This window comes from Mucilaginibacter psychrotolerans (assembly GCF_004519315.1).
In the GTDB taxonomy this organism is placed as follows: domain Bacteria; phylum Bacteroidota; class Bacteroidia; order Sphingobacteriales; family Sphingobacteriaceae; genus Mucilaginibacter; species Mucilaginibacter psychrotolerans.
This window is the reverse complement of record NZ_SOZE01000022.1, coordinates 55,305-101,256: the sequence shown is the minus strand read 5'-3', so window position 1 is coordinate 101,256 and position 45,952 is coordinate 55,305. Positions and strand designations below refer to the sequence as shown.

General features: G+C 45.8%; 40 protein-coding genes (1 of these 40 running past the window's edge). 23 read left to right on the top strand and 17 right to left on the bottom strand.

What is annotated here, in order from left to right; translation table 11 throughout:
* Positions 1-187, top strand: a 187-nt coding sequence (locus tag E2R66_RS19410) for a transposase (protein WP_317130788.1), incomplete at its 5' end; no start/stop codon positions are given.
* Positions 188-602: 415 nt separating this feature from the next.
* On the opposite strand, the gene E2R66_RS19405 is transcribed toward E2R66_RS19410, so the two are convergent.
* The 5 genes from E2R66_RS19405 to E2R66_RS19385 form a co-directional block, all read right to left on the bottom strand.
* Complete coding sequence (locus E2R66_RS19405) at positions 603-1,067, bottom strand: hypothetical protein (protein ID WP_133233664.1); 465 nt, start codon at positions 1,065-1,067, stop codon at positions 603-605.
* On the bottom strand, positions 1,064-2,218 hold the full coding sequence (locus E2R66_RS19400) for a DUF4221 family protein (protein WP_133233662.1): 1,155 nt from the start codon (positions 2,216-2,218) through the stop codon (positions 1,064-1,066). Before E2R66_RS19400 ends, E2R66_RS19405 begins: the two co-directional genes overlap by 4 nt.
* A gap of 116 nt (positions 2,219-2,334) precedes the next feature.
* Positions 2,335-2,547 carry a hypothetical protein gene (locus E2R66_RS19395; protein ID WP_133233660.1) on the bottom strand — a complete coding sequence of 71 codons (213 nt, stop codon included), beginning with the start codon at positions 2,545-2,547 and terminating at the stop codon, positions 2,335-2,337.
* Between the two features lie 682 nt (positions 2,548-3,229).
* Positions 3,230-3,535 (bottom strand): helix-turn-helix transcriptional regulator, encoded by a 306-nt coding sequence (locus tag E2R66_RS29315; RefSeq protein WP_133233658.1) that lies wholly within the window; start codon positions 3,533-3,535, stop codon positions 3,230-3,232.
* A 10-nt stretch (positions 3,536-3,545) separates the two neighbouring features.
* Entirely contained in the window at positions 3,546-6,278 is a 2,733-nt protein-coding gene (locus E2R66_RS19385) for an outer membrane beta-barrel protein (protein ID WP_133233656.1), read from the bottom strand.
* An 82-nt stretch (positions 6,279-6,360) separates the two neighbouring features.
* Between E2R66_RS19385 and E2R66_RS19380 the strand changes: the two genes are divergently transcribed.
* Positions 6,361-6,873 carry a hypothetical protein gene (locus tag E2R66_RS19380; RefSeq protein WP_133233654.1) on the top strand — a complete coding sequence of 171 codons (513 nt, stop codon included), beginning with the start codon at positions 6,361-6,363 and terminating at the stop codon, positions 6,871-6,873.
* A 137-nt stretch (positions 6,874-7,010) separates the two neighbouring features.
* Here the strand turns inward: E2R66_RS19380 and E2R66_RS19375 are convergent, their stop codons facing one another.
* On the bottom strand, positions 7,011-7,232 hold the full coding sequence (locus E2R66_RS19375; RefSeq protein WP_133233652.1) for a UPF0175 family protein: 222 nt from the start codon (positions 7,230-7,232) through the stop codon (positions 7,011-7,013).
* A 166-nt stretch (positions 7,233-7,398) separates the two neighbouring features.
* Positions 7,399-8,457, bottom strand: coding sequence for a nucleoid-associated protein (locus E2R66_RS19370; protein WP_133233650.1), 1,059 nt, complete (start codon positions 8,455-8,457; stop codon positions 7,399-7,401).
* 202 nt (positions 8,458-8,659) lie between these two features.
* On the opposite strand from E2R66_RS19370, the gene mnmE reads away from it, so the two are divergent.
* The 5 genes from mnmE to E2R66_RS19345 all read left to right on the top strand — a co-directional run bounded on the left by mnmE (position 8,660) and on the right by E2R66_RS19345 (position 16,844).
* Positions 8,660-10,063, top strand: coding sequence for a tRNA uridine-5-carboxymethylaminomethyl(34) synthesis GTPase MnmE (gene mnmE / locus E2R66_RS19365; protein WP_133233648.1), 1,404 nt, complete (start codon positions 8,660-8,662; stop codon positions 10,061-10,063).
* Positions 10,064-10,394: 331 nt separating this feature from the next.
* The gene (locus tag E2R66_RS19360; RefSeq protein ID WP_133233646.1) at positions 10,395-10,982 is read left to right on the top strand and encodes a TetR/AcrR family transcriptional regulator; all 588 of its coding nucleotides are present in this window, start codon (positions 10,395-10,397) and stop codon (positions 10,980-10,982) included.
* A gap of 81 nt (positions 10,983-11,063) precedes the next feature.
* Positions 11,064-12,233 (top strand): efflux RND transporter periplasmic adaptor subunit, encoded by a 1,170-nt coding sequence (locus E2R66_RS19355; protein WP_133233644.1) that lies wholly within the window; start codon positions 11,064-11,066, stop codon positions 12,231-12,233.
* Between the two features lie 34 nt (positions 12,234-12,267).
* Entirely contained in the window at positions 12,268-15,423 is a 3,156-nt protein-coding gene (locus E2R66_RS19350) for an efflux RND transporter permease subunit (protein ID WP_133233642.1), read from the top strand.
* 11 nt (positions 15,424-15,434) lie between these two features.
* Positions 15,435-16,844, top strand: coding sequence for an efflux transporter outer membrane subunit (locus E2R66_RS19345; RefSeq protein ID WP_133233640.1), 1,410 nt, complete (start codon positions 15,435-15,437; stop codon positions 16,842-16,844).
* 128 nt (positions 16,845-16,972) lie between these two features.
* On the opposite strand, the gene E2R66_RS19340 is transcribed toward E2R66_RS19345, so the two are convergent.
* Positions 16,973-18,766 carry a hypothetical protein gene (locus E2R66_RS19340; RefSeq protein ID WP_317130787.1) on the bottom strand — a complete coding sequence of 598 codons (1,794 nt, stop codon included), beginning with the start codon at positions 18,764-18,766 and terminating at the stop codon, positions 16,973-16,975.
* 112 nt (positions 18,767-18,878) lie between these two features.
* On the opposite strand from E2R66_RS19340, the gene E2R66_RS19335 reads away from it, so the two are divergent.
* The 10 genes from E2R66_RS19335 (at position 18,879) to adhP (ending at position 28,936) form a co-directional block, all read left to right on the top strand.
* Positions 18,879-21,266, top strand: coding sequence for a heavy metal translocating P-type ATPase (locus E2R66_RS19335; protein ID WP_133233636.1), 2,388 nt, complete (start codon positions 18,879-18,881; stop codon positions 21,264-21,266).
* Positions 21,263-21,421, top strand: a complete 159-nt coding sequence (gene ccoS / locus E2R66_RS19330; RefSeq protein ID WP_133233634.1) for a cbb3-type cytochrome oxidase assembly protein CcoS — start codon at positions 21,263-21,265, stop codon at positions 21,419-21,421. The genes E2R66_RS19335 and ccoS overlap by 4 nt, the downstream gene beginning before the upstream one ends.
* Before the next feature lie 292 nt (positions 21,422-21,713).
* Complete coding sequence (gene ccoN / locus E2R66_RS19325) at positions 21,714-23,840, top strand: cytochrome-c oxidase, cbb3-type subunit I (protein ID WP_133233632.1); 2,127 nt, start codon at positions 21,714-21,716, stop codon at positions 23,838-23,840.
* Positions 23,841-23,847: 7 nt separating this feature from the next.
* Entirely contained in the window at positions 23,848-24,039 is a 192-nt protein-coding gene (locus E2R66_RS19320) for a hypothetical protein (RefSeq protein ID WP_133233630.1), read from the top strand.
* Positions 24,036-24,926: a cbb3-type cytochrome c oxidase N-terminal domain-containing protein gene (locus E2R66_RS19315; protein WP_133233628.1), complete on the top strand. Its 891-nt coding sequence runs from the start codon at positions 24,036-24,038 to the stop codon at positions 24,924-24,926. Before E2R66_RS19320 ends, E2R66_RS19315 begins: the two co-directional genes overlap by 4 nt.
* A 1-nt stretch (position 24,927) precedes the next feature.
* Positions 24,928-26,304, top strand: a complete 1,377-nt coding sequence (gene ccoG / locus E2R66_RS19310; protein WP_133233626.1) for a cytochrome c oxidase accessory protein CcoG — start codon at positions 24,928-24,930, stop codon at positions 26,302-26,304.
* A 4-nt stretch (positions 26,305-26,308) separates the two neighbouring features.
* Entirely contained in the window at positions 26,309-26,731 is a 423-nt protein-coding gene (locus E2R66_RS19305; protein ID WP_133233624.1) for a FixH family protein, read from the top strand.
* Positions 26,728-27,414 carry a sulfite exporter TauE/SafE family protein gene (locus E2R66_RS19300; protein WP_133233622.1) on the top strand — a complete coding sequence of 229 codons (687 nt, stop codon included), beginning with the start codon at positions 26,728-26,730 and terminating at the stop codon, positions 27,412-27,414. Before E2R66_RS19305 ends, E2R66_RS19300 begins: the two co-directional genes overlap by 4 nt.
* 101 nt (positions 27,415-27,515) lie before the next feature.
* Positions 27,516-27,863 carry a hypothetical protein gene (locus E2R66_RS19295; RefSeq protein ID WP_133233620.1) on the top strand — a complete coding sequence of 116 codons (348 nt, stop codon included), beginning with the start codon at positions 27,516-27,518 and terminating at the stop codon, positions 27,861-27,863.
* A 38-nt stretch (positions 27,864-27,901) separates the two neighbouring features.
* Positions 27,902-28,936 carry an alcohol dehydrogenase AdhP gene (gene adhP, locus E2R66_RS19290; protein ID WP_133233618.1) on the top strand — a complete coding sequence of 345 codons (1,035 nt, stop codon included), beginning with the start codon at positions 27,902-27,904 and terminating at the stop codon, positions 28,934-28,936.
* 460 nt (positions 28,937-29,396) lie between these two features.
* On the opposite strand, the gene hemN is transcribed toward adhP, so the two are convergent.
* From hemN to E2R66_RS19270, 4 genes are all read right to left on the bottom strand, one after another.
* A complete protein-coding gene (gene hemN, locus E2R66_RS19285) occupies positions 29,397-30,767 on the bottom strand; it encodes an oxygen-independent coproporphyrinogen III oxidase (RefSeq protein ID WP_133233616.1) in 1,371 nt (456 codons plus the stop codon).
* Between the two features lie 89 nt (positions 30,768-30,856).
* Positions 30,857-31,882 (bottom strand): 2-hydroxyacid dehydrogenase, encoded by a 1,026-nt coding sequence (locus E2R66_RS19280; RefSeq protein ID WP_133233614.1) that lies wholly within the window; start codon positions 31,880-31,882, stop codon positions 30,857-30,859.
* A gap of 79 nt (positions 31,883-31,961) precedes the next feature.
* Complete coding sequence (locus tag E2R66_RS19275) at positions 31,962-33,011, bottom strand: response regulator (protein ID WP_133233612.1); 1,050 nt, start codon at positions 33,009-33,011, stop codon at positions 31,962-31,964.
* Complete coding sequence (locus tag E2R66_RS19270; RefSeq protein WP_133233610.1) at positions 33,004-34,194, bottom strand: PAS domain-containing sensor histidine kinase; 1,191 nt, start codon at positions 34,192-34,194, stop codon at positions 33,004-33,006. The genes E2R66_RS19275 and E2R66_RS19270 overlap by 8 nt, the downstream gene beginning before the upstream one ends.
* 228 nt (positions 34,195-34,422) lie before the next feature.
* Between E2R66_RS19270 and E2R66_RS19265 the strand changes: the two genes are divergently transcribed.
* From E2R66_RS19265 to E2R66_RS19245, 5 genes are all read left to right on the top strand, one after another.
* Positions 34,423-35,235 carry a universal stress protein gene (locus E2R66_RS19265; protein ID WP_133233608.1) on the top strand — a complete coding sequence of 271 codons (813 nt, stop codon included), beginning with the start codon at positions 34,423-34,425 and terminating at the stop codon, positions 35,233-35,235.
* 4 nt (positions 35,236-35,239) lie between these two features.
* Positions 35,240-35,959 carry an LOG family protein gene (locus E2R66_RS19260; RefSeq protein ID WP_133233606.1) on the top strand — a complete coding sequence of 240 codons (720 nt, stop codon included), beginning with the start codon at positions 35,240-35,242 and terminating at the stop codon, positions 35,957-35,959.
* A 260-nt stretch (positions 35,960-36,219) separates the two neighbouring features.
* A complete protein-coding gene (locus E2R66_RS19255; protein WP_133233604.1) occupies positions 36,220-36,666 on the top strand; it encodes a hypothetical protein in 447 nt (148 codons plus the stop codon).
* Positions 36,667-36,822: 156 nt separating this feature from the next.
* Complete coding sequence (locus E2R66_RS19250) at positions 36,823-38,487, top strand: L,D-transpeptidase scaffold domain-containing protein (RefSeq protein WP_133233602.1); 1,665 nt, start codon at positions 36,823-36,825, stop codon at positions 38,485-38,487.
* A 132-nt stretch (positions 38,488-38,619) separates the two neighbouring features.
* Complete coding sequence (locus E2R66_RS19245; RefSeq protein ID WP_133233600.1) at positions 38,620-39,501, top strand: universal stress protein; 882 nt, start codon at positions 38,620-38,622, stop codon at positions 39,499-39,501.
* 25 nt (positions 39,502-39,526) lie between these two features.
* On the opposite strand, the gene E2R66_RS19240 is transcribed toward E2R66_RS19245, so the two are convergent.
* The 3 genes from E2R66_RS19240 to E2R66_RS19230 form a co-directional block, all read right to left on the bottom strand.
* Positions 39,527-40,318 carry a DUF3050 domain-containing protein gene (locus E2R66_RS19240; RefSeq protein WP_133233598.1) on the bottom strand — a complete coding sequence of 264 codons (792 nt, stop codon included), beginning with the start codon at positions 40,316-40,318 and terminating at the stop codon, positions 39,527-39,529.
* 131 nt (positions 40,319-40,449) lie between these two features.
* Positions 40,450-41,367: a methionyl-tRNA formyltransferase gene (fmt, locus tag E2R66_RS19235; protein WP_133233596.1), complete on the bottom strand. Its 918-nt coding sequence runs from the start codon at positions 41,365-41,367 to the stop codon at positions 40,450-40,452.
* 68 nt (positions 41,368-41,435) lie between these two features.
* A complete protein-coding gene (locus E2R66_RS19230; RefSeq protein WP_317130786.1) occupies positions 41,436-42,665 on the bottom strand; it encodes an exo-beta-N-acetylmuramidase NamZ family protein in 1,230 nt (409 codons plus the stop codon).
* Positions 42,666-42,747: 82 nt separating this feature from the next.
* Here E2R66_RS19230 and E2R66_RS19225 point away from each other — a divergent pair, with 82 nt between their 5' ends.
* A complete protein-coding gene (locus tag E2R66_RS19225) occupies positions 42,748-43,968 on the top strand; it encodes an ABC transporter permease (protein WP_133233594.1) in 1,221 nt (406 codons plus the stop codon).
* 121 nt (positions 43,969-44,089) lie between these two features.
* Here the strand turns inward: E2R66_RS19225 and E2R66_RS19220 are convergent, their stop codons facing one another.
* Both E2R66_RS19220 and E2R66_RS19215 read right to left on the bottom strand, forming a co-directional pair.
* Positions 44,090-44,827 carry an outer membrane beta-barrel protein gene (locus tag E2R66_RS19220; protein WP_133233592.1) on the bottom strand — a complete coding sequence of 246 codons (738 nt, stop codon included), beginning with the start codon at positions 44,825-44,827 and terminating at the stop codon, positions 44,090-44,092.
* Positions 44,824-45,952 carry the 3' portion of a hypothetical protein gene (locus E2R66_RS19215; RefSeq protein ID WP_133233590.1) on the bottom strand. It continues 305 nt past the right edge of the window, so 1,129 of the gene's 1,434 nt are visible here — the last part of the coding sequence; the start codon falls outside the window, past its right edge — the gene reads right to left on this strand; the stop codon is at positions 44,824-44,826. The genes E2R66_RS19220 and E2R66_RS19215 overlap by 4 nt, the downstream gene beginning before the upstream one ends.

Below are 45,952 nucleotides of genomic sequence, written 5' to 3'. Positions count from 1 at the left end.
AAGGTCGGTGATAGAAACAGTCAATGATGAGCTCAAAAACATTTGCCAGATCGAGCATTCCAGGCATAGGTGTTTCGCCAACTTTATCGCTAATATCGTGGCTGGATTAATCGCATACTCACTTTTTCCTAAAAAACCGTCCATCTCTTATCAATCGACCTATTCTAATCAGATGGCCGCCTTTTGATTAATCGAACTCAGGTTATATACAATGAGTGTATGAAAGGCAATATGCGCAAAGCCTCCAGATATCTGGAGATTAAGGAACCCGATTAGAAATAGTGTCGATAATTATACTTTCGATATGAAGCAACGCGAATCACTTATCAATTACAGAGTCAGTTTCGCCTTAGATTATTCATTAGAATCTAAGGCGAAGACATGCTCCTAAAAACACAGCATTTACTTATTGTATTATTAAGGTTTTTATCAGATTTGATAAAAAATCGAATTGTGTTGCATATGTTTTCGGGGGGGAACTATAGAAGGACGTATCACCTTGCCTATTCCTCCTGTTTTTTCTCTTTTCGGGTGGCTCACTTTGGGCAGACTGGTGGCTCAGTATGTTGGGGATTAGTCAAATGATAAATCCGATAAAGCAATTACAAATACTCCTGTATTAGATCTTTGTATTTTGTTAAATGCATGTCAGATAGTTTGACTATTCTGTCGTCGTTGAACAAAAATACCCTGTCTACAGACATGACTACGCCAGCTCGCCTTAGACCTTGGTTTTCATCGATAACGATCCTTACACTACTCAGCCCGGCCGCCTTTATTTTTCCAATAATTGAATGCGTGGTGTCCGGCACAATTACAACCTTTTTATACTGACTATACTTGGGCGATGAAATAAGCTCCTGGGTGAACTTGATATGTTCAGCTGTACACTCGCACTCCGGCTGTAATGCAACCACCAAGACATCGCCCTTCAATTGAACGTCTTTGGCTCTCAGATAGTCTTCGAATTTTTGCTTTTTTTCATAAGGGACCTCTTTATTTCGTGTGCAGCCAATTGCCGTAATTGCACACACCAAAAACAGTAAAATGTAACTTTTTATCTTCATTTGGTATGAATTTTAAATATTTTGTAACTGAGTGTATTAAAGCCTGTTGGCGCAGGCACGTATAGGCCATCTTTAGCGACAAAGGAATTTTCAATGATATATCTTCGTCCGGTCAGTTCAACAGTGCTTATTATCCGCATGTCGGAGTCAAAAATTGTCAAAAACTCTTGCCTATCGTTCTCCGTTGCTGCCTTTTCCGGAGTATCGTTAGCTGGATTATATTGAAATCTGTAATAAAGGTTTCTATACGGGTCCTTGATAACCTTCGAATAGTCTACATTGTGCAAGAGGTTGTCCATTTTCAAATCATCGTTGAATACAGCTTTCCAGTCAAGGCCCTTGGAAACGAAGGGATACTTGTTCAATGCGCCGCCAACCGCGATTGTCGTGTCTTTTTTCATGTCGTAAACATATATATTTGGCTCAATGCTGAAGCTGTAAATTATCTTTCCCGAATCCAAGAAATTGAATTTTGGAGCGTTCGCAAAGCCATAGAATTGCGACGTAAACAATGCGGAATAATAAACAGGAACCGCTTTAGGAATCGGATCTGAGTTTAGCTTGGTTTCAAAGAGAATTGGCTGCCGGTAGTACTCTTTAGAATCCCTTGGCTTATCTACGACCATAGCGGGCATATATAGCGTGTTAGTAGGGCCGTCATAGTACATGTTATTGCCCAGGTCGTAGTCGTGAAATATTAGGTGCTCAAAAATGGGATTGTATCTCGGAAGGTTCACACCTATCTCTCTTTTGATCTTTCCAGTAGAGTCAATCATGTAAACCGACGACTTATTGTTAAATATGAAAATCGAATCACGATTTTTGTAAAAAATACTTCGTACCCCCAAGTTTACGTCGATAGATAGCACGTCCAGTTTCGTTTGCGCGAGCATTTTTTTTGAGGGTATTGAAAAGAAGTCAAGAGACTTTCTACTGTAATTGTATCCGCAGAAAATACCGTTATTGCCAATAGAGTAGGTTTTATAAAAAAATGTTCTATTTGAGTCGATTGGTATTTTAAAATATTCAGAGCTGTCAATTGATACTAGTTTTGTCCTTGAGTTCACAGCTGTTACTAGCACATAGGGTTTGGGCCGTTTTTCGCAGCCGCATATAATAATCAAAAAAACCAAAAGGTATCTTATTTTCATCTTTAATGTATGAAGTTGTTAGCGATTGCTTGAAATGGAGGCGTAGCTAATAAAGTGGTATAAAAGTATTGAAGTTACAATAGGGAGGAGCGGCTGCCGCCCCTCCCTGATTTTAATTAATGGCAGTCGCTTTGTCTTGTGCAAGGTCCATCTTTGAGGGGCGGATCACACCAAGACCCTGTATGCTGACTCCCACCTCCATCGGCGGGTTGCTTACAGACAGCTGTGTCGTATTTGGTCGATTCTTCTAAAACGGCAAATGCCGGTCTTGTGCTTACAGTAATTGCCATGGCAATGCAGCAAATCAGCAACAATACTTTTTTCTTCATGTTTTTTGATTTTTTAAATGTCGAATTACATGGTTATAATACGACGGTTGTTGTATTGGTTCTACAAATTTGGACAAATTTAGCGTGTCGAATTTAATGACAAGCTGAAGAACGGTCGCATGGGCAAGTGCCCGAGAAGTAGCATATGTCTAGGCATCCAGTGCCTGTCCTGGTCGTTCCATTCGAGTTTTGTATGGAGCAGAGGTCGGTGTCATACAGACGAGCCGGCACCGGTTCCACCACACTGGGTGTTTTTTTTTGCGACATCGTGCTTAAAGTCGTGCAAAGGCCAATTGCAAACACTGCGGAGGCAAAGATTAGTTTTTTTTCATGATTCATTTTTATTTTGATTAAAGTTAAACAATATGAATTAGACGGGCGACTAAACAGCTGTCACTTGTTTTTACTAAAAGTCTAATTATTTGACAGTTTTTGACCTGTTTTGATGCCAGTGAATCTGCCACACAAAAAGGACAGCATCATCGACAACCGATAACAAATTAACATTACGAGTCTATTAATGTAGAAATAAGCTGCATAGAGGTTCCCAATGTAATTAGGTCACCTCATAAAAATAATTCCCATAGTAAACGACTTCAAATTGCCGTTTGGCTGGCAGAAAACTATTAAAGGGACCACTATTGGGCCGAGGTTGTTGTTTTCTATATTGATACGTCACCGATTAAAGGTACTTCTCCAACACCTGTTTTATACGATATAGGTCATTTTTCAGGATTGCGAAATCTAAATCCTCTTGCCGAAGATTTATCTTGCTTTCTTCAAAGATCATCTGGATTATGACGTGAACAGACAATTCGTAATAATTACTTAACAAAAACAATTTTGAAAGAGGCAAGTCGCCGGATCCGTACTCCCAGGATAAGTAGGTCGGCCGACTTACTAAAAGGGCTTTAGCTACTGCTTTTTGAGAAATGTTCTTCGATTTCCTGAGTCGAACAAGCGTCACACTGTAACTAATTTTTATCATTAGGTGTATGTTATTTTTTGAATTTGTATGAATACGCTATTAAAAAATAGCGTCCAAGGAGTTTGTTCTCGCTTTCTATTATTTTATTATCAAATGCATACCTCAATACGCTAACGTTTTGATTTAGAAGGTCGATGGCTGAGAGTCTGAGGTTGCCAGCCTTGTTCTTTTGAATCTGAAACGATATCGAAAGGTCAACAAGATTGATATCGTTGCTAAACGCGCTATAATAATTTGCATTGTGAATGTATGTATAGCTGCCCTGAAGTGATATTTTCTTGGTGGCATAATAATCCACCCTGTTGATAAGATTGTGGGTCGTTGAGCCATTGCTGGGATACGTAGACGGTTTATAGGAGGCGAAGTTTTTAGAAAAGCTGTATGTCGGCGTGTATTCCAGGATTTCTTTCCAATTTAGGCTCACAGCTTCCCTGATTTTAAGAAAATAGGTGTTTGCAAATCCCTTGTCATTTACAATAAACAAGTCTCTGTTTATGCTGCTGTTCAAGCTGGTGGAAAGTGCTACCTGGAGATTTTTAACTCTTTTGTAGCGCTTTGAAAGTGACGTACCCATCGAAAGGTTGTAACCGTTGAATCCACTTACGTTTATTGGGATCACGCTGGTCTTGCCGTCAGTAGCCACCGATTGACTTCTGACAATCGCATTATATGGTAGCGACAGGGTTAGATTTGCACTGATGCTGATGCTTTTGCTTCGGACGTTCTTATAATAGCGGGAGCTGATATCATGGGAAATATAAGGATTCAAAGAGGGGTTGCCCGTAGACTGGTAGAGTGGCGAATACGTGAGGGTGACGGGGCGAAGTTGGTTTACAGACGGAAAGTTTGGTGCCGCATTATAACTCAGCGTCAATCCGTCGCCTCGCAACTCTACGGATGGGAGAAAATAGACGTATTGTTGGGTTAAACGTGAAGGGGCTGCATCGCTAAAACTAGTGTTTAAAGACTGTGATTGAATTGAAAAGGCGGTGATTATTGACCACGTTTCATTGATGCCATAAGTTATTCGTGGCTTAACCGTATTAGTCCATTGAATTCTGTTTAAATCGCTGGACTGCGACGGTAACAAAATATCGTAACTGTCCGACCCTTCGTTTTTATCGTATGTTTGCAAGTTGTTTTCCACGCCATTGTATTTGCTACTAAGGGATACGTCCATTACGGCTTTCTTGCTTATTGGAAAGCGATAGGTTGCATCAACACTTAGTCGCGCGTATTGATTTTTTGAGCGTGAGAATCGATCAATGGTAATAGATGAGTCGGTTTTAATAAATGACGAAAGATCGTAATAACTGAAATAATCATTCGAGGTCGAGCCTAATGAGAGAAAATGATTGATGGTCAGCGAGTGCCCTGGACTCTTAAGCGCCTTGAAATAGTATAGCGAATGCTGGAAAGTAATGTTTTTTATCGCTTCGTTGGTATTGTTGCTATTGTTGTTGAGGACAGGAGTAAAACCGGAAAACATTTTACCTTTAGTCGAGCCGTCTCTTTTGCTTTCCTCAATGGTTAATAATGGTTCATACCTTACTTCAGTCTTCGAATTTGGGCGCCACTTTAGAAGTCCGTTGATATTATGCTGCCAAAGCGACTCTACTCGGTCCTCAGCTGATTGAGTATAGAGAATTGAGTCTCTTAAGAGCTGTTGCTGAAGTGCGTTAGTTTTATAAACGTCCCTCGAATTGTTATAATAGTATGTGAGGTTGAGTTTTAGTTTGTCTCCGAAATCATTGTTTAGATTGAATCCCGCTGAGGTTACTTTCTGGATCGAATTGAACCTATCACCGCCGAGAGCGACAGAACTGGTTGACCCACCTCTTTCAAAGCCTCCAATGGAGTACAAGTCATTAAAGTTGAATGAAGACGTGTTCATGTTGTTACTCGAACCAAGCAAGCTGACCTGCAATGTATCCCTGAAAATATTAGCCAAGCCGGATAATTGGTAACGATCCTTAGTCCCAGCCCCAGCAGTTACCTTTCCAAAGACACCCTTTTTGAATATTTTTTTGATTCGCAAGTCTATAATCTTGTCCACAAGCGCCTCGCTGACCAAATGATTGGGGTCTTTCTCCCTGTCGTCGTAAACGAGTACCTTCTCTATAATATCAGCATCGAGATTTCGAGAGGGAACCTTAGGGTTTGACCCGAAAAACTCTTTGCCTTCTAACAGGATTTTTTTTACTAGCTTTCCGTTCACATATATCGTCCCATCGACATCGACTTGAATGCCAGGAAGCTTTTTCAGCAGCTCCTCGACCACTGCATTTGGTCGCGTTTTGAAATACTTCGTGTTGAACTCTACAGTGTCGTGACGTACAATTATCGGCGGACTATACCCCAAAATCTGCACCTCGTTAAGTGTATTTCCTCCTTCAAGTAGCAGGTTTCCAACGTTTACAGTCGATGCCCTATCAAACTCGAGTTGTTTTGTTAGTGTCCTATGGCCGGTAAAGGAGATTATAAGCCTCAACTGGGTTTTGATGGGAATATTTGTAAGAGAAAATGCCCCCGCTTTGTCCGCGACGGTGTAAGACAACAATGAAGAGTCGGTCGCGAGCGTCATTGTTACCGTGCTTAACTCAAGCGGACTACGATTGAGAGAATCAAGAACTCTTCCTTTTATCGTTACCCTGTTTTGCGCACTGCAAATAGTTGAAACAAGGAAGAATGATAAGGAAAAAATCATCTTCAAATTGGCAGATATTGGAAAAATTGTGATCATGGTTTAGATTAAGCTCTCAATATAGAACTATTTTTAACGACAAAGAAACTTTTTCTTTAATATTAAATAAGTACCTTGATCTATGAAATTGAACATCATTGATGATGAGGGGTTTATTGCAATCGTAAACAACGATAGCTATCAAAGTTTTGTTGACGAAGATTGGCAATTTGACCAATTAACTGCACATTTCGTAAGTCAAATGAACGCTGGGAATATAGCTATATGGCAAACTTGCAATGATGGCGGCGGGAATTGGCTGCTTTCATTTCAAGAACATCCATCCGCTACCACTGCCTTCAGGCAATTTGAGCAGAATGTTAATGTCACATCGGGAGCGTTATTTTTAACTAACTATAGTGATTTAACACTGGCGGCTCAATTTTTAGATGAGCGTATTCCCGCCCGCCATCATGCTGACCTTAAAATTGAACTAGAAAACGGATGGTATAAACTTACCGTACGGCAAATGTTTGATCCCGACGATTACGAACAGGAATTTGACGAAGAGCATATATCATTTGAGGTTATCATTATGCCTTCTGCCCAACCGTTACTGTCGCCTGTTAAGAACGTTTACTGGCGTGACCATTAGAAACGGAGCATTTTTGAAATTTTTCTGTCCCCGCAGGGGCTCCTGATAAGGTACCCTACGGAAACGTTGACAGTGCTATTTTTTCGAGAATGATCAAGCAACTTGTATCCGTAATAACAATTACGCTTTCAGCGGTTCTACTTAAACTCATTTAACAGATCGTCGCCGGTATATTGAAAATAGGCAATATTGAATTTGGCCAGCACCGCCGGAAAATCCCATTTTTTCATGCCGCACATTTCAGCCGCTTGCCCTAAAGACAATTTACCCGCCTCGTACAACTTAGCGGCAATTAACCGGACTGTTTCATCATGCTCTTTTTCAAGCGCATCAGGAACATTAAGTGTTATTGTAGTCATGGCATTTAAAGTAATATATAAAGATACTCATATTCCATAAAACTTTCAATGTTCAGCAATAATGGATTCTAAATAATGAGATTACCCGCCGCAGGGTCCTTTTTCAAAGAGACCCTGCGGGGACAAAAAAATCGGTGGAATCTCCCTGAAATCGGTGTAATCCCAACTATGCCTCTTCCTTAAAATAAACCTTATAATAATTCATGGCTTTATCGTCGTCGAAGCCTTTCTCTATCAGTTTATTATCGCCGTGGATGTAGATGTGGAAGTTCTTATCGAGCTTTAGCACGCTTTTGTAAACACGGGCCTGTTTTTTTACGGCATTGCCCGATATCTCGAAGCTATCGCCGATAGGTGTGCCGAATTCTTCCTCGCATTGGTTCTTGAAATTCTTGAAGGAGGTGATGGCCTCGGGGTTGCTGATGACTTCCTCGCTGAATTCGTCGAGGTCGAAAGTCTCCTTTTCTTTGAAGTATTTCATCGATCGGTTCAGCAGGTCAATCTTATCGGCCTTGCTCATATCAAATTCGTCATCCAGTTTTTGGGTAACGAAATTTTTGTAGATGCCTAAGGTATTACTGGTGCGGTTGAAGCTGTCGTTGCGTATTTGGAGTTGCAGGAACTCGTCTTTCCAGTACACAGCCGCGTCCTGCCCGCCGGTGGTTTTATCAACCACCACTACTTTGTAGCCGTTTTCTTTTTCGATATTGAAGATGAGCACGCCTTTATCCAGCTTGTTGATGTTGATAGCATCCTGCTCATAATCTACCGCGAAGCCGCCTTTATCGGGGTAGACCTTGAGGTAGGTCTCCTTGTTTTCAGATTTGAAGATGCCGATACAATCCAACGCGTTGCCCTCTATCTGCACCTGGTTAAAATACACCACGTATAGTTCGCCGCCTTTGATGTTAGGGTGGGTGCTTACCTTGTACAGGTGTTTGGCAATCTGTTCAGATGCTTCCTGGAATTTCTCCTTATCCTCGAAAGCCATGGTAGCGAAGTGGTGCAGTTCGTTCAGGCCCAGGTCGCCGCTGCTGTGCATCAGGTGGTAAACCTCGTTGGCCTTTTCGAAGGGCTTCAAAAAATACTGCATTAACAGGTTGGGGATGATGTCATCCTTTAATTCAAGGGGAGCATCAGAAAGAGCGTACATCTCGCCCTGAGACTGATTGCCCACATGATGTACCGAAATCGTATCCAGCGAAGCTTCGAAAAAAGTTACCATAATTGATGCGAAGGTAGAGATTTGTCATGGAGTCATTGGGTCATTGCGTCATTATTTTTGCCTCGCCTTGCACAATTATGCCTTAGGAACATTAAGACGAAATAGCGACTTTTGCTGTCTGAATCAGAATTTTCAGAATTAGTTAATTTTCAGAATTCTGCTCATTCTAAAATTCTGAAAATTCTGATTCCGACAAATTACCATGACCAACAACGAAGACACCATCGTAGCACTTGCCACCCCCAACGGGATAGGGGCCATAGGGGTTATCCGCCTTTCGGGACCGGATGCCATTACCATTGCCCAAAAAGTTTGGAAGGGCAAGGACCTCACCAAGCAGGCATCGCATACACTGCACTTCGGCCGTATTATGGATGGCGATATGGAGCTGGACGAGGTGGTAGCATCGCTGTTTGTGGCGCCCCGCTCGTACACCCGCGAGAATGTGGTCGAGGTTTCGTGTCACGGTAGCAATTATATTATCGAGTCCATCATTAAGCTGTTCATCAGAAACGGCGCACGTGCCGCAAAAGCCGGTGAGTTTACCCTAAGGGCATTCCTGAACGGACAGCTCGACCTATCCCAGGCAGAAGCCGTTGCCGATTTGATTGCCTCCAACTCCAAAGCCTCGCAGCAAATTGCCCTACAGCAATTGCGCGGCGGTTTCAGCAGCCAGCTAAAACAACTGCGCGACCAACTGGTAACATTCGCCTCGCTGATAGAGCTGGAACTGGATTTTGCCGAAGAAGACGTAGAATTCGCCAACCGCGACCAGCTGAAAAAACTTATCCACGAGATTACAAAAGTAATCGGCAGCCTGATACAATCCTTCGAGCTGGGCAACGCCATCAAGAACGGTGTAAACACGGTTATTGCCGGCAGGCCGAACGCGGGAAAATCAACCCTGCTGAATGCCCTGTTAAACGAGGAACGCGCCATTGTGAGCCATATCCCCGGCACCACGCGAGATACCATTGAGGAGGTGCTGAACATCAAAGGCATCAACTTCCGCCTGATAGACACCGCCGGTATCCGCGAAGCTACGGATGCCATTGAGCAAATAGGCGTGCAGCGCACCATGGAAAAAATAAGCCAGAGCGCCCTGCTAATTTACGTTTTCGATGCGGACCAAATAACCGCCGAAGAACTAACCGCCGACATAGAAAGTTTGCAAAAACCCGGCATTACGATGCTGTTAGTAGCCAATAAGGCAGATTTACTGGATGGTGATGAAAAACTAAAGAAATTCAAAGAAAAACACCGAAATTCCTACGATTTTCAAGGGTCGCCAACCGATGGTCTGGTCCTGATTTCAGCAAAAGAAAAACAGCAGATAGACGAGCTGAAACAACAGATATACGCCGCTGCCATCAAAGAAAACCTCAGTGGGCACGAAACCCTGGTGACCAATATCCGCCACCTGGAAGCCCTCCAAAAAACCGAAGAAGCCCTTATCAGGGTATTGGCTGGGATAGACACCGTTACATCTGATTTCCTGTCGATGGACATCAAACAGGCCCTGCACTACTTAGGCGAGATTACCGGCGCGGTTACTACGGACGATTTGCTGGAGAATATATTTAGCAAGTTTTGTATCGGAAAATAACCCCCTCAAACAACCCAAAACACTGACATATACTGACAATTAAATAACTCATTGTTAATAAGTTATGACTATTTAGCTTGTCCAAATTCTTGGATAATTAACGATGTATTTCCTATATTTGGTTCTATCTTGGTACTCAAAATAAAGAAATTACGAGTCGTCAGGAATTGGGAGAAATTAAGTAGTATGTATGCCTCTATTTCCGCTTATTTTGCCTCATTTAAGACTTTCATCAATTGCGAGTTAAAAAATGTGATTGTTTTGACATTTTTTAAGGAAATACAAGCCTATATTTGTCTGACTTAAATGTCAAACAATATAGTAGAATAAAATGGCTATAAGGGATACAGGGACCGAGCAATTAATTAAAGATACCGCGAAACGGATATTTTTTTCAGAAGGTAAATTCAATGCCACCACTCAGGACATTGCTGATGCAGCCGGTGTTGCCAGGACGGTTATCAATTATTACTTCAGATCCAAGGATACTTTATTTCAGCAGGTTCTGAAGGATGCGATGGATGATATGAAGCTGCGATTAGACGAAGTATTGCTTTCTAAATTGCCGTTCAAAAAAAAGATCGTCAAATTCATTGATGTGTTTTCGACTGAACTGAGTGAATACCCCTACAAAGAAACGTTTATGATCAGCGAAATTAATGCACATGGTTTTGTGATGCCCGAAAAAGAACCCTCAAAGGCACTTCAATTTTTTTTCAATGAAATACAGCAGGCGATAGACCGGGGCGAGATCAGGAAAATGCTGCCGGTAAATTTTATGCTCAACCTCTTCTCGCTGATTGCTTACCCTTTGCTTACGCGCCCCTTGTTTAAACAAATGCTGGAAATTACCGATATTAAATTTGAACAACTGATGCACGAACGGAAGAAAATAATCGTCGACATGCTGTTTACCTAATTTTTTTTTGCTTAAAAACTGACAAAAAAGTCAAATATAAAAGTCAATTTATTATTTACCCAATCACATTAAAACAATAAAATGAAAATACAAACGCTTCAATACCTTGCTTTTTTGAGCTTAGGAACCTTGCTTTTAACGGCCTGCGGAGGATCGCAAACCCCGGCGGGTGGCCCTGGTGGTGCTCAACCACCGGCAAGCTACCCCGTATTTACAATCGAAGCAAAAGATGCCACCTTAAATAATGATTACCCGGCCACTTTACAGGGTGAACAGAATGTAGAGATCCACCCGAAGGTTGACGGCTTTGTAGAAGCCATTTATGTGGATGAGGGCTCCGCAGTAAAAAAAGGTCAACTGCTTTTTAAACTAAATGCTCCCCAATACCAGCAGGATGTAAACAATGCCTTAGCGACCATTAACAGTGCCGAGGCGGAAGTTAACAGCGCCCAATTACAGGTGAATAAGACCAAACCCCTGGTTGACAAAGATATCATCAGCCATTACGAACTGGAAACATACCAGTTTGCATTGAATACCAAGAAAGCGACCCTTGCCCAGGCCCGTACATCCCTGGCAAATGCGAAAACAAATTTAGGTTATACTACAATTACCAGCCCGGTGAACGGAGTGATTGGTACCCTGCCTTACAAAGTGGGCAGTTTAGTAACCAGCGCTACCACAAATCCTTTAACTACGGTATCAAATATTGATAAAGTATATGCTTATTTCTCTTTAAACGAAAAGCAGTTGCTGGAGTTCTCAAGGACCGTACAAGGTAACACACTGACGGAAAAGATAGCCAATATGCCGGCAGTATCGCTCATTCTGTCCGACGGATCAAATTATGCCATGCAGGGTAAAGTGGAAACCATAGGCGGTTTGATTGATACACAAACAGGTTCGGCCAGTTTCCGTGCTGCATTCCCTAATCCAACGCGTTTATTGCGTAGCGGCAGCAGCGCCAACGTGCGCATTCCACAGGCGGTAAAGAACGGCATATTCATCCCGCAACGCTCGGCATACGAACTGCAGGGTAAGCATTTTGTATATGTTGTTGATCAGTCGAATACGGTTAAAAGTGTGGAGATACAGATAATGGATCTTGCTGCAGGCCAGTATTACGTGGTGACCAGTGGCCTTAAAACCGGCGATAAGGTAGTGTACGATGGTAACAGTTCTCTGAAAGATGCCGCCCCAATAAAGCCCGAAGTAATGGCTGCCGACAAGGTTTACCAGGACTTAAAATAAAGAAACTTTAAATCACTCAACATTAACCAACGTTATGTTACGCAAATTTATTGAACGACCGGTGCTCTCAACCGTTATATCGGTCATTATCGTTATACTGGGTATATTGGGTTTAACCTCATTACCCATCTCTCAATACCCTGAAATAGCCCCTCCCACCGTACAGGTATCTACCTCTTATCAAGGGGCCAACGCCGATGTGGTGATGAGCAGTGTGATTGTGCCACTTGAAGAACAGATTAACGGGGTAGAGAACATGACTTACATGACCTCTACTGCGAGTAATGATGGTTCAGCATCGATCACCATTTACTTTAAACTGGGAACAGACCCCGATCTGGCCGCCGTAAACGTACAGAACAGGGTATCAAAAGCAACCAGCCTTTTACCGGCGGAAGTGACCAAGTCTGGCGTAACTACCAGCAAGCGGCAAAGCAGCATGGTGATGATCTTCTCGCTTTACAGCGATAATAAATCGTTTGACCAAACCTTTCTCCAAAATTACGCCAACATTAACCTGTTGCCGCAAATTAAAAGGATAAGCGGGGTAGGCGATGCCAGTGTGTTTGGTACCCGTGATTATTCGATGCGGATTTGGCTGAAGCCGGATGTGATGGCTACTTACGGCCTGATTCCGGATGATATAAACAGCGCTCTTGCCGATCAGAACGTGGAAGCTGCGCCAGGAAAATTTGGCGAGAACAGCAACCAGTCTTTTCAGTACACTATTAAATATAAAGGCCGTTTAAAATCGGTTACTGAGTTTAATAATATTATTGTCCGCTCAACTGCCAGCGGTCAGATTTTACGTTTAAAAGATGTTGCACGCGTAGAACTCGGTTCACAAACCTACACTGGCGATACCAAAACTAATGGTGAGGCCTCTATAGGGATAGCTATTAATCAAACGGCCGGCTCCAATGCGCACGAATTAATCAAACAGTTAGAAAGCACGATTGAAACCGCTTCAAAGTCTTTTCCTCCGGGTGTTAAATACGCCTCCCTGCTAAATGCTAACGACTTTTTAGATGCGTCCATTGAAAAGGTGATTAGTACCCTCATCGAAGCTTTTATCCTGGTGTTTATAGTGGTATTTGTTTTTTTACAGGATTTTCGCTCTACGCTTATTCCGGCCATTGCGGTACCTGTAGCTATTGTGGGTACTTTCTTCTTTTTAAACCTTTTTGGCTTTACCATTAACCTGCTTACCTTGTTTGCACTGGTGTTGGCTATTGGTATAGTGGTAGATGATGCCATTGTGGTAGTAGAGGCGGTGCATGCCAAATTAGACGCAGGCGCCAAATCTGCTAAGGGTGCTACCATCGAGGCCATGAACGATATCAGCGGGGCTATTATTTCTATTACCTTGGTAATGGCGGCTGTGTTTGTCCCGGTATCCTTTATCAGCGGTTCGTCAGGTGTGTTTTATAAACAATTTGGTTTAACACTGGCTATTGCCATTATTATATCTGCGGTAAATGCTTTAACGCTTAGCCCGGCGTTGTGCGCATTGCTGTTAAAACCACATCAGGAAGGCGAACATCACAAAACCACTTACAAGCAACGGTTTTACGATGCGTTTAACACCGCGTTTGAAACAGTTACCGCAAAATACAAAAGATCGGTGACCTTTTTGATCGGTAAAAAATGGCTGGCTGGTTTAGGTATAGCTGTTTTTGCGGCAATATTTTACATCCTGCTAAAAACTACGGCAACTGGCTTCGTACCTGATGAAGATCAGGGAACGTTGTTCGGTAATATCAGCTTGCCGGCGGGTTCATCATTAGAGCGTACTGCTGTAATTGCCGAACAGGTAGATGATATGATACAAAAATTGCCCGAAGTGGCATCTACTTTACGCATAACCGGGCAAAATTTTATAGCCGGTGCTGGCGGCTCCTATGCCATGATCGTTGTGAAGCTAAAACCCTGGGATCAGCGTAAGGGAAAAGGGCAGGATATAAAAAGCCTTACCGGAAAACTTTTCGGGATGACCGGCGGGATTAAAAACGCCCAGATCATTTTCTTCGCACCGCCAACATTACAGGGTTTTGGTAACAGCAGCGGTTTTGAGTTTCAGCTTCAGGATAAAACCGGCGGGGCTATCAATAAGTTTAGCGAGGTAAGCGCGAAATTTTTGGCAGCGTTAAATAAACGGGCCGAGGTTCAGTACGCAACAACTTCTTTCAATACCAACTTTCCGCAATACCAGGTGGATGTAAATGTGGCTAAAACAAAGGCTGCGGGCTTAACCGTTAGCGCAGTACTGGGTACCCTTCAAGGTTATTACGGCGGGTTATATGCTTCAAACTTTAACGAGTTTGGCAAGCAATACCGGGTAATGATACAGGCCGACAATAGTTACCGGGGCACACCAGAAGGCCTTAATAAAATTTATGTACGCAATGGAAATAACGTCATGTCGCCGGTAAGCGAATTTGTTTCGCTTAAACGTGTTTACGGCCCCGAAGCGATTAACCGCTTTAACCTGTTTACATCCATTGCCGTACAGGGTTCTCCAAAGCCCGGCTACAGCTCGGGCGATGCCATTAAAGCTATTGGTGAGGTAGCTGCGCAAACTTTGCCTGCAGGTTACAGCTACGAATATTCTGGCCTTACCCGCGAGGAGTTATCAAGCGGCAGCCAAACGGTATTTATTTTTATGCTGTGTTTAATATTTGTTTACTTTTTATTGAGTGCACAGTACGAAAGTTATATCCTGCCTTTCGCGGTATTACTTTCATTACCCATCGGGCTTGCGGGAGCATTCATCTTCGCCAAAATATTTGGTATAGAAAACAACATTTATCTCCAGATCACCCTAATTATGCTCATCGGTTTGCTGGCAAAAAACGCCATCCTGATTGTGGAGTTTGCCTTAGCAAGGCGCAGGCATGGTCTGAGTATGGTTGATGCCGCTATTGAAGGTGCTGTTGCCCGTTTAAGGCCTATTTTAATGACCTCCTTCGCCTTCATTCTTGGCTTGGTGCCGCTTATGCTGGCATCAGGTGCTGGTGCCGAAGGTAACCGTTCCATCGGTACAGGTGCAGTAGGTGGGATGTTAATTGGTACCCTGTTCGGGGTGTTTGTGATTCCGGTATTGTTTATTATTTTTCAATCGCTTCAGGAAAAGATAAGCGGGCAACCTACAGCTACTACGGCAGAAGTTAACAACCAACCAGCCATCTAACCATTCAAATCATGAAAACAAGAAATAAAGCATATATCACCTTAGGATTAGCCGGTATATTAGCTCTGGCATCCTGTAAAGTAAACCAGGTTTATCAACGCCCCGGCGAGTTAAAAACAGTTAACCTGTATCGCGATAGCTTAATAACGGATACGACCTCAATGGCAAGCCTGCCATGGCGCTCATTATTTGCCGATACTATACTTCAAAATTTAATACAGGAAGGGATCAATAATAATCTCGACCTTAAAACGGCTGTGCTTAAAATTGCGGAAGCACAGGCAACCTTGAGTGCCAGTAAAGCGGCTTATCTGCCCTCTCTGGATGCCGGCGTGCAGGTTACCAAGGCCAAAACGTCGCAGGCCGCGTTGAATTTTCCGGCGGGTACAGGTATTAATTTAAATACTATCACTTACCAGGCTTCGTTAAGTGCTAGTTGGGAAGTTAATATATGGGGACAGTTGAGTAGCTTAAAGCGGCAAGCGCTGGCCAATTTTTTAAAAAGCGATGCTTCAAAACGCGCGGTGCAAACACAATTGATCGCTGATATTGCCAATAATTATTACAATCTCTTATCGTATGATCAGCAATTGCGTATTACCGAAGAAACCGTAAAGAACAGGATAAAAGACGTTGAAACAATGAAAGCACTTAAAGAAGGTGCTATTGTGAATGGCGCGGCAGTAGTGCAAAGCGAAGCCAACCGTTATGCCGCAGAGGTATCCATTCCTGATCTGAAACAAAGTATCCGCCAGGCAGAGAATGCCTTGTGTGTACTTTTGGCCCGGGCTCCGGGCCCTATTAAAAGAGGCACCCTAAACGAACAGGTGCCAATTAAACAGCTAAATGCCGGTTTATCTGCACAGCTACTTAGTAACAGGCCCGATGTGCAGGCATCGGAGTATGCTTTCCGCTCGGCGTTTGAGAATACCAACGTGGCGCATTCTTACTTTTATCCAACACTTACCATTACCGCCAGCGGTGGCTTATCCAGTTTGAAGTTGAAAGATTTTTTCAGCAACTCTATTTTTTACAACCTGGTTGGTGGTTTAACGCAACCTATTTTCAACAAAGGTCAAAATAAAGCCCGTTACCATATTGCGCAGGCGCAACAGCAGGAAACTTTTAATACATTTCAACAAACACTACTAACAGCAGGTGAGGAGGTTTCAAATGCATTGTACTCGTATGAAAATGCTATCAGCAAGCAACAAATACGTAATAAGCAAATTGTCGCTTTGACCAAATCTGTCGACTACACCAATGAGTTGTTACGCTACAGTTCGGCAACTAATTATACCGATGTATTAACATCAGAGCAAAGCCTTTTGGCGGCGCAGTTAAGCGGCGTTAATGATCGTTTGCAGGAACTGCAAGCCATTGTTAATTTATACAGGGCATTAGGGGGAGGCTGGCAATAATAGCACACTGGAGATGGCTTGCAAGTAGCATTTAATCATCCCCGATGGAAAATAAAAAGCGAATTACAAACCGGATAAGGTTACTAACCTCAAAGTTTGTAATTCGCTCTGTTTGCAATATTACGCTCTTAGGCTATTGCCGTAGCGTTAAGGTCCAGTTCAAAGCGTAACAGGGTTTCCTGTACATAACCGGTGGCTTGTGCGGGCAACTCGTTGAAAAGCTGCTTATAGTAATTAATACCCTCTTGCAGTTGATCTTTAAATTTGGTCAGTTGCTTCCGTTTTTTATCGGTAAGATCCTTTACGTGGTTTTGGATGTCGGTTTGCAGATAGTTTATATACAAGTCAAGTTCCTTGAGGAAGATATGCGGGCGATTAGGACTGTTCAGGATATCTATTTTGCCGTAGATATGCTTCACCATTTCATCCAGCGAGAATACTTTTTTGAAATAGGCCAGGTTGGGGCCGGGGCAAATGGCTACCGCCTTATTCTCGCGTGGCTTGAGCATACCGTACTTAAGGTAGGCCGATGAGCATAGTCCTTCGCACAGGCATATTTTTTCGGTTATCGTAGCCAGTTGAGCATCATGTTCTTCTTTCGGCAGTGTCATCGCATCCAACTGCTGTATTTTTTGGTTTTGATACTCGCGCGATGCCGTGCAGATGGGTTGCTCGGTAAACTCGGTATTGCTGCAAAGGAATTTTTTGGTACAGGGGCTGCCGGGGCGGTTGCGTTCTAAGCGCTCAAGCCTTTGTTTTTCGCTGCTGCTGCCCTTAAAATTATTGAACAAGATGCCCAATGGCGATGCGCCGCTGAGGTAATAATCCTCCTCGCCGGCATCGGTAAGGTGCGCAAGGGTTTCGTCGTCGACGTTTGTTGCCTCTGGTACCAGTAAAAAGGGGCTTCCCCAGCCGGTGGCATCCAACTCATAGTATTCCATCAGGAAGGAGTTTTCTGCCGCAGTACCAATGCCGCCTTGCACGCTGAAACGTTGCTGGGGTATTTGGGAGGTTACGATGCCTTTTTGGGCCAGCGCGCTCTTGTATAATTCGGATAAGCTCGTAAGCATCTCTGCTTTACGTTCTTTAAACTCCTGCAATATGGGGCCTAGTAAAAAACCCTCGGTAGCAAAGGCGTGCCCGCCGCAGTTGAGGCCCGATTCTACCCGGAACTCTGACACCCAAAGCCCTTTTTTGGCCAGGAACTTGGCCTGTATAAAAGCCGAGCGGAAATCGCTCACCTTTAATGTTATCTTCTTCTTTAACTTGCCTGCTTCATCGGGGAAAAACGCTCCGAATGCCTCCAGGTAGCTGTACAATTTCGGGTTCATCCCAGCCGAGAGGATGACCGACGATGACAGGTTGCTTTCGGCAAAGCCACGAAGGGCTGCCAGCGCATCAGTATTCTCGTCGCCGGTGTATTGGCCATCTGCGTCAAAATTCATCTTATCTACCTTGGCCATAATATTTACGTCGATGGAGCCCATCGTCATTTTTTGGCGCAGGATGTTGCCGAATATCTGCTTCCGCTCATGGTCGGGATAGTCTACCATCAGGTCGTAGCCTTGCTTCAGTTGCGAGGCATCAGGCAGCAGGTCAAAGTATCGGTATAAATCCGTACCGCTCTCAAATGATTGCGTTTTTAGCTCCTCAAACTGCGCTTTCACCAGTTTATTCACTAGGTTAAGGTATGCTGTAATACGCCTTGCACGACTATCATCATCGCTTTTTTTGATAAGCGTATAGGGTTCGCCTGCTTTGTGACAATGGTATTCCCGCATGCGTTCTATCAGGTCATCGTCTACTATCGACATTACCGACGATACCCCATAGCGGGCAACTTTTAGTGGCGTATCTATAGAGTAACCAAGCCCTAATACGGGTATATGAAATGTATGGCTCATGCTGCGTATAATTTTCATCAAAGCTAGGCTTACCCCTCGGTGCGAAAATTGACGGAGGTCACATTTTTTGGCGCGGCGCATCATTATTTAAGCAGTCAAAAGCAGGGATTTTTGAGCAAACATTTGAATAATGACCGAGAGCACAATTGCGCAGCTCACCACCTGTTATCATTGCGGGGAAGACTGTGTATCCACAACGTACAAATTCGAAGAAAAAACCTTTTGCTGCCAGGGTTGCGAAAGCGTGTACCGCATACTTTCTGAAAATAAGTTATGCAGTTACTATAACTATAACGACCATCCCGGGGCTACCCGCCAACGTATAGATAAGCGTTTCGATTACCTGGACGAGCCTTCTATTATTAAGGAGCTGATAGATTACACCGATAACGAGATAACAACGGTTACGCTTTATATACCGCATATCCATTGCAGTTCGTGCATATGGTTGCTGGAGAAGTTGAACAAGTTTAATCCTGCTGTTCATCACTGCCGTATCGACTTCCTGAAGAAGCAACTCAATATCAAATTCGATAATCAGAAACTGAGCCTGAAGGGGCTGGTAGAGTTGCTGTACGATATTGGTTACGAGCCGGTAATAAGCCTCCAGGATGTTATTAAAAAGCAAAACGGAGCAGATAAAGATAATCTGGTGGCCAAAATTGCCGTGGCGGGTTTCTGTTTTGGCAACGTAATGCTGCTTAGTTTCCCCGAATATTTCGGTCTATCGGCCTACGAGCAGTCTTTCAGGCACTTTTTCGGCTGGCTTAATATAGCGTTTTGCCTGCCGGTTGTTTTTTATAGCGGTACGGGCTACTTTACATCAGCCTGGCAAAATATCCGTAACAAAGTAATGCATATCGATTTTCCGCTGGCCCTGGGTATTGCGGTACTGTTTGGGCGCACGGTAATAGAGATACTAACAAAAAGCGGCGCAGGTTTTGCCGATACGCTTTGCGGACTGGTTTTCTTTTTGCTGGTGGGCAAATTTGTGCAGCGCAAAACCTATAACCATATTTCCTTCGAGCGCGACTACCGCTCATTTTTCCCGGTTGCAGTGCAGGTGATAGAAGGCGATGCAGAAAAGTCTGTCCCACTGGCCAATTTAAAAGTAGGCCAGCGCATCGTCATCCGCCATAGCGAAATTATTCCTGCCGATGCGATATTGCTGAAAGGCGAAGCTTTGATTGATTTTAGTTTCGTAACGGGCGAATCGGTACCGGTAAATAAAACGCTCGGCGAAATTATCTACGCAGGCGGCAGGCAAACCAGCGAAGCTATAGAGATGGAGGTGGTGAAGCCCGTATCACAAAGTTATTTAACCCAGCTTTGGAACAACGAGGCTTTTACCAGCCAGCAGGATAACCGGATGCAAACCTTCAACGAGAAGGTAAGCAAATATTTCACGGTAGTGCTGCTGGTAATTGCATTTGGCTGCCTGGCGTTTTGGCTGCCAACCGATGCCCGGAGAGGGCTGGCGGCTTTTACCGCAGTGCTAATTGTGGCTTGCCCATGCGCATTGGCCTTAAGTACGCCCTTCACCATGTCGGCCGCGCTCAGCATTTTCGACCGCAACCTTTTTTACCTGAAGAATACGGCAGTAGTAGAGCAGCTTGCCCGCATAGATACCATCGTATTCGATAAAACAGGTACCATTACTACCAGCGGCGGCAATAACATTACGCTGAATGCAGTATTGCGGGGGCATGAGAAACAGCTTATTTACAGTACCTGTGCCAACTCCAACCACCCGCTATCGCGTATGATATGCCGTTACCTGGGTAGCATGGCCAAGCTGCCCGTAAAGGAATATACCGAAATGCCGGGCAAAGGCATAAGCGCCGTTATCGGCACAGATAACATACGGCTGGGCAGCGGTAAGTTTGTCTTTGGGCATACCGAAGAAGATGCACTTTCTACGCGAGTGCATATCATGATCAATGAGGAGTATCTGGGCTATTTTACGTTCACCCAAAGCTACCGCCAGGGATTGGATAAAGTTGGCCACCTATCCCCACCATATCGCTTGTTCCTGGTATCAGGCGATCAGAACCACGAGAAAAAAGAATTGCTCAACGTATTCGAGGCCGGTCAGATGCATTTCGACCAGTCGCCGCAGCAAAAACTGGGCTTTATACAATTGCTGCAACAACACAGGGGCAAAGTAATGATGGTAGGGGATGGACTTAACGATGCCGGCGCACTTAAACAAAGCGACCTGGGTATAGCCGTAACCGATAACGTAAATAACTTTTCGCCAGGCTGCGATGCCATCTTGGATGGCAAATCCTTCGGCAAGCTGCCGGCCTTTCTGCAATTTTCAAAAAGCACGGTCAGGATAATCCATTGCTCATTCTTCATCTCGCTTACTTACAATCTTATCGGGCTAAGCTATGCGGTAACGGGCAGCCTGTCGCCATTGATAGCGGCCATCCTGATGCCTGTAAGCACCGTAACCATTATATCATTCACCACAATAGCCACGCACATGGCCGCCCGCAGGAGGGGCTTACAATGAACATCATCTACTTTTTAATAGGCTGCAGCGTATTGCTGGCCACGCTGTTTTTATCGGCCTTTTTTTGGGCGCAGCGCAGCGGCCAAAACGACGACCTATACACCCCATCGGTACGCATACTGCTGGATGACGAGGAAGAGCCTTTACAAAAATGATATTGGCATGCTTGTGTCGTTATTTGACTCACCCAGTCGGCCCGCCATTCGCGGGCGTCGGCCCTCTCTGCTACGCAAAGAGGGCAAGAAAATAATATACCGTAGCTCTCCCTCTTTCCGCGTAGCGAAGAGAGGGTCGGGCAGCGATAGCGAACCCGGGGTGAGTCAAATAGCCACACGACAAGCAACGAGCCACCGATAAGTGACCGCCATCACCTTTTAAGCCAACTGAGGTCATTCTGTCGCCGGGTTGGCGATTATAATTTTACCACCGAAATAAAAATCACAATATATGGAGCCGGAGAAATTTTATTATGATAACAAGATCGTGCGCAACTTTGGTATTGCAACCATTGTTTGGGGCATCATCGGGATGACGGTAGGGCTTATTGCAGCCATACAACTGTTTCATCCCGCTGCCAATATGGGCAATCAATACACTACTTTCGGGCGCATCAGGCCACTGCATACCAATGCGGTAATCTTTGCGTTTGTGGGCAATGCTATATTCATGGGCGTTTATTATTCGCTGCAAAGGCTGCTTAAGGCCAGGATGTTCAGCACCGCGCTCAGCCAGATACACTTCTGGGGCTGGCAACTAATCATCGTATCGGCAGTAATTACTTTGCCGCTTGGCCTAACCACATCACACGAATATGCCGAACTGGAATGGCCCATCGATATAGCCATTACGTTGATATGGGTTGTGTTCGGTGTTAATATGTTCGGTACCATTTTCAAACGCCGCGAGCGGCATTTATATGTAGCCATTTGGTTTTACATTGCCACTTTTGTTACCATAGCGGTGCTGCATATCGTAAACTCTTTCGAGCTGCCGGTATCGCCATTCAAAAGCTATATGGTTTATGCCGGTGTGCAGGATGCATTGGTGCAATGGTGGTACGGCCACAACGCTGTGGCATTTTTCCTTACCACGCCATACCTGGGCATGATGTATTACTTCCTGCCTAAAATGGCCAACCGCCCAATTTATTCTTATAAGCTTAGTATCCTGCACTTTTGGGCACTGATATTTATATACATATGGGCAGGTCCGCACCACTTGTTATACACCACATTACCTGGCTGGGCGCAATCATTAGGTGTGGCCTTTTCTATCATGCTGATAGCGCCAAGTTGGGGAGGTATGATCAACGGCTTGCTTACGCTACGCGGGGCCTGGGATAAGGTACGCGAAGATGTAGTGCTTAAGTTTATGGTAGTAGGCCTTACTGCTTACGGTATGGCCACTTTCGAAGGGCCTATGTTATCGCTTAAACAAGTAAATAGCATAGCTCACTTTTCCGATTGGATAGTAGCGCACGTACACGTGGGTGCTTTGGGCTGGAATGGCTTCCTCACTTTTGCCATTTTGTATTGGCTAATGCCGAGAATGTACAAAACCGAGCTTTACTCCAAAAAACTGGCCTCTTTCCACTTTTGGATAGGCACGCTGGGTATATTGTTTTATGCCATACCCATGTATTGGGCAGGTTTTACCCAGGGCTTAATGCTGAAGGAGTTTACACCCGAAGGCATATTGAAATACCCTAACTTTTTACAGACTACCCTATTAATCATCCCGATGCATATCATGCGTTCGGTAGGTGGGGCCATGTATTTACTGGGTGTTATTGTAATGGCCTATAACCTTTTCAAAACCATGCGGCAGGGCAAACTGGTAGCCAACGAGCCTGCACAGGCTATGGCGCTGGAGCCAGTACACACTATCGAGCGCGAAAAAGCCTGGCACCGCCGGTTGGAACGTAAACCCATACAATTGATGGTGGCTGCCTTAGTGGTTATCCTCATCGGTACGGTTATCGAGCTGATGCCTACGCTTACCATATCATCTAACGTGCCTACTATTGCCAGCGTAAAACCATATACCCCGCTGGAACTGCAGGGCCGCGATATATATATTAGAGAAGGCTGCTCTAACTGTCACTCACAAACTGTAAGACCTTTCCGTTCAGAAACGGAGCGTTACGGTGAGTACAGCAAGGCAGGCGAGTTCGTGTACGATCATCCGTTCTTGTGGGGATCTAAGCGTACAGGCCCCGATTTGGCCCGTGAAGGTCAGAAATACGGCAATGCCTGGCATTATAACCACATGATGGATCCCCGCGTGATGTCACAAGGCAGTATTATGCCAAATTACGATTGGTTAATAAGCCAGAAGCTTGACACCGCTTCTACACCAGCCAAAATACGCGCCATGCAAACCCTGGGCGTGCCATATCCTGCGGGCTACGACAAAATAGCCAACAGAGAACTTGACAAACAGGCAAAAGATATTGCCGATAACCTGGCCAAGGATAAGATAAAAGTGCAGAGCAATAAAGAGATAATAGCCGTGATAGCTTATCTGCAACGCCTGGGAGTAGATATTAAAGCAACCAAAACCACCAATAAATAACCATATCATGTTTAAGCAATTTACAGAAAACATACAAGGGAATCAGGTGTACCTGCTTTTCTCACTGGGGATATTTTTAGTGTTTTTTATTATTGTAACCGTGCTGCTGCTCAGGCTCAAAAAAAGCCATGTAGATCATATGAGCGCCATCCCCCTGAATGATAACGAAGGCGAAGTACTTAACACCCAATTGCCATGAAATACTTACGTTTAATATTGCTTGCTGTTTTTGTAATGTTTTTGCAACCCGCAAGCGCCCAAAATGATAGCCTTGTATCTCCTGAGATGCAAAATTATATTGGCTACGGTGCCATCATCGCCATGATGCTGCTGTTCCTGTTAGCGCTTTTGATGATACTGCGCACTTTTAAAGTGCTTACCAAAGTTATTTTGAAAAGCCAGGGTTATACCAACCAGCAAATTGCTGCCGAACTAAAGCCTGCAAAGGCCGAGGCCAAACCCAAGGCGCAGGTTTGGAACAAGTTATTATCCTTAAGGCCACTATCCGAAGAAAAGGATATGATTATGGAACACGAGTATGATGGCATACAGGAGCTTGACAACCCCACGCCGGCCTGGTTTATGGTGCTTTTTTATAGTACCATAGCATTTGCAGTGTGCTATCTGCTCATATACCATGTTTTTGGGCTGGCACCTTTGCAGTATGATGAGTATAAAAACGAGGTTGCACAGGCTGATGCGGCGCAAAAGGTGTACCTGAGTAAAGCTGCAAACCGTGTAGACGAGAATACGGTAAAATTTGTTAGCGATCCGGAAGTGATCGCATCGGGGCAGGCTGTGTTTAAACAAAACTGCGCAGCTTGTCATGGCGAACACGGTCAGGGTGTAGTTGGCCCCAACCTTACCGATGAGTATTGGTTACATGGGCACAAGATTGGCGACATATTCAAAACCGTGAAATATGGTGTGTTGAGCAAAGGCATGCCTACCTGGGAAAAGCAGCTATCGCCCAAGCAGATATCCGATGTGGCTAACTATATATTGTCATTGAAAGATACACATCCGGCGGCTGCAAAAGAACCGCAAGGAACCAAAGAAGAAGATAATAAAATAGCAGCAAACTAAAATGGACGCATCGATAACGATTGGGAGCGAAGGTAAGAGGAGGTGGCTATATCCATCGTTGCGTAAAGGCAGGTTTTACAAGTGGCGGAGCATCATTAGCTATGTGTACCTGGTGTTCTTTTTTGCGGGGCCGTTCCTGCGGATAAACGGGCAGCCGCTATTGCTGCTGAATGTGTTGGAACGGCACTTTGTGATAGCGGGACAGGTTTTTTGGCCGCAGGATATCTTTCTGTTTGTGCTGGCCACGCTCGTGTTCATTGTTTGCGTGGCCCTGTTTACGCTGGCTTTCGGCCGGGTGTTTTGCGGCTGGATATGCCCCCAAACCATATTTATGGAGATGGTTTTCCGTAAGATAGAGATATGGATAGAGGGCGATGCCAACAAACGCAAACAACTGGATGCCGCGCCCTGGGACAGGGAAAAGATACTGAAGAAAGGCAGCAAGCACCTGTTGTTCATCCTCGTGTCGTTTTTAATAGCCAACACTTTCCTGGCATACGTCATCGGCAGCGAGGCACTGGTAAAAATAGTTACCGAGTCGGTTAGCCTGCATTGGGTTGGCTTCCTTAGTATTTGGGTGTTTACTGCCGTTTTTTACTTTGTTTACAGTCAGGTGCGCGAGCTGGTATGTACCGTAATATGCCCCTATGGCCGTTTGCAGGGCGTGCTTTTAGATAACGATACCATTGTTGTGGCCTATAACAAGACAAGGGGAGAGCCTCGAGGTAAACTTGATAGAAATGCCGGGCCATCGGCACCTCCGCTGGGCGATTGTGTAGATTGTAACCTCTGCGTAGCGGTTTGCCCTACGGGTATTGATATCCGTAACGGCACACAGCTGGAGTGCGTTAATTGCACCGCATGTATAGATGCCTGCGATTATGTGATGGATAAGATACACAAGCCGCGCAACCTCATTGGCTACTATTCTGAAAACATGATCGCCAATAATCAAAAGCCTGTTTTTACGCTCAGGATGATGGGCTATAGCGCGGTAATTGCGGTGATGATGTCGGTACTTTGTTACTTTATCTTCAGCAGGACAGATTTGGATATGACCGTGATGCGCAGTGCCGGTATGCTGTACCAGGAACAACCCGGAGGCTACATCAGCAATATTTACAATGCCGAAATTATCAATAAATTCAACGTGCCAACCACCATCACTATTAAAGCAGAAGACCCGGCTATCAAAATAAAATATATCCAGGCACCGGATAAAATTGCCAAAGGCGGCTCTACCAAAGTGGTGTTTTTTCTGATGGTGAAGGCAGCGGCCATCCATACGCCAAAAACGGATATTAAGCTGCAGGTGATAGCCAATAACAAGATCATACAAACCGTAAGCGCCTCTTTTTTAGGCCCTGTAAATAATTAAGCAAATGAATTGGGGAAAAGGAATAATTGGGGGCATGGTAGTATTTATGCTCTTCATCATCTGTATGTGCATCTACATGTTCAATGTGCCGGCAGATGATTTTGACCACCAGTATTATGAAAAGGGTTTGAACTTTAACCAAGAGTACAACCGCGAACAACAGGTAACTAAAGACAATGCCCGCCCCACCATCACACAGACAAACGGGGCCTTGCAATTCGTGTTTAACAGGCCGGTTGTTGGTAACGTCAAGTTCATGCGCCCCTCCAGCACAAGTATGGATAAGGTATTCCAACTCAACTCAGATACAGGGCGGCTAGTGACTATTCCATTGGCCAACATGGCCCGCGGCCCCTGGCAATTATCAATAGAATGGAAAAGCAACAACAAACAATACTTGTATAAAAAAGAAGTGTTGGTAAAATGAGCAGCAACGAGATCGCTTTTTTTATAGGCTTGTTTGGCAGCCTGCACTGCGTTGGCATGTGCGGGCCGCTTGCTTTAGCCATCCCCTCGTTTGGGCAAAGCCGCTGGCGTATGGTTGTAGATAAGTTACTTTACAACAGCGGTCGGGTTATCACTTATACGTTGCTGGGCTTTGTAGTGGGATTTTTGGGTAAGCAATTGTGGCTGGCAAACCTGCAGCAGGCCGTAAGTATTGTTACGGGGCTTATTATTATTGCGGTAGGCGTAAGTCGCATATTAAAATGGAGGCTGTTACTAGGCAAAGGCAATAAAGCCTTTTTTTCGCCGGTAAACCGTATGCTGAACTATGCTTTAAAGCACCAGGCCGGGCATTTGGCCGTTGGGTTATTGAATGGATTTTTGCCTTGTGGTTTTGTGTATCTGGCTTTGTTGGGCGCAATCAATACGCCATCGCCGGTAACTGCATCGCAATATATGTTTTGGTTTGGCGCTGGCACCTTCCCACTGATGCTGCTTGCTACCGTAAGCGCAGGCTTCGCGGGGCCGGCGGTGCGCCGCAAAATAAACGTGTTTTTGCCCTACCTAATGGTTTGCCTGGGCCTATGGTTTATTCTGCGCGGAGCAGGCCTCGATATACCTTACCTTAGCCCTGCCAGGAACCCCGATGGCAGTATTTGCCATTGACCAACAAATGTGACGCCTGTCACTTTTGAAAAGGCCCGCCGTCATGGCTTGGGCGTGGCCAACTGGCCATCTTTGTGGTATAAATTATCAATACACACATCATGGCAACTTTAACCAACACTGCCGCCCACTGGGCCAATAGCACTCCTGCTAAAACCACTACTAACAATTTCCTTACCCGCCTAAGCCTCTGGGCCGATGAGCAGGCACCTAACAAAACCGCTTGGTTTTTAGTATCCCTGATAGCGCAAGGCGTACTCTTCCTGCCGCTGCCAGCCGTATTTATGTACTACTTCCACGCGCCGATAGTTGTACTGGCTATTACACTGGCGCTGTTTTTCGCCAATATTATTGCAGGCATGGGCGGCTCTGGTATCAAAACACTGCTGGGTTTACTGGCCGTAAGCGTTGTTACGCATGTACTGATGTTACTTATCTTTTTGATTTAATACTATCGCATCTTATTCATCTAACCAGTTAAACAAACATGATCCCAAAAACAATGAAGGCTGCCGTAATCCATGAATTTGGAGCACCGTTGCTGATTGAACAAGTCCCCGTTCCCGAGCCAGGCTACAACCAGCTGTTGGTAAAAGTAATGGCTTGTGGCGTTTGCCATACCGATTTACACGCCTGCAACGGCGACTGGCCCGTTAAGCCGCAGTTGCCGCTGATACCCGGGCACGAGGGGATAGGCTATGTTGTAGCCAAAGGGCAGGGCGTAACCAATGTGCAGGAAGGCGATATAGTAGGTGTGCCCTGGCTTTACAGTGCATGCGGTTGCTGCGAGTTTTGCATTACCGGTTGGGAAACGCTTTGTGCGGAACAACAGAACGGCGGGTATAGCGTGAACGGCAGCTTCGCCGAATATGTAGTGGCCGATTCGCGCTACGTGGCGCATTTTCCGGCGGGGGTTAATTTTGTGGATATGGCACCTATTATTTGTGCCGGCGTTACTGTGTACAAAGGCCTGAAGGAAACCGAAACCAAACCCGGTGAGTGGGTAGCTATATCGGGCATAGGCGGACTGGGGCATTTGGCCATACAATACGCCAAAGCCATGGGCATGCTGGTGGCCGCTGTAGATATTGCCGATGATAAGCTCGACCTGGCAAAACGCCTGGGGGCCGATTTGGTGGTGAATGCCAAACAGCAGGACCCCGGCAGCTATCTGAAGAAACAAACCGGCGGCATGCATGGCGTGCTGGTAACTGCGGTATCGCCTGTTGCGTTTGAGCAGGGTATAGGCATGCTTAGGCGCAAAGGTACTCTGGCCCTCAATGGTTTACCAAAAGGCGGCTTCGATCTGTCGATATTTGATACGGTTCTTAACCGCTACACCATCAGGGGATCTATTGTAGGTACCCGTAAAGATATGCAGGAAGCCATTGCATTTGCCGTTGCCGGCAAGGTAAAAGCCACCGTACATACGGCCAAGCTGGAAGACATCAATACCGTTTTCGATAACATGAAAAAGGGTGAGATTGAAGGCCGCATTGTGCTGGAAATAGCAACAGCCTAATTCAACAATTCATATAAACAGCAAGTCGGCCATCGTTTAGATGTAGCCGGCTTTTTTGTTTATAGGTCTAACTTACCGAAGTTCTTGTGCGGTTTTTATTTTATAGAATTTCAAAAAATACAAGGAAATGGTGAGCTCCCGCGGTGTACTTTTGTTCCCGTTTTGTTACCCCGGTGGCAGGATAAAACCATCAAAATTCCCGAAAAAAATCGGTGCTTTTCTGTGGTTTTCGGAGGTTTTTTCGCCTTTCTACGGTTGAAAAAGCAAAAAGCCTTTTACTTGTTTTGAACAGTCGTTTTTAGCGCTATAGTTAAAAAATTTCTGGTTGGTTAAGTGGCTGAAAATTCGCTCGGACCTCGAGAGGAGATTGCCACAGCCCCCAAATGCGCTAGCCCCGTCCGGGGGCTTAGCAATGACAAGGGGGGAAGAGTTGGTGTGGTTATGGCGCTATTACTACTTTCTATACCGCCATGCTAAACAGCGGCGTGGTTGGCTTGTCGGCCCAAAGGCGGGCATCCAGGGCCATACATATATTGCGCAAAAAGCGTTTGCCTTTTTCGGTTACGGTAAGGCCTAAAAAATTGAGTTCTATCAGGTCGTCGTCTTCCAGGGCCTGCAGGCGTTCTATGCCAAATACCAGGGCCTCACAGGGCTCGGTATGGTGGTTCCAGGTGGTGGTGCCGGTACACATGATATTGAGGATGTGCTTGCGCAATACAAGGTCATCCCGGGTGAGTATATGGCCCTTGAACACCGGCAACTCGCCTTGTTCTATCAGCCTGTGGTATTCTTCCAGCTGTTTTACGTTTTGCGCAAAACCATACCAGGAATCGCTGATAGACGATACGCCCAAGCCTATCATCAATTGGGTGTGCTGATGCGTATAGCCCATAAAATTACGATGCAGCTGGCCGCTCTCCGCTGCTTGTAACAACGAATCGTGTGGCAGGGCAAAGTGGTCCATACCCACTTCTATATAGCCGTAGTTTTTGAGCAGGCTACGGCCAATACCGTATAGTTTTTGTTTAGCGTCGGCATCGGGCAGGTCGGCTTCGGTGAAGCGGCGCTGACTGGCTTTTATCCAGGGTACGTGGGCATAGCTGTAAAAGGCAATCCTATCGGGCATCAGCTCGCTTACCATTTGCATGGTGCTGATCAGTCCGTCGGCAGTTTGCAGCGGCAGGCCATAAATCAAATCGTAGTTAATAGAGGTGTAACCCATACGGCGGGCCTCCATGGTAACCTCGCGCACCTGCTCAAGCGTTTGGTGCCGGTTGATGATGAACTGCACCTTCGGGTCGAAATCCTGGATGCCCAAACTAAGGCGACGGAAGCCAACGGCGTATAATGCTTTCAAATGCTCCGCAGTGGTATTACCCGGGTGGGCTTCAAAGCTGAATTCGGCGCGGAGGTGTACAATGGCACCATCAAGCAAGCCTTCTATCAGTTGCTTTAAATTTTCGGGACTGAAGAAGGTTGGCGTGCCACCACCCAAATGCAATTCGCGTATTACGGGGGTATCGCCCATCATATCCCTGTACATCTGCCATTCCTTTAATACCGCTTTGATGTAAGGCTGCTCTACCCCGTGGTTTTTGGTAATGCGTGTATTACAGCCGCAATAGGTGCAAAGGCTTTCGCAAAAAGGGAGGTGCACGTACAGGCTTATCCCATCGGTGCTGTTGCTATGGGTAAATGAGGCTTGCACGCTGGCTGCCCATGCGTTAGTTGTAAATGCTTCCGTATCCCAATAGGGCATGGTGGGGTAGCTGGTGTAGCGCGGCGCGGCAACGTTATATTTTTCGGTTAAAAGCTTATCCGTTAATGACATGGTGTAGAGGATTATATGAATGTAACAGGCTGCTATTTGGCAAAATTCCTAAAAAGTAATGGAGGAATATTTTAGGAATAGCTACCGTTTTAATGGCTTATGGCAATAGCAACTGCAGTGCGGCAGTTATTGGCACACACGCAGGCTTTACCCACGCATTTGTTTTGATGCCACATATCCAGGTTTTTGATGGTTTGGTTGCATATCTCCTGTAACGATTCTCGTGTGAGGTAGGCCTGGTGAGGCGTTATCAGCACATTATCGCGGTGTATTAGTTGGGTTAACAGGGCATCTTTTACCAGGTCGTCTTCGTGATCTTCAAAAAAGAGGCCTTTCTCAAACTCATAAACATCAAGGCCCAGGTAGCCAATTTTATGGCTTTCCAGTGCGGCAATTACATCGGCGGTATTAAGTAAGGCACCGCGCGAAGTGTTGATGAGCATTACGCCGGTTTTCATCAGCGCAATGGTATCTTTATTGATGATGTGTTTTGTGGCGTGCGTTAAAGGTACGTGCAGCGAGATAATATCTGCAGTGGCATAAATTTCCTGCAGGGAAGCCTGCTTCACTATAGCGGAACCTGCCGGGAAGTTAAGGTCGTGCGCAATTACTTTGCAGCCCATGCCATGGTATATGGCCGCTACTGCCAGTCCGGTATTGCCCAGGCCAATCAGCCCCACGGTTTTGCCGTGGAAATTGAAACCGATGAGCTCATCGTTGGTGAAATTGAAATGGTGGCTGTTGTAATCGGCTTTGATGAGCCTGCGGCTGAGGGCAAAGGCAAGCGCTACAGAATGCTCGGCAATGGCCTGCGGCGAGTATTGAGGCACATTGGCCACTTTGATGTGGTATTTGGCGGCAGCTTCTTTGTCTATGTGGTCCGTACCGGCAGAGCGGGTGGCAATGTACTTAACGCCCATTTCTGCCAGCCGCTGCACTACGTTTGCCGATACATCGTCGTTAGTGAAAACGATAACCGCGTCTTTACCCTCGGCAAAGAGGGCTGTCTCTAAGCTCAATGGGTTTGATATAAGGGTTATATCATGTTTTTTTTGATTTGCCTTGGCCAGGTATTCCTTTTCAAAGGGCTTTATGCTGTATGCTACCGCTTTCATCCACAATAATTTGTTATCAAAGTTATCGTAACGGCAGCGGCCTATGTTTGAGAACGGTCAGGCTAAAAAGTGATCTTCGTCAGTTTTTCATTTTCTGCAAGCGTTTTTCATCTAAAATGGTTATCACACTGCCTTTTTTTTCTATCAGCCCTTCGTCTTTAAAATCGGTAAGCGTGCGGCTAACGGTTTCTGTAGCCATGCCCGCCATGGCGGCCATATCCTCGCGACTTATCTTAATGCTCTCCGCATTGTTTTGTTGTTTATGCAGACGTAGCAAGGCGCCTGCCATCCGCTTACGTACCGATTGATAGGCCAGTTGTAACAGCTGATCCTCCTTTTCGCGCACGTTATTGGCCAGTATCGTAATAAATTCGCGGGCCACCTCGGGGTACTGGTTTATCAGTTCGTCCAACTGCTCCCTGGGGATAAGGCAAAGTTGCGTATCTTCCAGCGTGGTGGCGGTATCTGAGTAAGGTTCGCCCGCCAGCATGGCGTTTACACCCAGGTAATCGTCGGCAGCATAAATGCCGGTCATCAGTTCGCGGCCATCCTCGGCCAGTTTCATGGTTTTTACTTTTCCGCTCAGCACAATGTACAAGCCGTTACCTTTATCGCCCTCGTAATAAATTACCTGGTTCTTTTTCAATTGTCGGCTTTTGCGTTCGGCTATTACCCTCCGCAGTTCGGCAAGGCCGCCGTTTTTGGCAATCAGCGTGTTCAATCTATCCAACGATTGGCTGTAGAAGTTTTGCTGCAATTCTTTTTTCTTCAGCCTGCTTTCTATCGCGGTGAGTAGTTCTATATCGTCGAAGGGCTTGGTGAGGTAATCGTCGGCACCCATTTCCATGCCTTTGCGCAGGTCTACCCGCTCGGCCTTGGCTGTCAGGAATATAAAGGGGATTGCCGCGGTTTCCGGGTTTTTGTGCAACAGATACAATACACCGTAACCATCCAGCTCGGGCATCATAATATCGCAAAGGATAATGTCCGGCTTTTGGGCAAGGGCCAGTTCAACGCCTAACTTGCCATTGCTGGCCTGGTGTACGGTAAAATCGGCCAGTTGCAATATCTCTACTATGCTTTCGCGGATGTCGTTATTGTCTTCGATAATTAAAACCTGTTTACTCATAATGCGTAAATGAAATAGTGAATGATGTGCCCTGGTTTACCACGCTTTTAAAAGCTACGGTACCGTTCATTAAATTGGCATAGCGGGCTACTATATTAAGGCCCAGCCCGGTGCCGGGTATGTTGCCGGTGTTGTGCGCCCTAAAGAACGGTTCAAACAAATGCCGCTGATCTGTTTCCGGTATACCTATGCCATTGTCCTTAATCGTAATAATGCAGGCTTCGCGGTTTATTTCGGTATTGAACTCGATAAATGTATTCTCGCCCGAGTACTTTATTGCGTTAGCAATAAGGTTAATAACGCAGTGCTTGAGCAGGTTTTGGTCTAAATTTACCATGCTGGCCTTACCGGTATGCTGATAGATGATGTTTTGGTTTTGCTTGGCTACGGTTTGCATTTCCTCGGTTATCTCTTCGGCCAGCTTCACTACGTCAAAACTGCTGAAGCTCGGCTCTACCTTGCCGGCCTCCAGTTTCTCCAGCGACAGGAAATCGTTAAGGATGGTAGTTAGCGTGCCCACGGCGTTTTTTATTTTGCCCACATGCTTGCGTATATTCTCATTATCGTATGGCTCGGCGTATTTAGCTATCAGCGAAACCGATAACTGCACCGCGCTTAGCGGGGTACGGAATTCGTGCGATGCCATAGATACGAAGCGACTCTTCATCTGCCCCAGCTCTTTCTCTTTTTCGAGGGAAATGCTCACCTCTTCCTTGGCATCCTGAAGAGCCATCACCGTGTCTTTTAGTACTCGCGTGCGCTCGTCTACCAGTTCTTCCAGGTGCAGGGCGTAGTCTTTCAACTGCTCCTCGGCTTCCTTTTGCTTACTCAAGTCGTGTATAAAGCCGGCATATTTTCTCCGCCCCGAATAATTCACCTCGCTTACCGCCAGCCGGAACGGGAACACCGATCCATCCTTGCGCAGGCCATTAACCTCGCGGCCTATACCTATAATGTGTGGCACGTTGGTATGCTGGTGGCGCTTTAGGTAATTGTCGTGCTGGTTGCGGTCGGGCGGAGGCATCAGGAAAGAAACGTTTTTGCCTGTCACCTCCTCCTGGCTGTAGCCAAATAGCTTGCACGCAGCCGGGTTTATAGTTTCTATCAGGCCCCGTTCGTCTATGGTAATAATGCCGTCAATGGCATTATTGATAATAGCTTTTAGTAAAGCGGCATTTTCCATAGTGTAAATTAACGTTTAAATGATGCGTATCACAAATATGAATAGATCATATTGCTTAAAAAGTAATGCTGCCCCCGCTAAAAAGTGATTTGCATCATGTTTTAGTATAGATACAGCAAGTATGGCGTTTAAATAATTGATTATAACTATAATTTTTACTGACGGCAGTCATTGTTACGCACCCTGTGCAGGCCTCATCTTTACACTAATCATAAGCCTGTAAATACGATGAAGACAATTTTGGTGATAAGCGATAACTCTGCCGGGGCAGAGAACGCCCTTTTGCTGGGAAATTTGATAGCCCGCCATGAGCAGTGTGAAATACTTATTGCACAAGTACATCAACCTGTGACAAAAACGGTGGTAGTGCGCGAATTTGCCCTGGTGGCAGGCAATTCGGCACCGGCACTTGAAGAGCCATTGGTGGTGCCCGATGCGGCCGACGATCCGCTGCAACGCGCGGTGTTTTTGGATATTGCCGGCAAAAAGGAAAGTGAGATAGCTGCCGAAATAAACAGCCGCAATATTTGGATGGTTATTAAAGGCTGTAGCGCTACGCAAGCCGAGGTACCGGGTAATATCATCAACACCAATTATGTATTGAACCGGATAAAATGCCCGATGATTCTGGTACCCGAAAACTGGGAGGTGAAAGATTTAGAAAGGATAGTTTATGTTGCCGACCTACGTTACTGCCGGTTGGAGATCGTCAAATTCCTGGCCGGGCTGGCAGCACTGTTCAATGCAACTGTTTCGGTAAACCACTTATCGGCACGGGGACTGCCACACATGGATGAAGCCTATGCCCTAAGCATTTTTACCAACGAAATATACAACCGTGTGCACTACCCGCGCCTGTTGTTTAATAACACCAGCGAACGCGATATGGGTAAAGCGGTAGATGTAATGATAAACGGTTTGCATAACGATTTGCTGGCAGTTGTAAACCACCGTTTCCATTTCGAAGAAATTTTTGGGCAGTATATCGGCGAAAGCCTGCCGGGCCGCATAACCGTGCCCCTGATTATTTTCCCATATTGATGGTATGAGCACCAACACCGATATACAGTTTCTCGACGGGCCACGATCGCGGTTTAAAGAATTAAAATTTACCATTGAAACCATGCTAGATCTTATTCGTGGGTTGCGCGCTTTACACTTTTTAGGGCCCTGTATCACCGTATTCGGGTCGGCAAGGTTTAATGAGGGCCACCCTTATTATGAACTAACGCGCAAAGCAGCAGGCGAATTTGCTAAACTGGGTTTTACTATTATTACAGGCGGTGGCCCTGGTTTAATGGAAGCCGCCAACCGCGGTGCCCGGGATGTTGGCGGTTTTTCGGTGGGTTGCAATATACAATTGCCGGTTGAGCAAAAGCCAAACCCCTACCTGGATAAGTGGGTGTATATGCGCCACTTTTTTTTGCGGAAAGTGCTGCTGGTGAAATATTCGTTTGCCTTTGTGGTTGTGCCGGGCGGATACGGCACGCTCGATGAATATTTTGAAGCCCTTACGCTGATACAAACCCACAAAATAAAAAACTTCCCCATCATCGTTTTAGGCAGGGAATATCACCAGGAGTTGATAGCGCACATTGAAGTAATGAAGGCAAACCACACCATAGGCAACGATGATATGCAGTACTTTTTGGTTACCGATGATATAGAAGAGGCCGTGGCGCTGATAAAGGAAAAAAGCATAAAGCAATTTAAATTGAAGCCGAAGCGGGAATTGAAACCCTTACGCTGGCTGTTTGAACGGTAGATGAGCCCCCTCTAAACGGCGAAGCCTTCATGAATACCAATTAATAATAAAACAGGTGAATAATCTCCCCCGGGGAGGGGAGACTTTAGCTTCGTTCTCCTTAATTTTTAAGTCCTCCCTACCGGGGAGGATTTAGGTGGGGCTTAAGTAAACGATTTTGATTTATAGCTTAAAATATGCTTTGCATCACTTTTTTTTGTGAATCGCATCAGTTTGTTAGTGTTATCAGTGCCGCATATTTACAATAACTATAAAACTATATGGGAACATTTAACGCTATGTCGGCCCGCTCGTTGCAGTACTATTTAATGGCGAAGCACTGGGCCTCAGATCTGGAATTTTTTAAAGTAGAAACCTCTTTTTTCAAGCACCTGATCGACCGGTATTTTACCAAAGTGGCAGAATTCTCGGGGGTAGAAAACCTCCGCAAAATTATGCAGAAAATACAGTGCCTGCAGGATGACGAACTTTTATTACGGGAGGCGCTCGCTAAGCAAATAAGGCAGTTGGAACTGATGGCAGACGATTTTGTGCCCGAGAATATAGATAGGCTTAAGGGTAAGCAAATAGAACTGGAAGGTTTGATAGCCAATTTGTTGGAGGAATTTCGCCAGGTGAAAAAAGAGCTGTTTACACTCATCGAAACCGTGATGCGCGAAGATGAACATCATATATGGCCGATTAAAACCATTCGGCATCTCAATTAATCATAAATACGTAGGGCGCCATGGTCTCACCCCATGTGCGCCCTCATTTTGTGCCTAACCTGCTTTGCTGCAACTCATTTTATTGCATGACGCCGGTCATTTTATGCAGGGAGTACCGGTTTAACTTTGATATGGAAAACCATAAAGCACAAAGCCATGAAAAAGAACCCAATATTATCAGACCAATATAAGCCGGCAAGTACTGCCAATACGCTGCTTTTAGTTTGCCTTTTTTTGGTAGTATTGTTATTTGCTTTAATAACAGGCACCAGTGCCAGGGCGGATACCAACGTTAACAGCCATGCAGCAGGGAAATCGCTTTTAAGTTTTAATTCCCCTCTTGAGAGGGGGTATGGTGGCTTGTGCGGTGGCGGAGTGTGTTCGCCGCAATGCATAACGTACAAACACACCCCTCCACCCCTCTCAAGAGGGGAATCGCACAATCCATCGCGCGAATTATTTTTTAAAGTGCTTCCCACGAACAATGCCGATCTTTCTACAGAAATCAGGCAGCAGTTGGCAGCCGGAAAATTGGCTCTCAATTTCCCGGCATCTACAGCAAGTTTTTACCTACAGCAAAATTTTAAGGCAAATTGGGTTGCCGGCAGCAACAATGGCAAGCAGGCATGGGCGGCTATGCTCATGATGGATTGCGTGCTGCAGTTTGGGCTCACACATGAGGCTTATCATCCAAACGAACTTTTATATACTACCCTGCACGATATTTTGGAGCGACCCAATACCGTGCCGGCAGATCGCCAGGCCCGATACGATATCATGCTGACCGATGCCATACTTACCTTTATCAATCACCTGCATTACGGCAAGCTGAACCCCCAATACCCGGCAGCAAAAATTGATTTGGATAAAGCAGGTAGTTTTAAAGCGGTGGCCTTGCTTAAGCAAGCCATGCAAAGTACCGACCTGATGGAGGTAGTATTAAGCGCGCAACCAAAAAATGCCTGGTATAACCAACTACAGTATCAAATGCATTTGCTTACCGGGCTTTACCAGGAAGACTGCTATGAAACGCCCGAAGCCCTTATACGCAAAATGGCCATTAATATGGAGCGTTTACGCTGGGCTGATGTGGATACGCTGAACGGCATACAGGTAAACATACCATCATACGTGCTCAACTTTTACCACGCAAGCAGCATCGATACTTTCAGGGTAATTGTTGGCAAGCCCGGCAACCCAACGCCGAGCCTGCAAAGCCGGATAAAGTATTTTACCACCGCACCGGAACCGAAAGTGCCCGCTAAAATATTTGCGAATGAATTGCTGCCAAAGGCCATTAAAGATGTTAACTACCTGGCTGCAAATAATTACGCCATTTATAATTACGAGGGCGAGCTTATTCACCCAAACAAGGAATACCTCATTAAAATAAAACAAAGGCCGGGCAGGTACTACGCCAGGCAATCATCAGGTTGCGATAACGCGCTCGGCGCGGTGGTGTTCCGTTTTACCAATGTGTATAACATATACCTGCAAGATACCCCCGAGCAAAAACTGTTTGGCAAACCCGAACGGGCGTTAAGCTTAGGTTGCGTACGCGTACAATTTGCCGATAAACTTGCCGCTGCGCTGTTGCAAAATGATGGCAGTGCTGATAAAGTAGCTGCCATGCAAAAAGCAATAAATGCGTATCAAACCAAAACGTTTTACCTGAAAAAGGCCGTGCCCCTTGCTATAACCTACCTTACCTGCCAGGTGAAGAACGGCGAAGTGGTTACCTATAAAGATATCTATAACCTGGATGCCAGCCTGGAACTGGCGCTTTACGGCGCAAACAAAGCCGTTGCTACCACGCGGTAGCGTTTAGCCTTGTTGGGTTTAATGGTAATAAGTGACGAGCGTCACCAAAATCAGAAATAATTTATGATGGTCGTCATTCCATAAAAGCGGTTTTCTGGCAAAATTAGCATCAGTAAAAAATTCAGGCATATCATGAAAAAAATACTCATCCCTACCGACTTCTCGCCCGCTGCATATAATGCGGCAAAGTATGCCGTACACATTGCTCAGAAATTAAAAGCAGGCATTAAGTTTTGTAATGCCATAAAGGTGCCTGCAGATTACGTAATGGCCGGGCAGGTGGCATGGCCGCTGGAAGATTACGGTACGCTAAAGAATGATGCAGAGGCTGAGCTGGATTACCTAACCAAAACCTTATCTAAAGAGCAGGAGGCTGCGGGCGGGGAGGGTAGTTTTTACCCCAAAATAGAGCACGCCAGTGATGCCGGTGAGGTGGTAACTTACGTAAAAGAGTTGGTTGCAGCTGATAAAGCCAATTTGGTGATCATGGGGATGTCGGGCGCAGGAGATTTTAACCGGCTGCTTTTTGGGAGTAACAGCCGCGAGATGATCAGCAAGGCCGATTTTCCCATACTGCTGATACCTGCACACGCTACCTTTAAAGGCATTAAAAAAATAGCGTTTGCGACTGATTTGAGCGAGGACGATCTGGAGGTTTTGCAATCGCTGGCGGGCATGGCCCGGTTATTTAATGCCGAAATACTGATAACTCATGTAAATGCCGAGATTGAAGATGTGGCGGCGCAGCAACATCGCGTAGACAGCTTTTTGCGCGATGTAACCTGTAAGATAAATTACCCGCGCATATACTACCGCGGTGTACAAAATAACCAGGTTAACGAGGGCCTGGCTTGGCTTGCCGAACATGGGCAGGTGGATATGCTGGCCATGGTACACCGCCAGCAACCGTTCCTTACCAGGCTGTTAAAAGGCAGCCACACCCAACACCTGGCAAAAGCTGTAGATGTACCCCTGCTGGTTTTCCCCGAGGGTTATAAAGGCGTGTTGGCTTAGCCAAATAATAAATAGCAGGGCAAGCTTAAACAGCCACTTCCTCTTTTATGGAAGCCAGTATGCCATCCCATAGGGCCAGCCTGGCTTGCAGGGCGGCTTTAACGGCGGTTGTTGCTTCGCTCCATTTGCTATCATCTTCGCCGCAAAGTTCGGCCGTCATTTGATAGGCCAACTGGCTGTGGTGATCGCCATCTACTTCTATATGGCGCTCCAGGTAATATAGCAATATATCCACTTTGCCCGGGAGTTGCCCGTTCAGCTTTTTAACCATTTCTATGAACATGCCGGGTATCAAATCCTCGCGGCCGAAGGTAAACACGGCTGCAGTAAGGTGTGTTTTATCGGTAGCAATTACATCGAAGGTATGCCTTACGAATGCACGCGCAGCTTCGGGGATATCGGCGTTTGCCAGTGCGTCGTCTATATCACGTTGGGTGCTTAGTTGCGCAAACAGCGATAAGATGGCCGATGCATCGCAGCCCGCCTGGTCCATGGCTTGCAGGTACAGTTCAAAGTGGCTGGTACGCTTGCCGGTATGGTCTACGTCGCTTTCTTCGCCTGTTACTATTTCGTTGATGAGGTAGCGGGTATTGGCGGTACCCACGGGCATCCAGGGCAGGGTGGTACAGGTTAAATTCTGCTGAAGCGATTTCAGTAGCGACATAAAATCCCATACCGCGAATACATGGTGCTGCATAAATACATGCAGGTCATCAATACTGCTGATGTTATGGTAAAGCGGGTGTGCGATGAGTTGCGCACGAATGGGTTCGATTTCGTTTTTTAGCTGGCTAATCCGTGTATGTTGTTCCGTCATGATGGAAGAATAAACGGCAAAATTAAAGCTTTGGATTTTATAGAAGCGAGCAGATTTTACAGATTAAAGTCATTAAATTTAAAAATCTTGCTGTAGCGCAGCCAGGTAACAGCCGTTTCATCGCAGGGGGCCTAAAACTTATTCCCCCTTAAAAACTCTTCTGTTTCCATACGTTTCTTGCCTTCCAGTTGCAGGTCGGTTACGTTTACGCAACCATCGGCGGTTACAAATTTAAGGTGGGTTTTGTTATCGGTGATAAATGCGCCGGGCAATAAGCCGGTATCGGTAATTTCGGGCGTGGCGTAAAATATCTTTAACGCCTTATCATTTATGGTGGTATAGGCGGTAGGCGAGGGGCTTAAGCCGCGTATAAAGTTGCAAACAGATTGTGCAGGCTGGTTAAAATCGATCAGGCAATCTTCTTTGAAAATCTTGGGGGCGTGTTTTAGGGTGATGCCATCGGTAAAATGGTCCTGCGGGTGCTGGCTGTAGCGGCCACTTTCTATGCCTTTTACGGTTTTTACCAGCAGGCCCGCGCCTTTGTTCATGAGCCAGTCGTGCAAATGGCCTGCGGTTTCGGTACCTTTAAGCGTTACCTTTTCGGTAAACAAAATGTGGCCGGTATCAATATCGTGCGTGAGAAAGAAGGTGGTAACACCGCTTTCTTTTTCGCCGTTGATGATGGCCCAGTTGATGGGGGCGGCACCACGGTATTGCGGCAAAAGCGAAGCATGCAGGTTAATGGTGCCCTTGGGTGGCATATTCCAAACCACCTCGGGCAACATCCGAAAGGCTACTACCACCTGCAAATCAGCATGCAGGGCTTCCAGTTCTTTTAAGAAATCGGGGTTTTTCAGCTTTTCGGGCTGCAGTACTTTCAATCCTTTCTCTACGGCATATTGCTTTACGGCGCTTTCGCTTATTTTTTTACCACGGCCTGCGGGTTTATCGGGGGCGGTTACAACGGCTACAACTTCGCAACCGGCGGTTATTAAGGCATCGAGCGATGCAACAGCAAACTGGGGCGTACCCATAAATATAATTCTCATCTGCTTGTAGATTAAGATTTAGCTAAATAAAAGAGAGCTTAATAGCGTTGCAGTGTTCAACTGCGGTGCTATTTATACAGCAAATACTTGCTGCGTATAGCCTTGAAATTCGATAGGGCAGGCTCCCAGCTTTCCCTTATTTCAGCCTCCGATTTGCCGGCGATGATTTGTTTTTTCAGCACATCGGTGCCGGCAAGTTTGTTGAAGTATGCTATAAAAAAGTGTTCCTTATCAGGGTACGCTTTATGAAAACTGATCAGCCATGCTAAGTTAAGCTTTTTTTGTTGCCTTAGGGTGTCGGTATTGTAATCTTTTAAGCTAATTCCGTAACAAACCTGGTCTTTTAGGGGTGGATTATCGCTCATGCCAGGTATGCTTACTGGTTTAAACGAAAACGGGTACTTATCTTTGAGCAAAGGGCTGCCCAGTAGCTGGAATGGCTGCTGGGTGCCTCGACCTAAACTGATGTTGGTGCCCTCGAAAAAGCAGATGTGCGGATAAAGCAGTATCGATTGCGCGGAGTTTAAGTTTGGCGATGGGTTTACGGGGAGTATGTAAGGCTTATCGTGCGTGTAGTTGGCTACCTTGAATATCTTGAGCTTGCACTGTACCTTGTTTTTTAACCATCCTTCGCCGTTGATCATTTGGGCGTATTCGGCAATCGTCATGCCGTGTACTACAGGGATGGTATGCATGCCTACAAAAGAACGGAAGGCTGTATCCAGCACCGGGCCATCCACAAAATAACCGTTGGGGTTTGGCCTGTCTAATATCACCAGTTCGATGTTGTTTTCGGCGCAGGCCTGCATTACATAGTGCAGGGTAGAGATATAAGTGTAAAAGCGCGTGCCTACATCCTGCACATCAAATATCATCAGGTTGATGCCTTTTAAATCCTCGGGCGTGGGTTTAAAGTGTTTGCCATATAGCGAAATGGCAGGCAGGCCGGTAACCGGGTCGGTACTATCGTTGATGGTTGCGCCATTGGCAGCATTGCCCCTGATGCCATGCTCGGGACCGAAAATCTTCTTAACGGTAACGCCGAGCTTTAGCAAACTATCAACCACCGGTACCTTTTTTGGCCCGATAACCGATGTTTGGTTGATGAGCATGCCGATGTTTTTGCCTTTGAGGTAATCGAGGTAAAGCGGTACCTGGTCGGCAGCGGGCAGCACCGGCAATACCATTTTTTTGATGGCGGTTTTATGGTCGCGGGGCGTTTGGGCAAGGTTATCGCAGGTGATGAACAGGCTGCATAACAAGGCGGCGGGCAACAATATCTTTATCCTCATCATCATTTTATTATACTAAACCAAATTTTAAGGCAGCTGTTTAAGCTTAAAAGCGCATATTTGCGAAGGTACAAAAATCCATCCAGCATTGAGTTTCGCCCGGTTCATATCCAATCGTATCACCTTAAAAAGTAAGCGTACTTTTTCTAAATTAATTGTGCGTATAGCTATTTTAGGCATTATGCTCGGGCTTGGGGTGATGATACTCTCTATGGCCATTATCAGGGGCTTTAAAGCGGAGATACGCGAGAAGATACGCGGTTTTGCCGGCGATGTGCAAATCGTAAAGTCAGACCTGAACAACTCCTACGAAAATTCCTCTTTTATACCCGAGCCGGGGCTAATAGCTAAACTAAAGGGCAACCAAAATATTGCCCATATCAATGCCTTTGCCACCAAGCCGGGTATTATCAAGGCCAACAACGATAGGGAAGGCGTAATAATGAAAGGCGTAGATAAAAACTACGACTGGGGTTACATGAAGAAAATGCTGGTGAGCGGCAGCGTTATCGATTTCAGGGATTCGGCAGAGGCGATGAAGCAAGTGATGATATCCGAGGTGATCGCTAAGCGACTTAAGTTAAAAGCCGGTGACGACCTGCTGATCTACTTTGTGCAGGAAACACCGCGTAAGCGCAAACTGAAGATAAAAGGCATTTTCGATATCGGTGCGGATGAGATCGACAAAAACTTTATCATAGGAGATATCAACCTCATCAAACGCCTTAACGACTGGAACAAAGGCGAAATTGGTGGTTACGAAGTACGGGTGGCCGATTTCGACCGACTTAACCCTACTGCCGACTGGATAGACGATAAGCTGCCGATACTGCTAAAATCGTACACGGTAGTAGAGAATTACCCCGTGATTTTTGAGTGGCTGGGCTTGCTGGATGCCAACGCGCTGGTGATGTTGGTGCTGATGACGGTGGTAGCGGTTATCAATATGATATCGGCGCTATTGATTATGATATTGGAGCGCACCAGCATGATAGGCATGCTGAAGGCCATGGGGGCGCAAAACTGGGTGATACAAAAAGTGTTTTTGTATAATGCGGCTTACCTGATAGGGGTAGGACTGTTTTTGGGTAATTTGCTGGGGCTGGGCATTGGCTATTTTCAGCAGGAAACCCACTTTTTCGCGCTGGATCCGGCAAACTATTACATGGCTTTTGTGCCTATCCAGGTTAGCGTATTTGATGTGGTGTTGCTCAACGTAGGCACCCTGGTTATTTGCTTGCTGGTGCTTATTATACCCAGCATGCTGGTAACGCGTATATCGCCTGTGCGGGCGATAAGGTTTAAATAGAGAAAAAAATATCGAATACCGAACTACGAATAATGAATTTCGAAGGTTCTTACTTCATTATTCGGCGTTGGACATTCGGTATTCTATATTAAATACGACACATTCTCTAACCTCTACTCCTCTAAAATATCCTATACCCCAATCCAATCCTGATTACTTTGCTATGCGCATTTTGTACGCCACCGCCTAAGTAGCCACTCTTATAGTTAGATACACCATTGGCGTAGCTTGCGTTAAGGCTAAACTTGTTTAGGCTTGCAGCCAGGCCAAGCCTCAGCCTGAAATCTTCGGTTATGGTGGTGCGGTCTAAGTCGGTGGTGTAAGTGGTACCGGTGTTAGCCCTGGCAGAGCCTTTCTCGTGGGTGTTATTAATGAAGCCCAGATCGGCCCCTGCCAGGATATCCAGTTTTACTTTTGTAAGCGGTATGCGGTAACCGATGTATGGGTTTACGTTGATGATATTGCTTTTTAAGGCTGTGCTGCCGGTGGCATCTATTGTTTGAACGTATTGAGCCCCGATGGTGGTTATATCGGTAACGTAAAACTGTTTGATAGCTATTTTGCTTTTCAACTGTTCGTAGCCAACCTGCAAGCCAATAATAAAGCCACCTTTGCCAACCAGTTGCCCCTGACCGCTAATGCCATAACCTATCCCGATTTTGTTGCCGTAGGGGTTATTGGTGTAAGAAGAGGTGCCTCCGGGTAGGCCTGTACTCGAATTAAAAAAGGAAACCGATTCTGTTGATTCACCGCTGAATCTGAATAGGCTGGTATATGCGCCCGCGGTAACTTCCAGCTTTTGGGCGAATGATACAGTGGCAATAAAAAGGCAAATAAGGCTCAGGAAGATCTTTTTCATTTTTTAGTTGTTTTAAAGTTAAATTTAAGGTTGACGCCACCCGCCCCAAAATGGATAGCCTGCGCGCCCAGCCCGCCAAGCGGATATTTCAGGAAGGGCTCTACAACCAGCCTGTTGTTTCTGCCTATGGGGAAGCCGGTACCAAACGATAGGTTAAGTGTTTTACCGAAGTAAAAACTGTTGAAGCTTTGGGTGTAGGTTTGGTCTTGGGTTACCGCCGAGGCATAGCCCTGTGCATTTTTATAAGCAAAATGCGAGGTGTACCGTTCATCGATAAAAGTACCCGAGCTTAAACCTGCCGATATATAGGTGTCGCTTTTCTCGGGGTTGAACTCGTATTTGATGTTGATAGGCACATCAAGTCCCATCAAACTGGCCCGGTAGTTCTGCAACTCGGCAACCGTTGCCGATGCGCCGAAATTAAGTGCGTCATTCTGCAGTAAACCCGGGCTCGCCGCTGAAAGTACGCTGTTGCTGCTGCCCGATGCAGGCGGTTGGCCCGCATAGCTCAGCGTATTTTGCGCCAGCGATACGCCGGTAGATAGCTTGATGTTCTTGCTCAGCCGTATATCAGAAGTAAAGCCTGCGCCCGCGTTTATCTGGTTGGCGCTGCCCTGGGCATAGTTCATATAAGTGGCTGCATATACGCTAAAGTCTACCTTCTTCAATTCCTTCTTATCTGTTTTTTGTTTGGCAACCCGTTGGGCTTTGTCTTGTGCAAACAAATCGTCTATGGTTTTTACAGGCTGCTGCGCAATAACGGGGCTTGTTTTGTTGGTAATTACAGGTGCGGTTTGGCCATTACCGCTTGTCGGCACATCAACTGCTGCAACCTGCTGGTTGTTGGTTATTGCGCCTGTAACTACAGTTTGCCCGGCTGCAGGCGTGTTGCCTGCAATAGTTGCCGTGCCTGGCAATTGCTTGTTGGTGGCGACACTGGCAGGGGAGCCGCTGTTTATTGCTAGCGTATTGCCTGGCGTTGCAACTGCGTTGCTTCCTGTTTTACGTGCGTTGTTGGCTGTATCATGGCCGGCTGCAACAGCAGGACCAGCCAAAGCTTTGTTTGGTGCTTGTACGGCACTATCGTTTTTGGTACCAGTAGTTGCCAACGGATTAACCGAGGTA

Bases quoted from the DNA above. Each gene is read 5' to 3' on its own strand.
- E2R66_RS19405 (WP_133233664.1), bottom strand. From the start codon at position 1,067: ATGAAGATAAAAAGTTACATTTTACTGTTTTTGGTGTGTGCAATTACG.
- E2R66_RS19400 (WP_133233662.1), bottom strand. From the start codon at position 2,218: ATGAAAATAAGATACCTTTTGGTTTTTTTGATTATTATATGCGGCTGC.
- E2R66_RS19395 (WP_133233660.1), bottom strand. From the start codon at position 2,547: ATGAAGAAAAAAGTATTGTTGCTGATTTGCTGCATTGCCATGGCAATT.
- E2R66_RS29315 (WP_133233658.1), bottom strand. From the start codon at position 3,535: ATGATAAAAATTAGTTACAGTGTGACGCTTGTTCGACTCAGGAAATCG.
- E2R66_RS19385 (WP_133233656.1), bottom strand. From the start codon at position 6,278: ATGATCACAATTTTTCCAATATCTGCCAATTTGAAGATGATTTTTTCC.
- E2R66_RS19380 (WP_133233654.1), top strand. From the start codon at position 6,361: ATGAAATTGAACATCATTGATGATGAGGGGTTTATTGCAATCGTAAAC.
- E2R66_RS19375 (WP_133233652.1), bottom strand. From the start codon at position 7,232: ATGACTACAATAACACTTAATGTTCCTGATGCGCTTGAAAAAGAGCAT.
- E2R66_RS19370 (WP_133233650.1), bottom strand. From the start codon at position 8,457: ATGGTAACTTTTTTCGAAGCTTCGCTGGATACGATTTCGGTACATCAT.
- mnmE (WP_133233648.1), top strand. From the start codon at position 8,660: ATGACCAACAACGAAGACACCATCGTAGCACTTGCCACCCCCAACGGG.
- E2R66_RS19360 (WP_133233646.1), top strand. From the start codon at position 10,395: ATGGCTATAAGGGATACAGGGACCGAGCAATTAATTAAAGATACCGCG.
- E2R66_RS19355 (WP_133233644.1), top strand. From the start codon at position 11,064: ATGAAAATACAAACGCTTCAATACCTTGCTTTTTTGAGCTTAGGAACC.
- E2R66_RS19350 (WP_133233642.1), top strand. From the start codon at position 12,268: ATGTTACGCAAATTTATTGAACGACCGGTGCTCTCAACCGTTATATCG.
- E2R66_RS19345 (WP_133233640.1), top strand. From the start codon at position 15,435: ATGAAAACAAGAAATAAAGCATATATCACCTTAGGATTAGCCGGTATA.
- E2R66_RS19340 (WP_317130787.1), bottom strand. From the start codon at position 18,766: ATGAAAATTATACGCAGCATGAGCCATACATTTCATATACCCGTATTA.
- E2R66_RS19335 (WP_133233636.1), top strand. From the start codon at position 18,879: ATGACCGAGAGCACAATTGCGCAGCTCACCACCTGTTATCATTGCGGG.
- ccoS (WP_133233634.1), top strand. From the start codon at position 21,263: ATGAACATCATCTACTTTTTAATAGGCTGCAGCGTATTGCTGGCCACG.
- ccoN (WP_133233632.1), top strand. From the start codon at position 21,714: ATGGAGCCGGAGAAATTTTATTATGATAACAAGATCGTGCGCAACTTT.
- E2R66_RS19320 (WP_133233630.1), top strand. From the start codon at position 23,848: ATGTTTAAGCAATTTACAGAAAACATACAAGGGAATCAGGTGTACCTG.
- E2R66_RS19315 (WP_133233628.1), top strand. From the start codon at position 24,036: ATGAAATACTTACGTTTAATATTGCTTGCTGTTTTTGTAATGTTTTTG.
- ccoG (WP_133233626.1), top strand. From the start codon at position 24,928: ATGGACGCATCGATAACGATTGGGAGCGAAGGTAAGAGGAGGTGGCTA.
- E2R66_RS19305 (WP_133233624.1), top strand. From the start codon at position 26,309: ATGAATTGGGGAAAAGGAATAATTGGGGGCATGGTAGTATTTATGCTC.
- E2R66_RS19300 (WP_133233622.1), top strand. From the start codon at position 26,728: ATGAGCAGCAACGAGATCGCTTTTTTTATAGGCTTGTTTGGCAGCCTG.
- E2R66_RS19295 (WP_133233620.1), top strand. From the start codon at position 27,516: ATGGCAACTTTAACCAACACTGCCGCCCACTGGGCCAATAGCACTCCT.
- adhP (WP_133233618.1), top strand. From the start codon at position 27,902: ATGATCCCAAAAACAATGAAGGCTGCCGTAATCCATGAATTTGGAGCA.
- hemN (WP_133233616.1), bottom strand. From the start codon at position 30,767: ATGTCATTAACGGATAAGCTTTTAACCGAAAAATATAACGTTGCCGCG.
- E2R66_RS19280 (WP_133233614.1), bottom strand. From the start codon at position 31,882: ATGAAAGCGGTAGCATACAGCATAAAGCCCTTTGAAAAGGAATACCTG.
- E2R66_RS19275 (WP_133233612.1), bottom strand. From the start codon at position 33,011: ATGAGTAAACAGGTTTTAATTATCGAAGACAATAACGACATCCGCGAA.
- E2R66_RS19270 (WP_133233610.1), bottom strand. From the start codon at position 34,194: ATGGAAAATGCCGCTTTACTAAAAGCTATTATCAATAATGCCATTGAC.
- E2R66_RS19265 (WP_133233608.1), top strand. From the start codon at position 34,423: ATGAAGACAATTTTGGTGATAAGCGATAACTCTGCCGGGGCAGAGAAC.
- E2R66_RS19260 (WP_133233606.1), top strand. From the start codon at position 35,240: ATGAGCACCAACACCGATATACAGTTTCTCGACGGGCCACGATCGCGG.
- E2R66_RS19255 (WP_133233604.1), top strand. From the start codon at position 36,220: ATGGGAACATTTAACGCTATGTCGGCCCGCTCGTTGCAGTACTATTTA.
- E2R66_RS19250 (WP_133233602.1), top strand. From the start codon at position 36,823: ATGAAAAAGAACCCAATATTATCAGACCAATATAAGCCGGCAAGTACT.
- E2R66_RS19245 (WP_133233600.1), top strand. From the start codon at position 38,620: ATGAAAAAAATACTCATCCCTACCGACTTCTCGCCCGCTGCATATAAT.
- E2R66_RS19240 (WP_133233598.1), bottom strand. From the start codon at position 40,318: ATGACGGAACAACATACACGGATTAGCCAGCTAAAAAACGAAATCGAA.
- fmt (WP_133233596.1), bottom strand. From the start codon at position 41,367: ATGAGAATTATATTTATGGGTACGCCCCAGTTTGCTGTTGCATCGCTC.
- E2R66_RS19230 (WP_317130786.1), bottom strand. From the start codon at position 42,665: ATGATGATGAGGATAAAGATATTGTTGCCCGCCGCCTTGTTATGCAGC.
- E2R66_RS19220 (WP_133233592.1), bottom strand. From the start codon at position 44,827: ATGAAAAAGATCTTCCTGAGCCTTATTTGCCTTTTTATTGCCACTGTA.